This is a genomic window from Cupriavidus sp. CP313, assembly GCF_054072015.1.
This window is the reverse complement of the sequence record NZ_JBSVZB010000005.1, coordinates 225509-279409: the sequence shown is the minus strand read 5'-3', so window position 1 is coordinate 279409 and position 53901 is coordinate 225509. Positions and strand designations below refer to the sequence as shown.

Genomic DNA, 53901 nt, shown 5'->3' with positions numbered 1-53901 from the left:
CACCCGCGGTGCTGGTTGGCGCCGCCATGCCGGCCGCACCTGCCGTGGCCAGCACTGCCGTGCCGCCGCATTCGGCGGACGTCGCTGCAGCCAAGCTTGCCTTTGGCAAGGGCGGCCTGCCGACCGTGTCGGGCGTGGACGAATGGAGCCTGGCGGCTGCCGGCAAGGTGCCGTCGGTCGCGCACCTGGCCGCGCAGATCCCGGTGACGCGCGTGGCGATGGATGCCCGCAGCACCAGCACGCTGGGCACTGCGCGCGAGCAGGCGGCCGTGGCTGATTACATTGCGCGCAAGTACCGCGTGGCGGCCCAGGCCACCGCGCAGCTGGTGAAGGCGGCCTACCTGACCGGCCGCGAGGTCGGTATCGACCCGCTGCTGATCCTGGGCGTGATCGCGATCGAGTCCAGCTTCAACCCGTACGCTGAAAGCGGCGTGGGTGCGCAGGGCCTGATGCAGGTCATGACCAAGGTCCACCAGGACAAGTACGAGGCCGTCGGCGGCGTTGCCGCGGCGCTGAACCCGTACGCCAATATCAAGATCGGCGCGCTGGTGCTCAAGGACTGCATCGCCCGCGCTGGCTCGATCGAAGGCGGCCTGAAGTACTACGTCGGTGCCACCACGGCCACCGATGGCGGCTACGGCGCCAAGGTGCTGGCCGAGCGCGCCCGCCTGCGCCAGCTGCTCGGCGTACGCAGCGCGCCTGCCAATGCCGACAAGCCGGTCGAGGTCAAGGCCCCGGCCGAGCGCGCTCCGACCGAGAAGCTGGAAGCGAACAACGGTCCGCACAACGCCTGAGGGCGGATCGCCAATCAGAAAAGCACCCCGCGGGGTGCTTTTCTTTTGCCTGCTTCAGCCGCGGGAGAGGCCGGTCAGCGGAACAGCTTGCCGAGGCGCGCCATCGCCTCCTCGATGTTCTCGCGTGAGGTCGCGTACGAGATCCGGATGTAGTCCTTCGCTGTATGCGGGCCGAAATCCTGCCCCGGCACCATGACCACGCCCGCATCGTGCAGCATTGCCTGCGTCAGCCTGTCGGCATCGCCGGCGGCGGGGTGGTTGACGCCGCGGCAGTCGGCGTAGACATAGAAGGCGCCGTCCGGGCGCACCGGCACGCGCAGGCCAAGGGACTCCAGCGCTGGCACGATCAGGTCGCGGCGGCGGCGGAACTCGGCCTTGCGTTCGTCGTAGATCGCCAGGGCCTCGGGGGTGAAGCAGGCCAGCGCGGCGTACTGCGCCACCGCCGACGCGCAGATGAACAGGTTCTGCGCGACCTTCTCGAAGGCTTCCAACAGCGCCTCCGGCACCACCAGCCAGCCCAGGCGCCAGCCCGTCATGTTGAAGTACTTGGAGAAGCTGTTCACCGTGACCACGTTCTCGTCCAGGCTCAGTGCCGAGACCGGCGGGGCGTCATAGGACAGGCCCTGGTAGATCTCGTCGAGGATGGCAAAGCCGTTGCGCGCGCGCACGGCCTGCAGGATGCGGGCGAGTTCGTCGGGCAGGATCGAGGTGCCGGTGGGGTTGGAGGGCGATGCCAGCAGCACGCCGCGGGTTTGCTCGCCCCAGTTGGCCTCGACCTGCGCGGCGGTCAGCTGGAAGCGCTCGGCCGGGCCGCTCGGGATCATGCGCGCGGCGCCGTCGAAGGCGGCGACGAAGTGCCGGTTGCACGGGTAGCTGGGGTCGGGCATCAGCACCTCGGCGCCGATCTCGACCAGCACCGCGCAGGCCAGCAGCAGCGCGCCCGAGGCGCCGGCCGTGACGATCACGCGCCGGGCTGGGATATCCAGCCCGTAGGCCGTCTTGTAATAGCCGGCGATGGCCTCGCGCAGCGGCTGGATGCCGAGCGCGCCGGTGTACTGGGTGACGCCGCGGCGCATGGCGGCTTCGGCCGCGCGCACCACCGGCTCGGCGGCGGTGAAGTCCGGCTCGCCGATGCCCATGTGCACGATATGGCGGCCGGCGCGCTCCAGCGCGGCGGCCTGCTTGGCCAGCTCCATCACGTGGAAGGCGTCGATATTGGCGAGGCGGGAGGCGGTGGCTAGGCGCTGCATGTCCATGGTGATCCGGGACGGGCCTGGGGCCCGTTCAGCAAGAGGGTAGGTAGGAATGAAAACACCCGCCGGGGCGGGTGTCGTCTTCATCACTGCCGGCGCAAGCCAGCCGTGATGGCGTGGGCCGGCCCGCGGGCGGCTCAGCTGGCAACTCAGCGGCGCGCCGCGACCTCGGCCGCGCGCACCTGGGCGGCAAGCTTGTCCAGCACGCCGTTGACGTACTTGTAGCCCTCGACGCCGCCAAAGGTCTTGGTCAGCTCGACGGCTTCGTTGATCACGACCTTGTACGGGATGTCGAGGCAGTGCACCAGCTCGTAGCTGCCGACCAGCAGGGCGGCACGCTCCACCGGAGAAAGCTCGTTCACGGTGCGGTCCAGGAAGGGCTCGAACGCAGCGGTCAGGCGGGCTTCTTCGCGCACCGCGCCGTTGAGCAGCGCGTCGAAGTGCTCGCGGTCGGCCTTGTTGAAGCCTTGCGCATCATGCAGGTGGGCCTCGATCGCGCCGATGTCGTTGCGGTTCAGCAGCCACTGGTACAGGCCCTGCAGCGCCAGCTCGCGCGAGCGGCGGCGCGCGCTCTTGGGCGGTGCCTTGGCCTCGGTGCGGGCCGCGGCGGGCTTGCCGCCGGCTGCCTTGCCGCCGTCGTTGTCGGGGGTGTTCGACGTATCACTCATCGTCGTCCTCGTCTTCATCGTCCTGGCCACGCAGCGAATCGAGCGCGACGACCAGGTTGGCCATCTCCACCGCGGCGCGGGCGCAGTCGCGGCCCTTCTCGCGGGTGCGGGCGTGGGCCTGCTCGTCGGTATCCACGGTCAGGATGCCATTGGCGATCGGCACATTGAAGTCCAGGCCGACGCGGGTGATGCCGGCGCCCGACTCGTTCGAGACCAGCTCGAAGTGGTAGGTCTCGCCGCGCACCACGGCGCCCAGGGCGACCAGGGCGTCGAACTGGCCGCTCTCGCACATCTTCTGCAGCGCCAGGGGGATTTCCAGCGCGCCGGGGACGGTCACCACCAGGGTGTCTTCGCCCTCAACGCCGAGCTTGTCCAGCTCGGCCACGCAGGCTTCGAGCAGCTCGGCGCAGACCGGCTCGTTGAAGCGGGCCTGCACGATGCCGATACGCAGGCCTTCACCGTCGAGGTTGCTGGGGTAGAAGCCGTGATCCATTGTTCAGTTCTCCAGTTTTCGGGGCGGCAACGGCGCTGGTGCGCGCTGCCGGGGTGTCCGGGTGGCGCAGGCTCAGTCGGCCTGGCCGTTCATGGGTTGGTAGCCGGTGACTTCGAGGTCGTAGCCGGTCATGCTGGGCATGCGCTGCGGCGACGCCAGCACGCGCATCCTGCCCACCCCTACGTCCTTCAGGATCTGCGCGCCCATGCCGTAGGTGCGCAGGTCCGGCTTGCGGCGCGGGCGCGACTGCGGCGCGTCCAGCGCGCTGAACTGCGTGAACAGCTGGTCGGCCGAGTCGCCGCAGTTCAGCAGCACCACCACGCCATGATCGGCGCCGGCAATGGCTTCCAGCGCGGCGGGGATGCTCCATGAGTGCGTGGTGCGCTTCACTTCCAGCAGGTCCAGCACCGAGAAGGGCTCGTGCACGCGCACCAGCGTTTCCTGGTCCGGCGCGGGCGAACCCTTGACCAGCGCCAGGTGCGCCTGGCCGGTGGGCTTGTCGCGGTAGGCGATGCTGCGGAAGGTGCCGTAGGGGGTCTGCATGGCGCGCTCGCCCACACGCTCGATAATGCTCTCGGTGCGGCTGCGGTAGTGGATCAGGTCGGCAATGGTACCGATCTTCAGGTCATGTTCCTGCGCGAACTCGATCAGGTCCGGCAGTCGCGCCATGGTGCCGTCGTCCTTCATGATCTCGCAGATCACGGCCGCCGGCGTCAGGCCTGCCAGCGCGCCCAGGTCGCAGCCGGCCTCGGTATGGCCGGCGCGGATCAGCACGCCGCCGGGCTGGGCCGTCAGCGGGAAGATATGGCCGGGCTGGACCAGGTCGGTCGGTTTGGCGTCGCGGGCGACGGCGGCCTGCACGGTGCGGGAGCGGTCGGCGGCGGAAATGCCGGTGGTCACGCCCTCGGCGGCCTCGATCGACACGGTGAAGTTGGTGCCGTGCTGGGTGCCGTTGCGGCTGACCATCGGGTGCAGGTCCAGCTGGCGGCAGCGCTCGGCGGTCAGGGTCAGGCAGATCAGCCCGCGGCCGTGCTTGGCCATGAAGTTGATCGCCTCTGGTGTGACGAAATCGGCAGCCAGCACCAGGTCGCCTTCATTCTCGCGGTCTTCCTCATCGACGAGGATGACCATGCGGCCGGCGCGGATGTCGGCAATGATGTCTTCGGTACGGGCGATTGTCATGGCGTGCTGAACGGCAAATTGGGGCGAATCGAGCGAAAAACCGGCGAATAGCTGGGGCAGGAACCATGGCCGCGGTTGGAAGCGGCCGGACTGAGGCGGGGCGTCGGGCCGGGCCGGCCAGGCCATATACGCCCGGCAGGTTGCCCAGTCAAGCCGGGTATTGTACGCCAAGGCAGGCAACGCGTGAGGCGACGGCACCGGAAAGTACGGCGCCTGCCTGAAGCGGGTGGGGAGGGCGGTGCTGCATGGGCCGCCCCGTTGCCGGCAGGGCGCCGGCGCCGGGCTCGGCCGGGGCCTATGCGGCGGCGGCCAGCGGTGTGCCGTCGTGGCCTGCGGTGCGCAGCCGCAAAGTCCTGGCGATGCGCGCCCTGGCCGCGCGGGTCGCGTCAGCCAGCGCGAGCTCGCGCGTGAGGAAGCCGGCGTTGGGTTTGGTGAACCTGGCATGCGCGTCGAGCGCATAGGTCCATTCCCACTTGCCGAAGGTGACCTCGGCCAGTGTCACGACGACGTGGCAATGCTGATAGAAAAAACTCTCGCTCATGCTTGTTTCCTGTGTGGGACAGCGCGCTGGCCATGGCCTGAAAGCCATGCGGGCCAGTGGCGGTCCGTCAGCCAGCCGCGCAGGGGCTGCCGGCCATCCTGTGGGTTGATGGCGGCGGCGCCGGCATCCTGGGCGATTTCGCAGAGCCGCCCCTTTGCGTGCGGGTCGCACGCGCAGATCATCATCAGCTGGCCTGCCGCCATTTGCCGCTTCTGCCGCCTCAGGCCGGCACGCATGATCCCGGCACCGATCACGCTGCCCAGCCACCGGCCGATCACGGCGCCAAGCGCCATGCCGCCGAGGTAGGCCATGAAGCCCGCGGCCGCGTTGTCCGGCGTGCCGTAGCGGAACACGATCCAGGCCACTAGCAGTGCGCCGGCGACCAGGCCGGCCGCCCCGACTTCATTGCTATAGGTGATCTGCGCCGCGTGGGGCGCGGGCAGGCCTTCGGCCGGCTGGTCGTCGCGCTGGAAGAACCATGGCCCGTCGATGCGTGCGGGAGTCGCGGCCAGCTCGCCAAGCTGCGCGTGCGCGCGCCTTGCCGCGGCAATGTCGGTCAGCCGGAAATACAGCAGGGTGCGCATGGTCATGCCTCGCTTAGTGTCAGGTCCATTTGCCGCTGGACCACGGAAAGCCTGCGAAACGCCGGGCGCCGGGGCGCCGGAATGTCTTCGCCAGGGGTGAGGACGGCGGCTGCAGCTGCGGCCATCCGTTGCCCACGGCCTGGTCCCAGTCGATCAGCAGTGTGGCGGCACGGTGCAGGTGGGTCGCTGCCAGGCGCACAAAGCCCAGGCGCGCTCGCATCGGCGCAGTGGGGTGCCGGTCACGCAGCAGGCGCGTGGCCGGAAGTCGCTGATACAGGATTCTGGCGGTGGGATCGGGCACGGTGGTTTCCTTCATGGGTGCCGGGCAGCAATCCGGCCGGCAGTTGAAAGCAACGGCGGGAGCGCCAACTCGCGGACGAGCGCGTGGCGCGGCGGGCAGGGGTGCATGAAGGTCCAGGTGGTCCCCGTGAGTGACTTCAGCAGTCACCAGTGCTAGACGTTGTCGAGGGGGGAGGCCCGGGAACGAGTGGCGAGCGCCTGTGGGCATACATGGACTGCAAGCGCTACCTATCCATACTAGGCCTCGGGCGCTGCAGGAACCAGCTGACTTACAACAAAGCTGCCAGGCGCCGTGTGGCGACCCTGCCGGGGAGTGGTCGGCCCAAGCAAATTGCCACAGGAGCGGGTTGTCAGCGTATGCTCGGGACAAAAGGGCACGCCCCGCCCTGAATGCCGCCGCGCTGGCAGGCGGCGGTTCGGACTTCAAATCAGGGCGCCAGCCCGATCGCGCCCGCAGACTTTGCACAACAAAGGGAGACAACCATGTCGAGGCAGATCAAGAACAAGGCCGAACTGCGTGCCCTGGTACGCGCCGAGCAGTCGAAGTTCGCCGCCTGCGAGGGCGCCTGCTTTGGCGATGTGGTCTGGCACGCGCCGGACGCTGGCGGCTGCAACTGGAGCCTGTCCACGATGGAAGGCGGCAACAGCAGCGCCTGCGTGGAAGCGCTGCGTCCCTTCACCGACCAGCTGCGCGAGGCCTATAACGTGCCCGACGAGGGCAAGTAGCCCGCGGTATTACGCGGGGGCCTGCGCGGTCGACAGCATCCGCTCCACATAGCGGGCGATCAGGTCGATCTCCAGGTTCACGCGCGCGCCCGGCTTGAGTTCCTGCAACGTGGTGACTTCCACGGTGTGAGGGATCAGGTTGATCGAGAACACGCAGCCGTCGGCTTCGTCATTGACGCGGTTGACGGTCAGCGACACGCCGTTCACCACGACCGAGCCCTTGTAGGCCAGGTAGCGTGCCAGTTCGCGCGGGGCGCGGATGCGCAGTTCATGCGATTCGCCCACCGGCGCGAAGTGCACGACTTCGCCCAGACCGTCGACGTGCCCGGACACCAGGTGGCCGCCCAGGCGGTCGGCCAGGCGCAGTGCCTTTTCCAGGTTGACGCGGCCGGTGCTCTCCAGCCCCACGGTCTTGTCCAGCGACTCGCGCGAGACTTCGACGTCGAAACTGTCGGGCGCCATGGCGATCACGGTCATGCAGGCGCCCTGGATGGCGATGCTGTCGCCGATGATGACGTCTGACAGGTCCAGCCCGCCCGCGGCGATATGCAAGCGCACGCCGGCATCGGCGGCGCCCAGCGGGGTTACGGAATCAATGCGGCCGACTGCCGCGACAATGCCTGTAAACATGGTGGTGTCTTCTGCTTTGGGTATTTGGAATCTGGATACGCGGTGCCGGTGTGTGTCGCACTACGCGTCGTTGCGCCGGGCGATCAGCCGCAGGTCGTCGCCGATCTGCCGGATCTCATGCCAGCGGAACTGCGCGGCGTCCTGCAGCCGCGCCAGCGGCGGCAGGTTGAACATGCCCTGGGCATCGCCCAGCAGCTTGGGCGCGAGGTAGATCAGCAGCTCGTCGGCGCAATGCTCGCGCACCAGCGAACCGTTGAGCTTGAAGCCGGCCTCCACGTGCAGCTCATTGATGCCGCGCCGGCCGAGTTCTTCCAACATGCGGCGCAACTCGACCTTGCCGTGCGGGTTGGGCAGGACGACGACTTCGGCGCCACGGCTTTCCAGTGCGCGCTGGCGTTGCCGGTCTTCCACCGCGCAGAACACCAGCACCGGCTTGGCGAACTCGCCGGTGTCCGGCGTCAGGATCTGCGCGTCCAGCGGGACCTCCAGCCGCGAATCGACCAGCACCCGCTGCGGCTGGCGCGGCGTGGCGATGGCCCGCACCGTCAGCGCGGGGTTGTCGTCGCGCACGGTGCCGATGCCGGTCAGGATCGCGCACGCACGTGCGCGCCAGGCATGGCCGTCGTCGCGCGCGGCCTGGCCGGTGATCCACTGGCTGGTGCCGTCATGCAGCGCGGTGCCGCCGTCCATCGATGCCGCCACCTTGACGCGCACCCACGGCAGCCCGCGCGTCATGCGTGAGACAAAGCCGATATTCAGGTCGCGCGCTTCCTTTTCCAGCAGGCCGCAGCGCACGTCGACGCCGGCCTCGCGCAACCGCTGCAGGCCGCGCCCGGACACCGAGGGGTTGGGGTCTTCCATGGCCGCCACCACGCGCGCCACGCCCGCGCGCACCAGCGCCTCGGCGCACGGCGGCGTGCGCCCGAAATGGCTGCACGGCTCCAGCGTGACATAGGCGGTGGCGCCGGCCGGGTCCAGCCCGCGCGCCAGCGCGTCCTTCATCGCCTGGATCTCGGCATGGTCCTGCCCGGCCGGCTGGGTGAACCCCTGGCCGATGACCTGGCCACCCTTGACGAGCACGCAGCCGACGCGCGGGTTGGGCGTGGTGATGAACATGCCCCGCGCGGCGAGCGCAAGGGCCTGTTGCATGGCGGCGTGGTCGGTATCGGAAAACATTCGGCGGTTGCGTTTGCCTTGGCGCAGCGATCTGGAATACAGGGCTGCCGGGTTATGGTGGTCCGGAGGACTCCGTCGCATCGCAGTCAGCGTCGCGGCCGGGTGTGCAGAGTCGGATACGTCCCTGCGCGCCCAGCCTGACTTGCCGCTGCTCGCCACGGCAGCCGAGCGTGAAAGTGGCGGCCTGGAAACCGCCCTGCTCAGATCGAGAGTATCCCACAGGCAGGAATTTCAGCACATTCGTGCCGCGGGCGGTCTGGCGCAGCGTCACCGACAGGCAGGGCATGCCCGGTTCGACCACGGACAGCACCGCGTGGCGGTCCGGGTCGCCGTCTGCCGTGACCAGTTGCCAGCCAGGGCCCAGCGTCGCCTCGCCCGGCAGCGGCTGTAGCGTCACCTCGAGGCGGCGCGCCAGTGCGGTGGCCCGCGCCAGCGCCAGCGACGCCGCCAGCCGGTCGGCCGCCAGTGTGACCTGTTGCCGGGCGAGCAGGCCGCTGAACACCGGATAGGATGCCGCCGCCAGCAGTGCCAGGATGGCCAGGCCGGCGAGCAACTCGGCCAGGGTCAGGCCATGGTGGCGGCGGGGTGCGTGGCTGTTCATCACGCCTTCAGCAATGGGACGGAAGCGGCCGTGGCACGGCTTCACCTTCGGGCAGCGCCAGCCACTGTCCGGTGCTGCGCAGGATCAGCACGCCGCACTCCGGATCGGGCCGCTGCGGGATGGCACGCAATTCAACACAGGTATCCAGGCCGGCCTGCGGGCATGCCGCGGCTGACACGATATGACGCACGGTGCCGGTGGCCGGTACGGGAAGTGGCCATTCCCCGGCGGCCACTTCGCCACCGGGTTCGGCGGCAAACGTCATGGCGCCGACGGCGTGGCGCTCCAGTTGCAGCATTCCCTCGGTCAGCGCGGTACGGGCCTGCGCCCGCCATCCCCGCATCAGGTAGCCGTGCCACGCGGGCACGGCGATGGCCGCGAGGACGGCGAGGACTGCCAGCGCAACCGCAAGCTCGACCAGGCTGAACCCGACCCGGGGCCGGGAGGCAGACGCCGCGGTAATCATGGCAAATCCTCTCGTGCCGGTCCGACGATCTCGCGCCAGCGCAGGCGCCCGGTGCGCCGGCTGGCCATGGTTTGCGACACCCGCGTGACCGTGTTGCCATCGACGGCCCAGAGCGACAACTCGTAAGCCTGGCGCGCGGTGCGGCCCGGCTGCGCCGGTGCGGCGGCCAATTCGGCAGCGGTCACGAACACGCTGGCCCCTGGAGGCAGCAACTGGCCGGTGGCCACGTGCAGGCGTTCGCCGGTGCCGCTCTGGGTGACCGATTCCCCGGTCGCCGCCAGCACCAGGTAGCTGCGTTGCGCGCCATCGGGCGTGCGCGTCACGAACAGCAGATAGCCGGGGAAGACCGGCTGGACCTCCACCACCTGTTCGCCGGCATGGGGCAGGGTCAGATGCCAGCCTGCATCGTCGGCGCCGGCAGGCTGCGCGCGCAGGATGTGCCCGCCATCTCCGGCCTGCGCCGCGACTTGCACCAACGGGACCGCCGTGGCGCCGCGCGAGGACGACAGGTCGGGCACCGCTGCAAGTTCGTTGCCCGCGCCATAGACCACGACCGGCGCAGTCGGCGATCCGAGCAGCACGGGCGCTTCAGGCATGAGCGGTTGCGCCAGCGTCTGCATCCGGTGGAGGCATGACACGGCAGGCGCACCGCCCGGCTGTGGCGCGTCGGCGAGCGGGAAGCGCCATAGCTGGCCGGCATCGTCTGTCGCATAGGCAGCGCGTGCCGTGCCTGTCATGTCGGACAGCACGCTGACCGCCACAAGATTGCCGGTTGCCGGTCGGCCCAGGCAGTCGCGATCCGGCAATGGCAATGTGCGGACGGCATACTGCCCGGCCCATGCTGCCCCGGCGGGCTTGTCCAATGGCAGCAGTGCAAGGCCGGAACGGGCTGCCCCCGACTTGTCATGGGTCGCGGCAACCAGCGTCACGACTGCGTACCAGCGCAATCCGTCCTGGCCAGGGAGGCCGGCGGCACGCACCGGGCCGCGTGCAGACAGTGACAATGTGTCCGTGGCGGCGATCTCCCACAGCAATGCAAAGGGCATCGGACCGTCGGGATCCGAGATGTCGAGCGCGAATGCCGCCGCGGGGTTGCCGGTCCTGGCGCTGCCAGGGATGCCGCACAGCAAGACCGTGCGCCACTCGCCATGGATCGTCACGTCCTGCGCTTCAGGGCGCGGGCAGGGCGAGGGCAGCAGTGGCGCGTCGGTGGCCGATATCGCGGCGGCATAGGGCAACAGCACGCCGGGCAGGAAGGCGGCGCGCTCCTCGCCGGTCACGGCATCGAATCCGTGCAGCAAGCCATCGTTGGTGCCAAGCCAGACGACGTGCGGGCGCAGGCTGTAGCGCGCGCGAAAGCCGGTGTGCCCGGGTTTGCCAGGCGCCCAGGCCGGAGGCGCCACCACCCGCACGCGGGCGCCTGCGGCATTGCCGAGTCGCGTATCGCGCTGGCGCAGGCCTGACTGGGTGCGGTCGCCGCGCAGCCATTCGAGCTGAGCGCTGTCAAGGCGGCTCAGCATGTCCGCGCTATCCGTATTCCGGAAGGCGGCATCGATGGCATCCCATTGCAGCGCGATGACGCGCTGCGGCGGCGCTGACGACGTGAATATGCGACGCGATCCAACAGACCGATGGTCGAGGCTCGCGCCGGCTTCCCATAGATAAGGCGACAGCACAGGTGCCGATCCTTGCCAGCCGACAGCGAACAAGCGCCCGGTCCACGGATAGGCGCCCGCCGTGGTCCGGTAAGCCAGGGGCAGCCGGCCTGCTTCGGATTCGGTGGCGGCAGACGCTGGTGCAATGGCGATGGCCAGGCAGGCGAGGGCAACGGCAGCGAAGCGACTCATGGCTGGAGCACGCTCTGTACCACGGCACGTATGGCGCGGCTGCGGCCGAAGCCGATGGCCGTGATCCGGATCCGGGGTGCCGGCGTGGTGGCGGAAGGGGCGTCTGCAGCGCTGTAGCCGGACGGTGCCTCTTCCAGGATCTCGGCGACATACCGCGGCAGTTCGCGCGTGCCGGCGGCACCCGCGGGCAGCACCGGCAGCGTCGCACCGGTGAAGCGGCCGAATGGCACGCCGACGGCGTCCGCGCTGGTGTCGGCCAGCAGCCAGGGCTGCCACACGGGCGGGCCCGTCACCGCAGGCCGGCACACGCCAGCCTGTTGGCCGCTGCCGCAGTGTCCCGGTGCCGGCCAAATGCCGAGCCGGTCCATCATGTCTTGCGATGTGGCCGCCGCAAGCAGGTCCGACTCGGCATCAAGCAACGCGACTTCGGCGGCCCGGAATGCGATCTCGCGTTCGAGCTGCATCACGGCAAGTTGCCGCGCGGACAGCAGCATGTGCAATGTGCCGGCAGCGATCAGCACCACCAGCAGCAGCATCGTGGCGCAGATCAGCAGCGTGGCGGCGCCTGCATTGCGGCGGGCTAGCACAGCGTCTCCTGGCAGCGTGGCGCATTGCGCAGCCGCACCGTGGTGGCGAAGACGCGGCGGGCGGTGCCGGCCTGCGACGGCGGCGCCGGCGTCAGATCGCCGACGGCGGTGGCGGGCGTTGGCAACGGGTCGGCGCCTTTGCCCGGGTTTGCCGCCGCCGAACCCGGGCGGTCGCCGCGCACGGCAATGGCAATCTGCACGGCCACCACGCGATGCCAGGCGGATTCACCCAGCGAGTGGATCGCGGATGCCGTCTCGAAGCGGTCGGCGCGGCCGTCGCGGTCCGTATCCAGGCCGTAGCGAACTTGCAGGGATTCAACGCCGCGGACCAGCGCGCCGGAGGTCCAGCCAATGCCGTCGATCACGCCACCGCGGCGCGCCGGATAGCGGCACAGCAGTTGCGGCACGCCATCGCTGCCCGCCGCGACATAGATCAGGTTGGCTGCGACGTAGCCACTGTGCGCGTCAGCACCGGCCACGCGCGCGGCGACGGCGTAGCCGCTGCAGTCGGTCATGGTTTCGTCCGGCTGCGCCGGCGCAGCCGGCAGGGCGCTGCCGCTGAAGCGGACCAGCAGCGCATCGCTGCGGCCGACGCCAGCCCTGCCGCAGGACGGCACGGCACCGATGGCAGGCTGGCCGCAGTCGTCGGCGCCGCTGACGGCCGGCAGCGCCGGGTAGGAGGTGGCGGATACGGGCTCGCCCGGCCAGCCGGACTGGCGCAGCAGCGAGGCGATGATCGTCAGGGCGCGCTGGCCCCGCTCTTCGAGCAGGATGCGGTCGGTGGCGGTGAGATAGGCGGTACGTGTGGCATGGAATGCCGCAACGGCTGCCGCAGTGACGATCAGGCCGAGTATCAGTCCGACCAGCAACTCGACCAGCGAGAACGCCTTGGATGCGTCCCACCTCATGGCTGCACCCACAAGGCGATCGCGGGTATGCCGGCCTGCCCGCCAAGCCGTCCTGCCATGATCAGTGGCGAATTTTCCGAGCACGGAAACGCCGGGTTGCTCCCGCACCGGCTCGACCAGAGGTCTGGTCGCCCGCTTTGCAGTGCCGGCTGCGCAGCATTCAGCTCAGCTATCTCCACGGCAAGGCGGGCGGCCTGGGCCAGCGCGTCGAGTTCGCGCAGCTGGGCCAGCGCCTTCGGCGCCAGCCCCATCATCGGCAGCAGCCCGGCACCAAGGACGATCAGCGCGCACAGCGTTTCGTGCAGGGCGAATCCCGCCGGGCGGCTGGCGCAGCGCGGTCTGCGGTGCGGGCGGGCAGGTTGATGTGCTGGCTTGCGAAGATCCGGCATGGGCGGTCACCAGGACTGGCAGGGACCTCCAAAGTAGCCGTCGCGAGCAGGCGAATACGTGCCTAAGCGTGAAGGATTTGCAGAATGTTGTTTCGGTTTTCCTGGGAACAGCTACCAGGCAGCCTCGCTTACTGACACACCGTGGTTTGTGTCGGCACGGGCGCGCATACGCGGACCCTGCCCAACTGGCTGATATCGATGAGTTTCTGGTTGCCGGTGCCCAGTCCCATCAGCACCTGGGCAGACTGCATCGCATCTGCCAGCGTGCGTGTATAGCCTACAGGCGAGTAGGAGAGGACCGCCGACTGCGGCGTGCTGGAGAACGCTACGGTCAGTCCTTGGGCGGAGGGGACATGCTGAGCCAGCACGGTTTGGCCAGTGCAGTCCGCGTTTCGATTGGGGTTCAGGCAGACAGTCCAGCCGTTCTGCCAGTCATTGCTGACGGGCGCCACGGTGACCCAGCTATTGCGCGATAGCGCACTGGCCCGTGCCAGGGAAAGCGACGAAGCCAGCGCGTCTGCTTCAGTGGCAAGCGTGTTGCGCTGAATGAAGGATGTGTAGGCGGGTGCCGCCATGCCGGCGAGGATGACCAACACGACCAGCGTGACCAGCAGTTCGATCAGCGTGAACCCGGTCTGAGGTTGGGGGGCTTGATCGCGCATCACCAGCATCCCTGGGGCAGGTTCGCGAAGGCGGTGACATTGTTGATCAGCACGCCACGCTCGCCGGTGCTGCGTAGCAGCAGCGTGCCGCACCGGTTGTCGGCGATGGCAGGCGTGGCGCTGACCTGCACGCATTCGGTGAATGCCAGGGCTGCGCACGCGCCGGATGCGATCGTGTAGTTGCCGCTTTCCGAGGCTTGCGGGAAGCCGCGCCAGGCGCGCGTGCTGTCGGCGGGGTCTACGTATGAGTTAGCCTGGGCATAGCGACGTTCCAGCGCCTGCATGGCGGTCATCAATGCGGCCTTGGCTTCGGCGCGGCGCCCGCGGGCAACATGTTCGGTGTAGTTGGGATACGCAATGCCGGCGAGGATGCCAAGGATTGCGATGGCAATCAGCATCTCCATCAGCGTGAAGCCGCTGGCGTGGCGACGCCAGTCACGGTGGCAGAGCGTCATTTTGCGGCTCCGAAATTGCGAATCTCGCGCCAGCCAAGGCGCCCCGTGGCGGGATGCCCCCCGTCGGTGGCTGTATTGCCGGACACAAGCGGCCTGCTGGACAACGACGCGCCTCCGCTGCGGCCGCCACCCGATGCGCCGAACGAGAACACGTCGATGAACTTCAGCGTAGTGATCTGGCCGACAGCATTGCGTTGTGGATCCACCGTGGTCTTGGTCTGGATCAGCACCGGCGCACCCAGGATGCCGAAGGTGGAGAGATCGCCGGTCGAAGTCCCCGTGGCGGGCATGCCGGTCAGCGCATTGATCTGATAGCGGCCGCTGTTGCTGGAGGCGCCGCAAAGGTCATCACCGGTCATCAGCGAGTTGAACCAGATCTTTCCGTAAGCTGGCACGAGCGCGGTGACCTGGCGTTCTCCGTTGCCCGGGAAATCAAAGTACCACCCCGCCTTCTGTCCAGTCTTTGAGCCGAGGCTATAGCTGCGTGACGAATATTCGTAGGCGCCTTTGCTGTTGCGGGTCAAGGTGACCGGGTTCAGCATGCTGCGGTCTGCGATCGACTGGGAGCCTCCCGCATCGTAGATGCCGTACATGGCGTTCTGGGTCAGCGTGCCGGTGGTGATTGCGTCAGCAGGCTCCAGGTACTTCCCGGTGCCGAATACCACCATGTAGCCTCCGGGCGCGTAGACCCATTTGGGCTGGACGGTGATCGGCTGCGGTTTTCCGCTGGCATCGCGGGCCTGGAAAAGCGGCCGTCCGTAGTTGCCGCCGCCGTAGTAGGGCAGTGCCCCGGCAGCGTTCCAGGTGGATGGGCCGCCATTCAGGATGAACTTCCAGAGGCGGCCCTGGAGGTCGCCGGCGTAGGCGGCGACGGTCTGCCCGTCGGTAAGCCGCACCAGCGCTGGCGAGCTCAGCCCGTTGGCAATGCTGGCGGTGGCGTCCGCTGCCATCGAGATCTTCCAGTAATTGACGCCCAGTTGCCACGGCGTCCCGGCCGGCTTGTCCAGTGCCACGATGAACAGCACCGAAGGCGCAGCCGGATTGCTCGCGCCATCCGCATCGTTGGCATTCAGGCCGTTGCCCGTCATGGCAAACCACTTGTACACAGGCTTGTTGTCGGAGTCCTTGCCGGCAAACAGCTTGACGATCTGGGGCGGCGACATGATGTTGCCCATGTCGGCATCATCCTTGTCCGTGAACTCCCACAATACGTTGCCGGTTCCGACGCTGGCAGGATCGCTGACATTCAGCGCAAAGAGGCCTTGCGCGCCGCCACCCATGCCAGAGACCAGCACGGTCTGCCAGGCGTTGCCCACCCTGGCTTCCGCCACGGCAGGCGTGGCGTCCACGTAAGGCCGATGGATATAGCTCGGCGAGGTCAGCTGGGCCAGGTTGGCGAACACTGCGTTTGGCACGTAGGCAAACAGTTCAGAACCATTGGCGGCATTGAAGGCGTGGAGCATGCCATCGTTGGCGCCGATGTATACGGCGGCAGTACGCTGGCTGTGGGCCTTGTAGAACGCGGTGTAGTCGCTTTCGGCGATAGTGCCGGACGGGGCCGCCATGTAGACGGGGCCGGAATTGACGATGTCGCCCAGCAGTGAGTCGCGCAAGCGCATGGTCCCCGTGCTGCCGGTGGCTTGCTCCTGACCGCGCTCGCCACGCAGATAGCTGAGCCGGCTCTGGGCCACGGTGTCGGTCTCTGTCGGCGCGATCTTCAGTGCGGCCTTCTGCGCGGCGTTGAGAGATTTCCACTCGAAGGTGGCGCCCGCACCCGCGCCGGTTCCTGAATTGTCGGCGGTGCCCGACGGGACCCAGGTCAGCAGATTGCGGGCAGCGGTGCGGGCAGTCAGCACCTTGCCGGCCTCCCAGGTTTCGGCATTGGAGATCTGAACGCCGGTGTTGGGATCATTGGTCACCGCCAGTGCCGACAGGCGCCCGTTCCATCGCTGGTCGAATCCGGGGGTGAACAAGAGGGTGTCGCTCGCCACCTGGGATGAGGTCAGTGCCACGCCAGACAAAGTGCCTGCCGCGTTGACGATTTGCGCGAAGACCTTCTTGATGGAAGCGATCATGGCGGCCGGCTGCCCGGCCAGGAACCAGTTGGCGGGGACATTGGATCCGCCCGACGATTCCCATTCGGCATTGCTGGTGACTGTGGTGCCGCTAGCCCCCTTGGTGCGGAACGGATTGCCATCACCGTTCTGGTCGTCAAAGCCGCCATATTTTGCCGCCAGGTACATCTGGCTGCGGCGCTGTTCGTCGCCCACGCTGCCGTTCCCGTTCTCATTGACGTCGATGCTGAACGTTGTGACGCGCAATTCCGGCATATCCGGGCGGAAGCCGTAGGTATGGGCCCAATATGCGACGCCGGCCATATAGTAGGTACCGTGGCCGCTGGAGCCAGTGTCGGCGCCAGCCAGGTTCGCGAGCGAGGTGTCGGGGCGGCTGTTGCCGGATGTTCCCGAACCCTCAAGATCGGCCACCGCCTGCGTCCAGGTGGTGACATCGAAGCTGTACTTGCTGTATTTCGATATCGCGTCTGCCGGCCTTGCCGAGTCGTTGGCAGAGACCTGCTTGCCACCGGAGAGGTAGGTCGTCCTGGTGTTGCCAGGGATGTATCGGTCCCAGTGCGTATTGATATCGGCAATGGCAAGGACGTAGTTCTTCTGGCAGCTGGCAAGGATGGGGTCTGTCCATTGCGTGTAGACCGGAAATCCATCCTTGTAGGTGCTGGCGTTGTCGATGGCTTCGGGCGTTGGTTGTCGGCCTTGCAGGTAGCGGATGCTCTCGTAGTAGAGTTCGCCGACGGGATCCAATGACTTATAGGCGCCGGAACGCCCGAACTGATTCAGGTAATTGATGACACCGCTGATGTTCTCTGACGCGCTCTCGGGGTTCTGGATGAATACGCCGTCGTCATCCCATTCCCGGCGCAGGTTGTTGGCTTGATTGAAATTGCTGTCGACGGTGTTTGGCCCCACATACTTCAAGGGCGCCCGCAAGACACCGCCATAACGGGTATTGGCACTGTCGTTCAGATAGCCAAACGCGCCAAAGCGGACCTTGTCGGCATTGCGCTGCATTTCGCCAGCCGGCTTGTACCCGGTGCGATACAGCTTGCAGAGATCGGTGCGGGACTTGGCTTCACTTGCATCGCAGACTTGCACCCGTACCAGGTAGGTGCCCTGGTTCTTGTATTTGCCGGGGCTCGCGCAACTGGCGCCGGACTCAGTGCTGTCCCCAAAGAACACCTTGTTGCCACATGAAGTGATGTACAGGGTCCTGCTGCTGAAAGGCGTGACCGAGGACGCCTTGTCGTAAGTCTTGCGGGGGAAGTAAGAGTTGCTGTTGAAAAAACTGTCCTGCAGCACGGCACGTTGCAGGATGGTCTGCGTGGTGGTGTCAACGACGCGGTCGCCCCCGGTCAGCGCGTATCGCAGCATATCGATGGCTGAGGCCGTGGCCCAGTTCATGAAGTTGCCGCTGAACTGGCCCGCGCATGTGTGATCGGCCGTGTTGGCGTCGCCAGCAATGACAAAATAGCCATTGCTGCTGCCTCCGCTGTAGTTGTAGCACTTGAGCGGATTGAAGTAGCCAATGTATTCGGTGGTCGGCGAATACGTACCGGAGCGATAGGCTGCCCCAACCGTAGGGAACTCTACTGAGAGCGTCAGCAGCAGGTTGGGATGGATATTCTGATTGCGGCCGTACAGCGGCGCCTGTGCGATCTTGACTGTCGCAAGGCTGTTCTGTTCTGTTGCGGCAAGCAACGGGCCAGCGGCCAGGCTGAGAACCGCAGCCATTGCCGCGAACAGGAATGTCTGGATGCGGCTCATTTGCCGTGCTCCGCGACAGTCATGGACGTTGCCATTCATTCCCCCTTTCGGTAGTACGACTGCAACATGACCCGGGTCGCCGGGTTTGCGCCAAAGCCGACGGCCGTGACGCGGAAGATATATGCACCCTCGCTCGCGCCTGGCGACATGTCGCTGATCGGCTCGATGATGTAGCGCGGCAGCGCGGCAGGCAGCAGCCCGCCTGTCGCGGTCGGGAACCTGCGGCCGGTGAACGTGCCATAGGCGGTGGTGCGTGCGTTGGCCCCAGTCTGGCTAAAGTCAACGGAAAGCCAGTTCGGCGTACCGTCGAGCACCGGGTCGCACAATCCCTGGAAGGGTGAGGCGCCTGTGACGCCGGTATTGCAGCCCGCCACGAACGGCAGGACATTCATCGTGGTGCCGGAGAAGATGGCCGACCGGGTGGTTAGGGCGGCGACACCCTGGATGTCTATTTCTGCATCCAGCAAGGCTGCCTCGGCCGCTTGCTGAGCCAGGTCCCGATCGCGCTGGTTCGATGCCATGCGCTTGCTGCCAATGGCTAGCCGGGCGCCGGCGATGGCGATGACGCTGATGATCAGCAGCATCACCAGGGCAGTGATCAGCGCTATGCCACGCGGGTTGGGGGGCGCGGTGCGGGCGTTCATGTCGGCGAGCACGTGGTGCAGGTGGCCATGTTCCGGAGCTGTACGGTGACTGTGTACAGGCGTCGCATCCGCTGCAGTTGCGTGGCAGGCGTGAAGGACGTGTCATTGCCCGGCGAGCCCGGAAACAGGCGGCCAAACAGGCGGAAGGTTGGCGGATCCTGAGGCGATGCGCTGGCAGTATCGCCCATCAGCACCATGGCAATCTTTATTGCGACGACGTTCTGCCAGGTGGTGGGCAGGGCCAGCACCTCGGTGGCCGACAGGAAGCGGTCCGGGGTCTGGTCGAAATTCGTATCCACGCCGTAGAGCACCTGGAAGACTTCGACGCCCGAGATCAGCGAAACAGCCTGGTACGCCATGCCTGCCGTGAGGATTTCCTTGTTGGCGGCGTCCCGTGGACGATAGCCGCACATCAGCTGCGGCATGCCGCTGGCATCGTTGCTGACATAGAAGACCGCCATGCCGCGCGCGAGATCCGCGTCTTCCCAGGCCTGCGGCTCAGCGACGCCGTTGCCGGAGCAGTCGATCATGCTGTTGTCCGGAACGGTGCGGTCCTGCTGCGTGCCGGAACCGAAGAAGCGGACCTGCAGCACATCGCTCTTGTTCACGGCGCCCGCTTGGGCAGGACAAGCGAGGTTCTGCGCCGGATTGCCGAGGTCTTGTGTGGGGGCGCCGCAGCTGTCGAGGCCGCTGATGGTCGGCGACAGGCTCGTGGTGGTGAGCATGACGCCCCCAGGGCTGGGCGCAGGTGGCCCGCTGGCGCCGGGGGAGGCCGCGGCGCTGTTGCCCGCATAGTTGCTCCAGGCGGCCTGGCGCACGATCCGCACGACGGTATCCACGGCAAAGCGGCCTTTCTCATCCAGCGCAGTGGTGTCGTCGATGCTGTTGTAGTTGGCTCGTCCGGTCAGGTAGAGCGCTGCGGCAGCCATGATCAGGAGCAGGCTCAGCGTCATCGCCACCATCAACTCCACCAGCGACAGCCCCAGTTGACGATGCCGGCCGGCGTTGAGATACGTCCTGGCGTTCTGCATGTCAGTTCACCGTACCCTGCGTGGCCACGATGACCACCTGGGGGCGCGTGCCCATATCGGACATGTCGACCTGTGCCGCGACGGTCCTGGCGGCAAGCCGGGAGATCCAGCCGATCTTGATGACAATCGGTGCGTCGTCCGGGCGGCCAGTGGCCGATGGCGTGCATCCCCATGAGAAGCCGGTGGTCTGGTCGTAGGCGACCATATCCCGGCAAATCACGGCGCGTCCGCCAGGCAGGCCTGTGCTGACACGCTCCCAGAACTCGGCGACATCGAAATCCGCCAGTTGCTGTGCGCACCCGGCCGCCGTGCCCGAGCAGGCGATCGCGTACGGGCTGTTTGCTGCCGTGAGCGCGGGTGGCTGCCCGTTGGCCGTGTCGATGAAGTAGCGGTTCGGGGTGATGGCTTCCGCCGCCGCGCCGGTTTGCGAGACGGCCGGATTGGCACGCATGCGCTCGGCCATCTCGGTGGCCAGCTGCATGGCAGTGGTGTCGTAGGAAGCTTGTTGCGTGAAGCGGGATGAATTCAGCAGCAGGCTGGCGACCCCGAGCACGCCAACCGCCAGAACGACAATTGCCACCAATGCTTCGAGCATGGCAAAGCCGGCTGCCCCGCGGCAGCGTTGACCCATTCTGACCCCCGTCAAAAGACGTCCGACTTCGTTAACTTCTTTTTTTGGTCTGCAATCCCGGCCCTTTTAATAGGCGATAGCGGGCCTTGCGGGAATGCAACGGGGATTAAACAACGATTTTGTTACTTTTGCTACCCCTTCCGAGGGGTGGACGCCGCAAACTCATCCAGCACGTCGCGGAATTCCGACACGTCCTCAAAGCTCCGATACACCGAAGCAAAGCGGATATACGCGATCTTGTCGAGCTTGCGCAATTCGCGCATCACCAGTTCGCCGACCTGGCTGCTGGGGATTTCCTTCTCTCCCAGTGCCAGCAGTTTTTCTTCGATGCGGGTGATGGCTTCATCGATGGCCTCGGCCGAGACCGGGCGCTTGCGCAGCGCCAGGCGCATGGAGTCCTTCAGCTTGGCGCGGGTGTAGTCCACGCGCGAGCCGTTTTTCTTGACGATGGCGGGGAAGAACAGCTCGATCCGCTCATAGGTGGTGAAGCGGCGGTCGCAGGCCTCGCAGCGGCGGCGCCGGCGCACGGCATCGCCGTCTTCCGACATGCGCGTGTCGAGTACCTGGGTATTGGAATGACCGCAAAAGGGGCATTTCATGCCGGACCACCTTCAGTTGAACCCCGTTGCCTTGTCCGTGTTGTCGTTCTGCGGTGGCGGGGCGGGTTGGCGAGGCCCGCAAGCCGGTGCCCTGGGGCGCCGGCCTGCGGAGCTGCCGGCCGCTCATGCGAACACGCATGGGCGGCCTCGATGCATCAGCCGTAGACCGGGAAACGCTTGGTCAGGGCTGCCGCCTGCTCGCGCACGCTGGCGATATTGGCGGCGTCGTGCGGGTTGTCCAGCACATCGGCGATCAGGTTGCCGACGATGCGGGCTTCTTCTTCCTTGAAGCCGCGCGTAGTCATGGCCGGCGAGCCCAGGCGGATGCCCGAGGTCACGAACGGCTTTTCCGGATCGTTGGGGATGGCGTTCTTGTTGACGGTGATATGCGCCTCGCCCAGGACGCGCTCGGCTTCCTTGCCGGTGATGTTCTTGGCGCGCAGGTCGACCAGCATCACGTGGCTTTCGGTGCGGCCCGAGACAATGCGTAGGCCGCGCGCGATCAGGGTCTCGGCCAGCACGGCGGCGTTCTTCACCACTTGCTGCTGGTAGGCCTTGAACTCAGGCGTCAGCGCTTCCTTGAACGCGACGGCCTTGCCGGCGATCACGTGCATCAGCGGGCCGCCCTGGATGCCGGGGAAGATGGCCGAGTTGATGGCCTTCTCGTGCTCGGCCTTCATCAGGATCACGCCGCCGCGCGGGCCGCGCAGGCTCTTGTGCGTGGTGGTGGTGACGAAGTCGGCGTGCGGCACCGGGTTCGGGTAGACGCCCGCGGCGATCAGGCCGGCGTAGTGGGCCATGTCGACCATGAAGTAGGCGCCGATCGACTTGGCGACCTTGCCGATGCGCTCGAAGTCGATGCGCAGGGCGAAGGCCGAGGCGCCGGCGATGATCAGCTTGGGCTTCTTCTCTTGCGCCAGCTTTTCCAGCGCGTCGTAGTCGATGTCTTCCTGGGCGTTCAGGCCGTAGCTGACCACGTTGAACCACTTGCCGCTCATGTTCAGGGCCATGCCGTGGGTCAGGTGGCCACCTTCGGCCAGGCTCATGCCCATGATGGTGTCGCCCGGCTTGAGCATGGCGAAGAACACGCCCTGGTTGGCCTGCGAGCCCGAGTTGGGCTGCACGTTGGCGGCGTCGGCGCCGAACAGCTGCTTGACGCGGTCAATGGCCAGTTGCTCGACGATGTCGACGTATTCGCAACCGCCGTAGTAGCGCTTGCCGGGGTAGCCCTCGGCGTACTTGTTGGTCAGTTGCGAACCCTGCGCGGCCATCACGGCCGGCGAGGTGTAGTTTTCGGAGGCGATCAGCTCGATGTGGTCTTCCTGGCGCTGGTTTTCCTTCTGGATGGCGGCAAAGACCTCGGGGTCGATCTGGTCGATCGTAAAACGGCTGCGTTCGAACATGGCGAAACTCGTCTGAAAAATAGGGAATCCGATTCACGCATCGGGGGTAGGGCGCGCGGGGAAGGCTAGCGGCGACCAGCACCGGCGGCACCTTGTAACCGTCGGTGCAGGGCGCACCCTGCTTCCCATTCGCTGCCCAGGCGAGCGGCAGGCGCAAAGCACTTCACGCCTAGGCGTGCTGAACGTTACGCGAACGCGCAATGAACGTCACGCCAGAGAACTTGCGCTTCCTCGTGGTAGTGCCCACTGACTTCGCCAGTCGCGCAAGATGGAATGGTTGCGCGCAGTGTAGCGCGAGGCGGGCGCCCGCCGCAAGCCGTCGGCCCCGCCAGCCGAGGACTGGCAAGGGCTGGCCAGCAACTTGCTGTTGCAAAGTCGTCATGCGGGTTTACACGAAACCGCTATCGCTCTCCGTTACAATCGCGGCCATGACAAACTTTGTCTGGACCCTGCGGGTGTACTGGGAAGACACCGACGCGGGCGGCGTAGTGTTCTACGCCAACTACCTGAAGTTCTTCGAGCGCGCCCGCACCGAGTGGCTGCGTTCGCTAGGCATCGAGCAGCAGTCGCTCGCCGGCGAGGCGGGCGTGGTCTTTATCGTCCGCAGCACGGCGGTGGACTACAATGCGCCCGCCCGGCTGGATGACCAGCTCGAGATCCGCACGCGCATCGACCGGGTCGGCCCGGCGTCGGTCCAGTTCACCCAGGAAGCCTGGCGTGGCGAGCTGATGCTGGCCTCTGGCGCGATCCGCGTTGGGTGTGTCGATCGAAGCACTTTCCGTCCCGCCCCGATTCCCGACCCCGTTCTAGCTACCATCAAGTCCGCACGATGAATCCCGTGACCGTCACGCAAGACATGTCGATCATTACGCTGGTGCTCCACGCCAGCCTGCTGGCACAGGCCGTCATGGTGCTGTTGCTCGCCATGTCGCTGTTTTCGTGGACCTATATTTTCCGCAAGCACCTGGCGCTGCGCTCGGCGCGCACCCAGACCGAGGGGTTCGAACGCGACTTCTGGGCCGGCGGCGACCTGCAGGCGCTATATAACAGTGCCGTCAACAACCGCCACAACACCGGCGCGCTGGAGCGGATCTTTGAATCCGGCATGGGCGAGTTCCTGAAGGCACGCGAGCGCGGCAACGAAGCCGGCGCGCTGCTCGATGCGGCCCGGCGCGCGATGCGCGCGGCCTACCAGCGCGAGATGGATGTGCTGGAATCGCATCTGCCGTTCCTGGCGTCGGTGGGTTCGGTGAGCCCGTATATCGGCCTGTTCGGCACGGTCTGGGGGATCATGAACGCATTCCGCGGCCTGTCGAATGTGCAGCAGGCGACGCTCGCATCGGTGGCCCCCGGTATTGCCGAGGCGCTGGTGGCGACCGCGATCGGCCTGTTCGCGGCGATTCCGGCGGTGATCGCCTACAACCGCTATGCCACGGAGATCGACCGCCTGGCGATCCGGTTCGAGAGCTTTATGGAAGAGTTCCTGAACATCCTGCAACGGCAGGCACGCTAACTGCACACGTATCGAATCTAATCCAGACGGTCCGGGCGCAAGCCCGGGCCGGCGTTTCCAGGAGTCCTGCAATGGCAGCCATTCAGCGCCGCGGCGGCTCGCGCCGCCGGGCCAGCGCCGAGATCAATGTCGTGCCGTACATCGACGTCATGCTCGTGCTGCTGGTCATCTTCATGGTGGCGGCGCCGATCGTGAGCCCCGCCACCGTCGACCTGCCCACCGTGGCCAACGCCACGCCGCAGCAGAAGGCGCCGCCGATCGTGGTCACCGTGCACGAGAGCGGCCAGCTCACCGCGCGCGGCAAGGACAACGCTGGCAACGCCTTCGAGCGCAAGCTCGACAAGCAGGGCCTGCTCGACTTTGTGCACCAGCGCCAGAACGAGAATCCCGACCAGCCGGTGGTGATTGCCGCCGACCGCGCGGTCAAGTACGAGGCGGTGCTGGACGTGATGTCGATCCTGAAAGCCGATGGCATCAAGCGCGTCGGCCTGATGGTCAAGTCCAAGACCTCCTGACGCATTGAAGCGCCTATCTGATTGCCGTTGCGCCTGATGAAGACCGTCGCCGCCTATCCCTACCAGCCGGTCAAGGAGCGGGGAACCCTGCGTTCCTTCCTGTTCGCGCTCTTCATGCACATGCTGCTGGCTGTCGTGCTGTACTACGGCGTGCGCTTGCAGAGCAGCACCCCCGTCGGCGCCGAGGCCGAGCTGTGGGAAGAGATTCCGGCCGCCACCGCGCCCCCGCCGCCGCCACCGGAGCCGGTGGTGCAGCCGCGCCCGGCCCCGCCGCTGCCCGAGGTGAAGAGCAAGGTCGAGGACGACGCCGACATCGCGCTGGAACGCCAGAAGCGCCGTGCCGAGGCGGCAGCGCGCGAAGAGGCCGAGCGCAAGCAGGCGGCTGCCCGCAAGGAAGCCGAGCGTAAAGAGGCGGATCGCAAGGAAGCCGAGCGCAAGGAAGCGGAGCAGCGCGAGGCTGACCGCAAGGAAGCCCAGCGCAAGGACGACGCGAAGAAGAAGGCAGCGCAGCAGGACCAGCAGCGCAAGGAACAGGCCGAGCGCAAGGAAGCAGAACGCAAGGAAGCGGACGCCAAGGCAAAGGCCCAGGCGGACGCCAAGGCCAAGGCAGACGCCGAGACCAAGGCCAAAGCCAAGGCGGATGCCGACGCCAATGCCAAGCGCGAGGCTGCGGCCAATGCCCAGCGCAAGAGCGAGCTGGCGCGCCTGCAGGCGCTGGCCGGCGGCTCCGGCGCGGGCGGTGGCGGCGTGGGCAGTACGGCCGGCGCGGGTGCCGGCGGCGGTGGCAAGGCGTCGCCGGGCTATTCCGACCGCGTGCGCCGCCGCGTCAAGCCGAATATCGTCTTTACCGAGGACGTGCCGGGCAACCCGACCGCGGTGGTGTCGGTGCAGCTGGCGCCGGATGGTTCGCTGCTGTCGGCGCGGCTGTCCAAGTCCAGCGGCAACTCGGGCTGGGATAATGCCGTGCTGCGCGCGGTGGAACGTTCCGACCCGCTGCCGCGTGATGAGAACGGCAAGGCGCCAGCCAGCTTCACCATTACCTTCCGGCCGAAGGACTGAGTGACCTGGGCGGCATGATTTGCAACATAATGCAACCTTCATCGCCGGGTCTTGGTCCCAGCGCTAGCATGACAGGTTGCCTGACGCGGCCGGCAGTGTGCGCTACGCACGCAGACGGGGCATGCGCCACGCGCTGCAATGCCGCATTTGCCCGTGTTGCCGATTGCCTGCCGTGCCCGACGAAATTTGAAATCGACTGAGGAGCAGCATGCGAAAGCTTTGGGCCCCCAATTGGCTGTCCGCGAGGCGGCACAACGCAACCCAACCCGAATCCCAACGTGCCATCGGCCCGGTCCCCCTGGCCGGCCGCCGCGCGCTGATGGCCTGGCTGGCCGCGGCGATGACGATGGCAGCCGGCGCCGCGCACGCGCAACTCAACGTTGAGATCTCCGGGGTCGGTTCCAGCCAGATCCCGGTTGCGACCGCCAACTTCCAGGGCGAGGCCCAGGCCCCGCAGAACCTGACCGCGATCATCCGCGCCGACCTGGCGCGCAGCGGGCGCTTGCTCAATGTCGATCCGGGCGGCGCCACGGTGGCGGAATCCGCCAATGTCGACCTGGGCAGCTGGAAGTCGCGCGGCGCCGATGCCTTCGTCGCCGGCAGCGTGACCCCGGCCGCCGGCGGCAAGTATGAGGTCCGCTTCCGCCTGTACGACACCGTCAAGGGCCAGAGCCTGGGCGGGCTGGCCTTTACCGTCAACCAGTCCCAGCTGCGCGTGACCGCGCACAAGATCGCCGACTACATCTATGAAAAGCTGCTGGGCGAGCGCGGCGTGTTTGCCACGCGCCTGTCCTACGTGTCGAAGGTGGGCGGCCGCTACCAGCTGCTGATTTCCGACTCCGATGGCCAGAACGCGCAGGTGGCGCTGACCAGCAACGAGCCGATCATCTCGCCGTCGTGGTCGCCGGACGGCGCGCGCGTGGCCTATGTCTCGTTCGAGGCTAGGAAGCCGGTGGTGTATGTGCACGACCTGGCCACCGGCAAGCGCACGCTGGTGTCGAACCAGAAGGGCAACAACAGCGCGCCGTCGTGGTCGCCTGATGGCCGGTACCTGGCGCTGGCGCTGTCGCGAGACGGCAATACCCAGGTCTACCAGGTCAATGCCGACGGCTCCGGCATCCGCCGCCTGAGCCGCAGCAGCGCCATCGACACCGAGCCGCAGTATTCTCCGGACGGCAAGAGCATCTACTTCACCAGCGACCGCGGCGGTGCGCCGCAGGTCTACCGCATGCCCGCTTCCGGCGAGGAAGGTGGCGGGGCGCAACGTGTCACCTTCAAGGGCAACTACAACGTGAGCCCGCGTATTTCGCCGGACGGCAAGTACCTGGCGTACATCTCGCGCGCGGGCGGCTTCAAGCTGCAGCTGCAGGACCTGAGCAACGGCGACGTGACGTCGCTGACCGATACGTCCAACGACGAAGCGCCCAGCTTTGCCGCAAACGGCAAGTACATCCTTTATGCCACCCGCGTGGGCGGCCGCGCGGTGCTGGCGGCGGTTTCCACTGACGGGCGTACCCGGCAGGTTCTGTCCCTCCAGTCCGGCGATGTTCGCGAGCCGTCCTGGGGTCCTTTCATGCAATAACAGGAGTCATTCACCATGCCCCAACTGATGAGCAAAACCCTTGCCGTTGCTGCACTGCTGGCCCTTGGCGCCTGCAGCTCCGGCGTCAAGCTGGACGACACCGCCAAAGCCGGCGCCGGCGCGGGCACCGGTGCCGATCCGCGCGCCGTGACCCCGGTGACGGCCGCCGATCCGCTGAACGATCCGAACAGCCCGCTGGCCAAGCGCAGCGTGTACTTCGACTTTGACAGCTACAGCGTCAAGTCCGACTACCAGGGCATGCTGGGCGCACACGCCAAGTACCTGGGGGGCAACCAGGGCCGCAAGATCCTGATCCAGGGCAACACCGACGAACGCGGCACCAGCGAGTACAACCTGGCGCTGGGCCAGAAGCGCGCCGAAGCCGTGCGCCGCTCGCTGGCCTCGATGGGTGTGCCCGACACCCAGATGGAAGCCGTGAGCCTGGGCAAGGAAAAGCCCAAGGCCGCCGGCCATGATGAAGCCTCGTGGGCCGAAAACCGCCGCGCGGACATCAACTACTGATCTGTGGACTGCCTTTCATGAAAGCACGCGTTTCCACCCTGTTGTGGCTCGCCGCCGTCGCCGGCGGCGGCATGCTGCCGCTGTCGCAGGCGCATGCCGGAGTGTTCGATGATGACGAGGCGCGCAAGGCGGTCATCAGCCTGCGCGACCAGTTCAACGGTTTCCAGGCAACCGCGACGCAGCGCATCGAGCAGAACAGCCGCACCACGCTCGACATGCAGAACCAGCTCGAGGGCCTGCGCCAGGAAGTGGCGCGGCTGCGCGGCCAGAACGAAGTGCTGCAGAACACGGTGGACACGCTGCAGAAGCAGCAGAAGGACTACTACGCCGACCTCGATGCGCGCCTGAAGAAGTTCGAGCCGCAGCAGGTCACCGTCGAAGGCCGCGAAGGCCTGTCGCAGCCGGGCGAAAAGCCCGAATACGATGCCGCGCTCAAGCAGTTCCAGGCGGGCGACTTCAAGAGCGCCGGGAGTTCGTTCTCGTCGTTCCTGAAGAAGTACCCGCAGAGCCCGTACGTGCCGCTGGCGCAGTACTGGCTCGGCAACTCGCTGTACGCGCAGCGCGACTACAAGGGCTCCACCTCGGTGCTGCAGACCATGATCAACGCCAACCCGGCGCACCCCAAGGCGCCGGACGCGATGATCGCGGTCGCCAACAACCAGCTCGAGTCCGGCCAGAAGGCGGCCGCGCGCAAGACGCTGGAGCAGGTGGTGGCCAAGTATCCGGGCACCGAAGGCGCGCAGGCGGCCAGCAACCGGCTGAAGACATTGAAGTAACACCGGAAGCGGCCGGCACGCCCGGTCCTGTCTGCAAGGCCCGCTTCGGCGGGCCTTTTTCTTGGGTCGCGCTAAAATACGCGATTCGCCTGAATCTTTTGCGCGCCCAGACGGCGCGCTCCCGATCATGACCCAACGCGCCATCGTCCTGCTGTCCGGCGGACTCGACTCCGCCACCGTACTCGCCATGGCCCGCGCCCAGGGCTTCGAGACCTATGCGCTGTCGATGCGCTATGGCCAGCGCCACTCCTCTGAGCTGGAAGCCGCCAAGCGCGTGGCGGCCGCGCTGGGCGCCACCCGCCACGAGATCATCGACCTGGACCTGCGCCGCTTCGGCGGCTCGGCGCTGACCGACGATGCGCTGGCGGTGCCGACCGACGGCGCTTCCGACGGCATCCCGGTCACCTACGTGCCGGCGCGCAACACCATCATGCTGTCGCTGGCGCTCGGCTGGGCCGAGGCTGTCGGGGGGCGCGACCTGTTCTTCGGCGCCAATGCGGTCGACTACTCCGGCTATCCGGACTGCCGCCCGGAATACGTCGCGGCCTATGAAACGCTGGCCAACCTCGCCACCAAGGCCGGGGTCGAGGGCGACCGCTTCCGCGTGCATGCGCCCATCATCGACATGACCAAGGGCGAGATCATCCGCGCCGGCATCGCGCTGGGGGTGGACTACAGCCTGACGGTGTCGTGCTACCAGGCCGACGACGACGGCCGCGCCTGCGGCGTGTGCGATTCGTGCCGCATCCGCCGGGCCGGCTTTGAAGCCGCGGGTGTGCCCGATCCGACCCGCTACCAGGCCGCTGCCTGATCACCAGCCGCCGTCCACGCCCCCGACATGCCTGAAATCGACCTCGCCGCGCTCTCGCGCACCGTGCTGCTGAGCACCTTTGTCCTGACCTTCCTGTTCGGCGCCGTGCTGCAGCGCACGCACTTCTGCACCATGGGGGCGGTCTCTGACATCGTCAACATGGGTGACTGGAGCCGCATGCGCATGTGGGTGCTGGCGATCGGCGTGGCCATGATCGGCACCGGCGTGCTGGCCTGGACCGGCGCGATCGACCCCACCAAGACCATCTACACCGCCAGCAAGCTGGGCTGGCTGTCGGCGCTGGCCGGCGGGCTGATGTTCGGCTTCGGCATGGTGCTGGCGTCGGGCTGTGGCAGCAAGACGCTGGTGCGCATCGGCGCCGGCAACCTGAAGTCGCTGGTGGTCTTTGTCTTCCTGGGCCTGTCGGCCTACATGACGCTGCGCGGGCTGTTCGGCGTGGTACGCGTGAATACCGTCGATGCGGTGGCGCTGACGCTGCCCACCACGCAAGACCTGCCGTCCGTGCTGGCGCAGGGTACGGGGCTCGCGCGCGGCGCGCTGCAGCTGGGCCTGGGCCTGGCGCTGGGCGGCGTGCTGGTGGTGTGGGCGCTGGCGGGCCGCGGCTTCCGCTCGTTCGACAACCTGCTTGGCGGCATCGGCGTCGGGCTGATCATCGTGGCAATGTGGTATGTGTCGGGCCACCTCGGCTATGTGGCCGAAGACCCCAACACGCTTGAAGAACTGTTCGTCTCGACCAACAGCGGCCGCATGGAAAGCCTGAGCTTTGTCGCACCCTATGCCTACACGCTCGACTGGCTGATGATGTTCAGCGACAAGAGCAAGGTGGCGACGGTCGGCATCGTCAGCGTGTTCGGCGTGATCGCCGGCGCGGCGGCCTATGCCCTGGCCACGCGCACGTTCCGCTGGGAAGGCTTCGGCAATGCCGAGGACGTCGCCAACCATATGGTCGGCGGCATCCTGATGGGTGCGGGCGGCGTGACCGCGCTGGGCTGCACGGTCGGGCAGGGGCTGTCGGGCGTGTCGACCCTGGCGCTTGGCTCGTTTATCGCGCTGGCGGGTATCCTGGCCGGTGCAGTGCTGGCATTCCGCTACCAGATATGGCGTCTGGAGCGCATGGCCTGAGGCGGGCGCCTGCGCCGCGTGCTTGACACATCGAGAACCACGTCACTATAATCGCGGTTCTGTTTTTTCGGGTCGTTAGCTCAGTCGGTAGAGCAGCGGACTTTTAATCCGTTGGTCGCGTGTTCGAGTCACGCACGACCCACCAGTATTACGAAGGGCCTGTGGCGCAAGTCACAGGCCCTTTTTGCGTCTGGCATGCCCCGATAGTGGGGGGGAGCTTTAACTAGTTCGAGGTAGAGACTTGGACCTGCCTGCGCAGCACAATGGGTCAACCGCGGCGTGTGGACTGCGGTCCATCAGAGCGGCCGCGAGACACGGCCCACCAACAAGACCCTATGCGGCGAGCAGGCGTTTCCTTGCCGGCCAGCGGGCACGTGCTGCGCATCATCTGGCCGTTCGTACCGGTGGTCGTTGCGCTGGCGTTGTTCAGCATCGCCAGCCTGGATCTGTTGTCGGCTGCGCGCGCCTTTGTCGCAGGCGAGAGCCAGTGGTCCAAGGGCCAGAAGAACGCCGTGCTGCACCTGCTGCGCTACGGCGAGGATCGCGATCCGGTGGATTTCGAGGCATACCTGGAGTCGATCGCAATCCCGCTGGGCGACCACCGCGCGCGCCTGGAGCTCGACCGCGACGAGCCTGACCTGGAGCGCATCCATGAAGGGCTCCTTGCCGGCGGCAACCATCCCGAAGACATTCCGCGGATGGTGCGGCTCTACCGGAATTTCCGCCATATCCAGGAGGTCGATGCCGCGATCCGCGTGTGGGCCGCGGGCGACATCGAGATCTTTGCCCTGCACGAACAGGCACTGAGCCTGCGCCGGCTGACCCGCCAGCCCGGCTGCGGGGACGATTGCGTGGCGCCGGTGCTGCGCAACATTGCGCAGATCGACGCCAGGCTGACGCCGCTGGAGCGGGCCTTTTCGGGCCATCTGGGCCAGGCCTCGCGCCGCGTGACCCGCTTGCTCACCACCGGCAGCGCGGTGATGGCGGCAGCGCTGCTGATGTCGGCGATCCTGCTGTCGGTGGCGCCGCTGCGGCGCGAGCGCCGGCTGCGCGAGGCGCTCGCGCAGCGCGAAGAGCAGCTGCAGCTGGCGGTGGAGGGCAGCAACGACGGGCTATGGGACTGGCATCTCGGCCGCGGCGAGCTGTACTTCTCGCCGCGCTGCGCGCAGATGCTGGGCTACCAGGACGCCGAGCTGCCGCATGCGCGCGAAACCGTGCTGGGCCTGCTGCATCCCTCGGAGCTGGCCGCCTTCGAGGCCAAGCTGGCGCACCATCTGCGCAGCGGCGAGCCCTATGACGCCGAATTCCGCCTGCGCAACCGCGCCGGCGATTACCTGTGGGTGCGCGCCCGCGGCCGGCTGGTGCGCGGGGCGGGGCGCCGGCGCGCGCGCATGGCGGGGTCGCTCACGAATATTTCCGACCACAAGCGCTACGAGACCCAGCTCTTTGCCGAGAAGGAGCGCGCCCAGGTCACGCTGCAGGCCATCGGCGACGCGGTGGTGACGGCCGATGTGTGGGGGCGCGTGGAATCGCTCAACCCCGCGGCCGAGGCCCTGACCGGCTGGCGCGAAGCCGACGCCCGCGGCCTGCCGCTGAGCAACGTCTGCGTGCTGCGCGACGAGGAAAGCCTGGCGCCGCTGCCCGATATTGTCACGCTGGCGCTGCGCCAGCGCTGGCGCAGCCGGTCGGCGCAGCTGGTGCGGCGCGATGTGTCCGGGCTGCCCGGACAGGCGCTGGCGGTCAAGCCATCGGTGGCGCTGATCCGCGACCGTGCCGCGCAGGCCATCGGCGTGGTGGTGGTGCTGCACGATATCAGCCAGGAACGCGCCCATGCGGCGCGCCTGGCGTACGAGGCCAGCCACGATGCGCTGACCGGCCTGGTCAACCGCGCCGAGTTCGAGCGCCGGCTCGGCGCGGCGATCACGCGGACACGCGAGCAGGGCACCACCCATACGCTGATGTACCTGGACCTGGACCAGTTCAAGGTGGTCAACGACACCTGCGGGCATGCCGCCGGCGACGAGCTGATCCGGCAGATGGCGGAGGTCATGAGCAGACAGCTGCGCCGCCGCGACACACTGGCCCGGCTGGGCGGCGACGAGTTCGGCGTGCTGCTGGAGCATTGCGGCACCGGCGATGGCGAACGCGTGGCCGAGGCCTTGCGCCACGCCATTGCGTGCTTCCGCTTTGCGCATCGCCAGCGCACTTTCACGCTGGGCGTCAGCATCGGCCTGGTCACGCTGGACCGACAGACCGTCAACGTCGCCGAGGCGCTGAGCGCGGCCGACGCGGCCTGCTACGTGGCCAAGGAGGGCGGGCGCAACCGCGTGCAGGTCTACCATCCGCTGGACAGCGTGGTGCAGGCGCGCCACGGCGAGATGGAGTGGGTCAGCCGCGTGCATGCGGCGCTGGCGGCTGGCCGCTTCTGCCTGTACTCGCAGGAGATCGTGCCGGCGCACGATGGCGCGCTGCCGCAGGCGGGCCGCCATGTGGAACTGCTGCTGCGCATGGTCGATGAACGTGGCCGGCTGGTGCCGCCAATGGCCTTCGTGCCGGCCTGCGAGCGCTACAACCTGATGCCGATGATCGACCGCTGGGTGGTCGAGACCGCGTTTGGCACCCTGGCGGGACGGCAGGCGGAGATTGCCACCTGCGCGATCAACCTGTCAGGCTCGTCGCTGGCGGACCTCCAGTTTCCCGATTTCGTGCGCGAGCAGGCGCAGCGCTTCGGCATCGCGCTGGACGGCATCTGCTTCGAGATCACGGAAACCGCGGCGATCTCCAGCCTGGCGCAGGCCGGCGCGTTCATCCTGCAGCTGCAGCAGCTGGGCTGCAAGTTTGCGCTGGATGACTTCGGCGCGGGCATGTCGTCGTTCACCTACCTGAAGCACCTGCCGGCGGCCTACCTGAAGATCGACGGCAGCTTCGTGCGCGACATGCTGGCCGACCCGGTCAACCTGGTGATGGTGGAGGTGATCCAGCGCATCGGCCACGCCATGGGCAAGAAGACCATTGCGGAATTCGTTGAGAGCGAGGCCATGCTAGAACGGCTGCGCGAGCTGGGCGTGGACCTGGTGCAGGGCTACCACATTGCGTCGCCGGTGCCGTTTGCCCCGGCAGATCCCGAGGCCGGCGACCGGCCGGCGCTGGCGCTGGCGGGCTGAGCCGCCAGGCCCGGCCGTGGGTCAGGGAACGAGCGGATCGCGGAAGCCGGTATCGGCGCTGGGCGGAGTGCCGGCCGGCGCGGGCGTCGGCGCGGTTGCGGGTGGCACGGCCTGATGCCTCGCATCGCGCCAGGTATTGTACACCCAGTAGGCGGCGCCGGCTGCCAGGCCGACCTTGGACAGCTTCCAGGTCCAGCGCAGCACCGGCGTGCGCTTGACCAGCGGCAGCGCCAGCGTCAATACGGTGCTTAGCAGCGGGTAGTCCCTGGTCATGCCGACCACTTTCATCCACGACCCCGGACGGGCGATGCGCGGCAGCCAGTGGCCGATAGTGCCCAGGCGGTGCGCGCCACCCCGCACCTCGTGCAGGGCCTGCAGGCAGTCGTAGCGTTCCAGCGCGGCGCGGGTCAGCAGCAATTCCTTGCGCACCGCCAGCGGCAGGCGCACCTCTTGCGTGAACCGGGCCCGCCGCGGGTGATCGCGGCGGTTGTGTCCGGCTGCGCTGTCGTCGGGTTCCAGGGGGCTCATCGGCGCAGGATCTCCCGGTCTTTGTCGATTTCGGCGAGCGTGGCCTCCAGCATCGGCGGGGCGTTGCGCACCAGGTTGCGTGCGTACGCCAGGCAAATCGCGCACAGCACCAGGTAAAGGACCGTCAGTGCGCCCAGCGCCTGCCAGCGGTAGGTGTCCCAGAACAGGATGGCGATCAGCCCGGTCAGGGTGACCAGCCCGATGCCAAAGAACACGAGGCCGAAGCAGGCCAGCAGCGCGACCTTCATCAGTCGCGTGCGTTCCTCGGCAAGCTCCACGCTGGCGAGTTCGAGGCGGGTCTGGATCATTGCCACCAGCGAGCCGGCCAGGTTGCGCACGGATTCGAGGAACTTGGGAGAAGGGGGGGATTCGCTCATGCGGCTCCGGCGTGAAAGAGCGGCGCGACGGCGTGGCCGTACGCGCCTTTCCGGCAGGCGGGGCCGGGTGTGGCGCCATGGTGTGTCGCCAACATGCTTGCGCCCCGGCCACTGGCAACCCGATGACCGGGTTGCCGCTCAGGCGCGGCACCAGCATGCCGCGCCGGGTTGGAATCGCTTACTTGCGGTTCAGTAGCAGACCGATCAGCAGGCCTACGCCGGCCGCCACGCCCACGGCGCGCCACGGGTGGTCATGCACGTAGTCGTCGGTGGCGCGTGCAGCGGCCTTGCTCTTGGTCACGACGGCGTCTTGCAGGTCCTGGGCCTTTTCCTTGGCTTGCTTGAGCAGGCCCATGCCACGCTCGCGCAGTTCGGCGGCCTTTTCCCCGGTGGTCGAGGCGGCTTGCTTCAGCAGTTCCTCGGCGTCGGACAGAACGGTCTTGACATCGCTCATCAGTTTCTCCTGTTTGCGGGCGGATGGTTCGGTTTGTGCGGATTCTGACATTTTCTACGCTCCGAGGCTAACGGCATTTGTCGGTCTGATACTTAGCATATGTGGCGGGTGGCCGTGGTTTCAAGGCTACGCGCCGCAAGCGGGACGCTGCCGTGCCCAGTATCGCAAGCATGCCGGAAAGCACGCGTGATGACTGTCAGAAAATGTTTATATGACTTCGAGTGATTTTGTAGTGACTTTATATTCGTTTGGGTTGGATATCAATCCGGATACTCTGGTTTCACCCCGAAATCAGGAGAACAGAGCATGGCATTGCGTCTTGGCGATATCGCCCCGGACTTCGAGCAGGATTCTAGCGAAGGCCGCATCGGCTTCCATGCGTGGCTTGGCGACAGCTGGGGCGTGCTGTTCTCGCACCCGGCCGACTACACCCCGGTGTGCACCACGGAACTGGGCCTGACCGCGAAGCTGAAGGATGAGTTCGCGCGCCGCGGCGTCAAGGCGATCGCGCTGTCGGTGGACGGCGTGGAGTCGCACCATGGCTGGATCCGCGACATCAACGAGACCCAGTCGACCACGGTCAATTTCCCGATCCTGGCCGATGGCGACCGCAAGGTGTCGCAGCTCTACGACATGATCCACCCGAACGCGAACGAGACCCTGACGGTGCGCTCGCTGTTCATCATCGATCCGAAGAAGAAGGTGCGCCTGATCATCACGTATCCGGCCAGCACCGGGCGCAATTTCAACGAGATCCTGCGCGTGATCGACTCGCTGCAGCTGACCGACAACCACAGCGTGGCCACGCCGGGCAATTGGCAGGACGGTGACGACGTGGTGATCGTGCCCTCGCTGAAGGACGAGGCGGTGATTCGCGAGAAATTCCCCAAGGGCTACCAGGCGGTGCGGCCGTACCTGCGCCTGACGCCCCAACCCAACAAATGAACGCGGCCCCGCGTGAAGGCGGGGCCGGCGTGCAGGACAGGTGTTTTATCGACGGGGGCAGCCTCGTCGTCTCCTTGGTAGTGTGCTTGGCCCGGCTTCGCAGCCGGGCTTTTTTATTGCGGAGAGCCTGTCGGTAAGTCGCGGATTGCGATCAGAAGAAGGCCTGGATGCCAGTCTGGGCGCGGCCCAGGATCAGCGCATGGATATCGTGGGTGCCTTCATAGGTGTTGACCACCTCCAGGTTCACCACATGACGGATCACGCCGAACTCGTCCGAGATGCCGTTGCCGCCCAGCATGTCGCGCGCCACGCGGGCGATGTCGAGCGACTTGCCGCACGAGTTGCGCTTCATGATCGAGGTGATTTCCACCGCGGCGGTGCCTTCGTCCTTCATGCGGCCCAGGCGCAGGCAGCCTTGCAGGCCCAGCGTGATCTCGGTCTGCATGTCGGCCAGCTTCTTCTGCACCAGCTGCGTGGCGGCCAGCGGGCGGCCGAACTGCTTGCGGTCCAGCGTGTACTGGCGCGCGGTGTGCCAGCAGAATTCGGCGGCGCCCAGCGCGCCCCAGGCGATGCCGTAGCGGGCCGAGTTCAGGCAGGTGAACGGGCCCTTCAGGCCGCTCACGCCCGGCATCAGGTTTTCTTCGGGCACGAACACCTGGTCGAGCACGATCTCGCCGGTGATCGAGGTGCGCAGGCCGACCTTGCCGTGGATGACCGGGGCCGACAGGCCCTTCCAGCCCTTTTCCAGGATAAAGCCGCGGATCGCTTCCTTGCCGTCGTCGCCTTGCAGCTTGGCCCAGACCACGAACACGTCGGCGATCGGCGAGTTGGTGATCCACATCTTGGCGCCGGTCAGCTCATAGCCGCCATCGACCTTCTTCGCGCGGGTGACCATCGAGCCCGGGTCGGAGCCATGGTTCGGCTCGGTCAGGCCGAAGCAGCCGATCCATTCGCCGGTGGCCAGCTTGGGCAGGTACTTCTGCTTCTGCGCTTCGGTGCCGAATTCATGGATCGGCACCATCACCAGCGACGACTGCACGCTCATCATCGAGCGGTAGCCCGAATCCACGCGCTCCACTTCACGCGCGATCAGGCCGTAGCTGACGTAGTTCAGGCCCGGGCCGCCGTATTGTTCCGGGATGGTGGGGCCGAGCAGGCCCAGTTCGCCCATCTCGCGGAAGATCTCGATGTCGGTCTTTTCATTGCGGAAGGACTGAAGCACGCGCGGCATCAGCTTGTCCTGGCTGTACGCAGCGGCGGCGTCGCGCACCATGCGTTCTTCGGCAGTCAGTTGCTGGTCCAGCAGCAGGGGGTCGGCCCAGTGGAATTCGGCGTTGGCAGCCATGCAGGTCTCCTTCGATAGCGCGGGGGAAGCATCGGGGGCGGGGCGAATGGTCGCTTGCCGCACCGGCGCTTCCGGGAATCATGACGGGTTCGGTGATCTTCGCGGAGGGTTTTTGTGGTTCCGCATTGCGGAACTGTGTTCCGTTGAATTAGTATATCGCAATGGGTTTGCCGTGCAACAGGCAAAACCCCCGACACCCATGCCTTTGTGCGATGAGCGGACAACCGCCGACCTGAGAGGAGCCGCCCTTGACCAGTCCGTCACTTTCTCCCGATGCCACGCCCCCCGCGCCGGTGCGCGACAGCGATCCCAACTTCGTCACCGCCCTGGCGCGCGGGCTGGAGCTGATGCGCTGCTTCCGCACCGGCGAGGCGATGCTCGGCAACCAGGACTTCGTGCGCCGCACCGGCTTCCCCAAGGCCACGGTGAGCCGGCTGGCGGGCACGCTGGTGCAGCTGGGTTACCTGCGCTATGACGAGAGTCTGGGCAAGTACGCGCTGGATGCCGGCGTGCTGGCGCTGGGCTATGCCTACCTGTCGGCGTCCGACGTGGTGACGCTGGCGCGGCCGCATATGCTGGCGTTCGCGCAGTCATATGGGGTCTCGGTCTCGCTGGGCAAGCGCGAGCGCATGGAAGTGATCTACCTGGAATCGATCCGCAACGATGCGGGCGTGATGCTGGGGCTGGGCGTGGGCTCGCGGCTGTCGCTCGTGTTGAGTTCGATGGGGCGGGCGTACTTGGCGGCGCTGCCCGCGGCGCGGCGCGAGCGTGTGCTCGCCGAGTTCAGCCAGGCCTTCCCGGAGCAATGGAAGCAGCAGGAGGCGCCGACGCGCGCGGCGCTGGCCGAGGCGCTGCAGCGGGGCTATGCGGCGTCGTTCCGTGACTGGCACCCGGCCATCCATGCCTGTGCGGTGGCGTTCCGGCCGGTGGGGGAGAAGGAGTTGCACATGCTGAGCTGCAGTGCATCATATGGCGCGGTGGAGGAAGCGGTGTTCCACCAGACGCTGGCCCCGGCGTTGCAGGCGCTGGCGGCAAGGTTGTCGGACCCGGCAGGCTGACGGCCAGGTCCGACGTGCGCAGGCATTACAGGTCCGTGCGCAACTTCCACAGTTCCGGGAACAGCACCACATCCAGCATCTTGCGCAGATAGCTGACGCCCTCGGTGCCGCCGGTGCCGCGCTTGAAGCCGATCACGCGTTCCACCGTGGTCACATGGCGGAAGCGCCATTGGCGGAACGAATCCTCCAGGTCCACGAACTTCTCGCCCAGCTCGTACAGCTCCCAGTGCGCCGTCGGATCGCGATAGACCTGCAACCACGCCGCCTCGACTGAGGCGTTGTACGCAGTCGGTTGCGTCCAGTCGCGCTCCACGCAATCCGCATCGACCGCAAAACCACGTCGCGCCATCAGCCGGATCGCCTCGTCATAAAGCGATGGCGTCTTCAGTGCAGTCTCCACCAACGCAAGATGCTCCGGCCGGTGCGCGTGCGGCTTCAGCATGGCCGCGTTCTTGTTGCCGAGAATGAACTCGATCTCGCGATACTGGAACGACTGGAATCCTGACGACATCCCCAGGTAAGGCCGCATCGCGGAATATTCCGGCGGCGTCATCGTCGCCAGCACGTTCCACGCCTGCACCAGCTGGTCCATGATGCGCGACACCCGCGTCAGCATCTTGAACGCCGGCGGCAGGCTGTCGGCCTTGACCGATTCGCGCGCGGCGCGCAGCTCGTGCAGCATCAGCTTCATCCACAGCTCGGTGGTCTGGTGCTGCACGATAAACAGCATCTCGTTGTGGTCCGGCGACAGCGGGTGCTGCGCATTCAGGATCTGGTCCAGGCCGAGATAGTCGCCATAGCTCATGTCTTTGGCGAAATCCATCTGCGCACCGTGCCAGTTGTCGCCCTGTGCTTTCGTGTCAGCCTCGCTGGCGGCGCCGGAGAAGGGGCATCCCTTGAATTCAGTCATGATGCGCTCCCGATCAGGTCACCTGGCCGCGCGTCTGGAAGCGCGCGTCGCGATAGGCGCCGCTGTCCAGCACATCGCGCAGGATTTCCACAGCATCCCATACATCGGTGAAGCTGGTGTACAGCGGCGTGAAGCCGAAGCGGGCGATGCGCGGCTCGCGGTAGTCGCCGATCACGCCGCGCTCGATCAGGGCCTGCACCAGCGCATAGCCTTCCGGGTGTTCCAGGCTGACCTGGCTGCCGCGGCGCGCGTGCTCGCGCGGCGTGACCAGCGTCAGCGGGTGGTGGCCGCAGCGCGCCTCCACCAGTTCGATGAACAAGTCGGTCAGCAGCAGTGACTTGGCGCGCAGCACCTGCATATTGGTCTGGGCGAAGATGTCCAGCCCGCATTCGACCATCGCCAGCGAAGTCACCGGCTGCGTGCCGCACAGGAAGCGGCGCACGCCGTCGACCGGGCGGTATTGCGGCTCCATCGCGAACGGCGCGGCATGGCCCCACCAGCCCGACAGCGGCTGCCAGAAGGCATCGCGCAGCGCGGGAGCGACCCAGACGAAGGCGGGCGAACCCGGGCCGCCGTTCAGGTACTTGTAGGTGCAGCCGATGGCGTAGTCGGCCCCGGCCGCCTTCAGGTTGACCGGCACGGCGCCGGCGGAGTGGCACAGGTCCCACACCGTGAGCGCGCCGCGGGCGTGGGCCAGCTCGGTCAGCGCGGCCATGTCCAGCATCTCGCCGGTCTTGTAGTTGACGTGGGTGAGCATCAGCACGGCGGTGTCGGCACCCACGGCGGCGTCGATCTCGGCCGGCGAATTGACCAGGCGTAGCGAATAGCCCTGCTGCAGCAGATCGGCCAGGCCTTGCGCGATGTACAGGTCGGTGGGGAAGTTGCTGGCCTCCGACACGATCACCTTGCGCGCCGGGTCGCGCGTCTGCTGCACGCGCAGCGCCGCGGCCAGCACCTTGAACAGGTTGATCGAAGTGGTGTCGGTCACCACCACTTCATCCTGGCCTGCACCGACCAGCGGGGCCAGCTTGTTGCCCAGCCGTTGCGGCAGCTCGAACCAGCCGGCGGTGTTCCAGCTGCGGATCAGGCCTTCGCCCCATTCGTCGGCCACCACCTGGGCGGCGCGCGCGGCGGCGGCGCGCGGGCGGGCGCCCAGCGAGTTGCCGTCGAGGTAGATCACGCCCTCGGGCAGCGCGAACTGGTCGCGCAGCGGGCGCAGCGGGTCTTGCTCATCGAGCCGGATACAGTGCTCGCGGTCAAATGTCGTCATGTCGGGGGATTGGCCAGGGGTTGTTCGGGAGTGGTTCAGTCGAGGCTGCGCAGCACCGCGCGCACCGGGCTGGCGTCGAGCCCGGCAAAGCGCAGCGGCAGCGCGATCAGTTCGTAGTCGCCGGCATCGACCTCGTCCAGCACGATGCCTTCCAGGATGGCCAGCCCGTGCCGGCGCACGGCGTTGTGCGCGTCCATGGTCTTGGATTCCTGCGGGTCCAGCGACGGTGTGTCGATGCCCACCAGCTGCACGCCGTGCGCGGCCAGCAGCGCGATGGTCTCGGCCGCGACCGCGCAGAAGTGCGGGTCCCACTGCGCCAGCGGCGCCTGCCGGTAGGTGCGCAGCAGCACGCGCGGCGGCAGGCCGGCCAGCGCGTGTTCGATATGGCGCGGCTCGACCACCGGCGAGGCACCGATGCAATGGATCACGCGGCAGGTGCCGAGGTAGGGCGTGAGCGGCACGGCGCCGATCGGCGCGCCGTCGGCGGCGTAGTGCAGCGGTGCGTCGGCGTGCGCGCCGGTGTGCGGCGACAGCGTGATGCGGCCGACATTCACCGGGCAGTGCTCGTCCATCTGCCAGGCCGGCTGTTGCTGGAACGGCGTGTCGCCGGGCCAGACCGGGGTGGCGGGGGAGAGCGGCGGGCTGATGTCCCACAGCCGGCGAGGGTCTTGATTGGGGGCGGTCATAAGGGTGCGCGGCGCCTTGGCAAGGCGCCGTCGTTGTCTGCCTCGATGTCGGAAATCATAGTCAAAATTGCCGGCAAGAGGCTTGCTAAATGGACCGTCGATGCGGTCGTCTTTCGCATAAAATGCGAAGAATTGAAGATTTGTCGAAGGAAATTCGAATGAACCTCGATCCCACCGACCTGCGCATCCTGACCTGCCTGCAGGAGAACGGCCGCATCAGCAACCAGGACCTGGCCGACCGCGTGGCGCTGTCGCCTTCGGCATGCCTGCGGCGGGTGCGCCTGCTGGAAGAGTCAGGGGTGATCGGCGGCTACCGCGCCTGGTTCGACGCCGAGCAACTCGGGCTGGAGCTTGAGGCGATCGTGCAGGTCTCGATGCGCCATGACGTGGAAGGCTGGCACGACACCTTTATCGCCGCGGTGCAGTCGTGGCCGGAAGTGCTGTCGGCGTACATCATCACCGGCGACAGCAACTACATCCTGCGCGTGCAGGCGCGCAACCTGAAGCACTACTCGGACTTCATCGTGAACCGGCTGTACCGCACCAAGGGCGTGATGGATATCCGCTCGAATATCGTGCTGCAGCGGATCAAGGTGGACAGTTCGCCGCTGGCGATCCTGAAGGCGGGCGCGGAGGAAGCCTAGCACTGCCTATCGTGACGAATGCAGCGCAATCAGCTGGTGCAGCGTTTCCTTGAGCAACGCCACTTGCTGCGGGCCGAAGCCGTCCAGCACGGCGCGTTCGTGGTCGGCGGCGCGTTCCAGTAGCGGCTGCGCCAGCGCGCGTCCGCGCGGGGTGATCGAGATCAGCGCCTGGCGGCGATCCGCCTTGCCTGCAGTGCGCTTCACCAGTCCGTCGGCGGCCATGCGGTCGACCAGCTTGGTCAGCGTGGGCTGCTTGGTCAGCGTGATTTCGGCCAGCAGGCCGATGGTGCAGTCGGGGCGGTCGGCCAGCGTCGCCAGCACGCGCCACTCAGGCACGGACAGGCCGCTGGCTTCGACCTCGCGGTGGAATTCGCCGGAGATCAGGTGGCTGGCGCGGGCCAGCAGGTAGGCCAGGTAGCCGTCGACGAAGGGCAGGGTTGCCTGCGCAGACTGTTCAGCCATGATGGGCGGGTGCCGCTCAGGGCTCGATCGGGATGGTGGTGGAGAACTCGCCGCCCTGGAACACCAGCGGGCCGTCGCCGCTCTCGGGCACGCCGCAGCGTTCCACCTCGCCGACGAAGATCACGTGGTCGCCCTCGTCGTAGCGGCTGCGGTTATGGCATTCGAACCACGCCAGCGCGTTGGACAGGATCGGCAGGCCGGTACTCGAGAGCCGGTAGTCCACGCCGGAAAAGCGGTCGCCCTTGAGCGTGGCGAAGCGCAGGCAAAGTTCGAGCTGCGAGGCCGACAGCACGTTGATGATGTAGTGCGTGCCGTCGCGGAACATCGGCAGGCTGTTGGCGCGCGTGGCCATGCTCCACAGTACCAGCGGCGGGTCCAGCGACACCGAGTTGAACGAACTGGCGGTGATGCCGATGAACGGCGGCGCGCCGGCCGTCACGGACTGGGCGCTGGCGCGCGTGGTGATGACGGTCACCCCGGTCGCGAACTGCGACAGGGCGCGGCGGAAATGCTGCGCATCGAAGTCCGGTGCGGCGGCAACGCTGGCGATCCGTGGCTGGGCCTCAGGCATGCCCATGGGGGCTCCACTGGAGTTCATGAAATTTCATATATATTATTCGCGCCATGGGCATCGAGTACAAGCCCGGCGCCCACCAATCAGCGCCGTGCGCGTTGGCTGGCGCACAAAACCAGGCGAACCCTGCCGCCGATACAAGAACAACCGGAGACAAGTCATGCTCATCGAGCAGATCGAACACCGCTGGCTGGCGGCGTTCCGGCGCACCCTGGAACTCTGTGCCCTGCAGGGCGGCGAAGTCGTTGGAATTGTAACGGAGTCGCAATCCCGCCCTGTCAACGTGGCCTTGGCCGAGCTGGCGGTGCAGTCGCTGGGGGCGAAGCCGGTGCGCATCCAGGTGCCGACGCCGCCACTCAGCGCGCCCGCGCCGGTGCGCTCGACCGGCGCCAGCGATGCGCTGCAGCAGTTGCCGCCCGTGATCGCGGCCCTGGCGCGCTGCCAGCTGGTGCTGGACTGCACGGTGGAAGGGCTGCTGCACGCGCCTGAGCTGCCGCAGATCCTGCGCGGCGCCGACGGTATCGTGCCGCGTCTGCTGATGGTCAGCAACGAACATCCCGAGATCCTGGAACGCTGCCAGCCCGACCCGGCGCTGGAAGGCACCGTGCGCGCCGCGATGAAGCGCCTGCGCGGCGCGCGCGAGATGCGCGTGCATTCGGCCGCAGGCACCGAGCTGCGCATCGGGCTGGCCGACGCGCGCGTGGGCGGCGTCTGGGGCTACTGCAACAAGCCCGGGCAGGTCTCGCACTGGCCCGGCGGCCTGTGCCTGGCGTTCCCGGCCAGCCGCCAGGTCAATGGCACGCTGGTGCTGGCGCCGGGTGACGTCAACCTGACCTTCAAGACTTACCTGCGCGATACCGTGGTCTGCCATATCGAGGACGACTACATCGTCGGCGTGGAGGGGCAGGGCGTGGATGCCGACATGATGCGCGGCTACTACCAGGCCTGGGCCGACCGCGAGGGCACGCGCGACGCGTATGCGGTCTCGCACGTGGGCTGGGGCCTGAACCGGCTGGCGCGCTGGGATGCAATGACGTTCTACGACAAGCGCGACTGCAACGGCACCGAGCTGCGCGCGTTCGCGGGCAATTTCCTGTTTTCGACCGGCGCCAACGAAGTGGCAGGGCGCCATACGCTGGGGCACTTCGACCTGCCGCTGCGCAACTGCACGGTGGCGCTCGACGGCCGCAACGAGGTCGAGGCGGGCGCGCTGGTGGAGGTGTCGGCATGAGCACGATTCCGACGACGCAGCGCCACGCCAACGGCATCTCCACCGTTGCCTGGAGCGACGGCCCGGTCGCGGTGGTGATGCTGCACGGCATCGGCGGCGGCAAGGCCGCCTGGCCCGCGCAGGGCGAGGCACTGGCGCAGGCCGGCTATCGCGCCGTGGCGTGGGACATGCCCGGCTATGGTGACAGCGATCTGATCGACCCGTATGACTTCGATGGCCTGGCGCGCGCGCTGGCGCCGCTGCTGCAGGCCGAGCGTGAGGCCGGCCGCCGCATGGTGCTGCTTGGCCACAGCATGGGCGGCATGGTGGCGCAGCAGGCGTATGCCGCGATGCCGGCGCTGGTCGACGGCATGGTGCTGTCCGGCACCTCGCCCGCCTTCGGCAAGGGTGACGGGCCCTGGCAGCGTGAGTTCATCGCCGCGCGCACCGCGCCGCTGGACGCCGGCAGGACCTTCCATGGCCGAGATGGCCGCCGGGCTGGTGCGCACCATGGTCGCGCCCGATGCCGAGCCACAAGCCGTGGCCTTTGCCACGGCGGTGATGGCGGCGGTGCCGGCGCCCACCTACCGCGCGGCGCTGGGTGCGCTGGTGCGCTTCAACCAGCGCGACGCGCTGCCGCGCATCGCGGTGCCGGTGCTGGCGCTGGCCGGGCAGCACGACACCAATGCCGCGCCCGAGGTGATGCAGCGCATGGCGCAGCGCATTCCGGGCGCCGAATACCGCTGCCTGCCCGCCGTCGGGCACCTGGCCTGCATGGAGCGGCCGGCGGTGTTCAACGACGCGGTGCTCGACTTCCTGCGCCGGCATTTCCCCGTGCGCTGAGTCTCGCGACCCCTGGCTTCAAGACCGCAACACCAGAACACACCGCGCCCTTGGGCTTGCCGGTGGTGCCGGAGGTGTAGGCGAGCAGCAGCGGCGCATCGTCCGGCACCGGCGGATGGGCCACGCCGAACGGCGCGGGATGGTCGACCAGCCGGTCGAGATGCGCGACCTGGCAGCCGCCGCCAGCCTCCTGCGCCAGCCCTGCATGGCGCTCGTCATGGAACAGCGCGGCCAGTTGCGCGTGGCCGGCGATGGTACGCAGCTCCGCCGGCGCCAGCCGGTAGTTCAGGGGCACGAACATTGCTCCGACACGCGCGCAGGCGAACAGCAGCACCAGCTGAAGTTCGTGGTTCAGGCACAGCGTGCCGACGCGGTCGCCCGCGCCGATGCCCCGCGTCGCTGCCAGGTGGGCGCTGGCACGCTCGACGCGCCGCCACAGCTTGCCGTAGGTGAAGGTGCGGCCCAGGTAATGCAACGCCGGCCGCCCCGGCGCCGCGGCGGCATGGCCATGCAGCATGGCCGGCAGCGCGCCCAGCCCGGCGGCGCCCGCACGCATGGCGCGGCGGGTGGCGCTCATTCGTCGCGCTCGCCGGATTCGTACAGGGTCTCGCGCCCCATGCGGTCCAGGATCAGCTCGGCGGTCCAGGGCAGCATCAGCGCGCCGCAGCGCGAGTCGCGGTAGAGCCGCTCCAGCGGCAGGTCCTTGAGCATCGACTGTCCGCCGCAGGTGCGGATCGCCAGCCGGGCGATGTCGTTGGCCCCTTCCATCACGGTGTAGTGCGCGGCGTACAGGCGCAGGCGCTCGTCCTTGGTCGGATTGGGCCTGGCCTCATGAATCACGCGCCAGAAGATCGAGCGCATGGTTTCCAGCTGGATGCGCATCTGCGCCACCGCGATCTGCTTGGTCGGGTACATGCGGCGCTTGACCGGCGGCTGGCCCGGCACCTCGCCGCGCAGGTACTGCACGGTGAAGTCGTAGGCGGCCTGCGCCACGCCCAGGTAGGTCGGCGACAGCGTGAAGAACATCGCCGGCCAGGTCTGCGCGGCGCGGTAGTAGACGCCGCGCGGCATCAGTTGCTCATGGTCGGGCACGAACACGTCCTTGAGCAGCAGCGTGCGCGACACCGTGCCGCGCATGCCCATCGGGTCCCACTCGCCGGTCACGGTCAGCCCTTCCGCCTTGCCGGGCACCGCGATATAGAGCGTGTCGCGCATGTCGGGATGCTGGTCGCCGCGGTCCTCGGTGCACAGGATGCCGTAGTAGTCGGCCGCGCCCGACAGCGAGGCGAAGATCTTGCGCCCGTTCAGCACCCAGCCGCCCTCGACCTTGCGCGCCGTGGTACCGAACGGCGCCTTGCCCGCGGCGGCGGCGGAGCCTTCGGAGAACGGCTGCGCATAGACCGCGCCGTCGCGCACCACGCGTGCGAAATGCAGCTCGCGCCGCGCTTCGTGCTCGGCGCGCTGGTCAGGCGTCATGTCGATGCCGTCGGACAGCACGCCGGTCCACATGGTCGAGCAGATATGCGCATGTTGTACGTCAGCGCCGTGGCCCCACAGAAGCGGCCGATCTCGGCGCCCACCATGCAGTAGGTGGCAAAGTCCGCGCCCTCGCCCCCGAACGCCTGCGGCACGCACAGGGCCAGCAGGCCGGCCTCGCGCAGGTCGCACCACCGACACCGGACCGGTCTCGGTCGCTCCGTCATAGTTGGCGAAGGGGAAGCTGGCCTCGCGGTCCCAAGTGGCTGCGCGCGCCGCAAAGCGTTCGCGGCCCAGGCGGTTGGCCAGCGCCAGCAGGTGCGCCTGGCGCGGGGTGAAGTCCGCCGTACCGACGGCGGGGATGAAGTCGAGCTGGCCGGATGGCATGTCGCAGTCTCCTTTGCGCCGGATGCGGGGCGGCGCTGGTTGCCCGGCCTGGCTATGCCGGCTGGCCGCAGCCGGAGGCGCAAGTCCGGCTGGCCGGCCCGGACGGTGCCGAGGTGGCGCAGGGCGCAGTCGGTGAACTCTGGGTGCGCGGCGCCAACGTGATGGCTGGCTACTGGAACCAGCCTGATAACGGCCTGGCCGACGGCTGGTTCCATTCCGGCGACCTCGCGCACCGCGATGCCGGCGGCTGCATCGAAGTCGTCGGCCGCAGCAAGGACATGATCATCTCGGGTGGCGAGAACATCTACCCCGCCGAGATCGAGAACGTGCTGGTCGGCCTGCCCGGCGTGCAGGAGTGCGCGGTCGTCGGCGTGGCCGATGCGCGCTGGGGCGAGGTGCCGGTGGCGGTGATCGTGCCCGCGCCGGGCGCGCCGCGCGACGCGCTGGGGGCGGAGCCGCTGCGCGAACTGCTGGCCACGCGCATTGCCCGCTTCAAGCTGCCACGCGAGGTGGTGCTGCTGGACGACCTGCCGCGCAGCGCGCTGGGCAAGGTGCTCAAGCCGCAACTGCGCGCGATGCTGGAGGCGCAGCGCCAGCCTGGCTGAATCCACTGCAAAGGTGCCGGTCTGCGCTTATGCTTGAGGCCGTGACACCACAGACGACAACGCAAGGGAGCGGCGCAAATGGAACATGGACTTGAAACGGCCACGCTGGGCGGCGGGTGCTTCTGGTGCCTGGAAGCGGTTTACCAGCAGGTCGATGGCGTGGTGGCGGTGGAGTCCGGTTATACCGGCGGGCATGTGGATCACCCGACTTACCAGCAGGTTTGCGACGGTGATACCGGGCACGTCGAGGTGGTGCGTGTCACCTTCAATCCGTCGGTGATCAACTTTCGCCAGATCCTGGAGATCTTCTTCGCCATCCACGACCCGACCACGCCGGACCGGCAGGGTAACGATGTGGGGCCGCAGTATCGGTCGGCGATCTTTACGCATTCGGAGGCGCAGCGGGCTACGGCGGAATACGTGATGCGGGAGTTGGCTGCTGCCAAGGTTTTTGATGCGCCGATTGTTACGCAAGTCGAGCCGGAGCAGCCCTACTGGCGCGCTGAGGCAAGTCACCAGAACTACTATCAGGACCATCCGAGCCAGGGGTACTGTGCCTTTGTGATCTCGCCGAAATTGGCCAAGTTTCGAAAGCAGTTTGGGGGGAAGTTGAGGAAGTAGGGGGCTGGCGCCATGCGGTCGGCGAGATCGGGATGCCAGAAGCACGAGGCTTCCCTACTGTGCCATTCGGCTTTCTACAGCATCAGCCAATTCACCCCTCCAACCTCGCAACGATCGCCTCAGCCAGCCGCACACAACTCAGCGGCGCGCAGCCTTCGGCGTTGTTGCTGACGATGACGATGGCCGGCTGCCCGGCGCGCAGCGTGCGCGCCACCACGTCTGCAATGGCATGTCGGGTATCGGGGTCGTCGTCGACGATGCGGTCGAATGGCGCATACAGCTTTTCCGCGTACGAATAGGGCCGGCCCCCATGCAGCATCCAGCGCAGGATCAGCGGACCCGGCGCTTCCTCGTCCATCACCGCCTGCGCCGCGGCCTGGCGCGGGACCGGCGGCAGGCGGTCGCGTGCCGACAGGCAGAAGCGCACCCCGTGACGGCGTAGCAGCCGGATGTAGCGTGGCGTCAGCAGTGCCGGGTCGCGCAACTCTACCGTGTAGCACGCATGCGGGGTGATCGACGGATCGAGCGCCGGCAGCGCGCCCAGAAAGGCGTCGAGCCGTTCCAGGAACACGGCGCTGTCGGCCAGCGGACCCATCGGCGACAGCTGGAACAGCAGCGGCCCGCATTTGCTGCCCAGCCCGCTGGTGGCGGGCACGATGAAGTCGCGCACCGCGATCTCCGCATCCAGGAAGGCGGCGTTGGCCAGCCGGCCGGCGCCGTCGGAGCCGCGCAGCCAGGCATCGCAGACGCTGGCGGGTGCCTTGACCAGGAAGCGGAAGCCGTCGGGGACCTGCGCGGCGTAGGACAGGTAGTCCGCCAGCGGGATCGGCCCGTAGAAGCCGCGGTCGATGCCGGCGGCGCGCAGCAGGGGGTGGCGCGAATAGGCGGCCAGGCCCTTGCGTGACAGCAGGCTGTCGCCGTAGTCGCCGTCATAGACCAGCCCGTTCCAGCCGGGGTAGGCCCAGGAGGACGTGCCGAAGTACAGGTTCGATGGCAGCCGTGCAGCGAGCGCGCGCAGGGCTTCGTCCGCCTGTGCGGGTTGCACGCTCTTGCCGCGCGCGGGTTTGCCGGAGGGGGCGGGCGGGACGGCCGCGCCCGGGTGGGAGGCGGGCCGTTCCGGAGGGGCAGGTGGGGTGGGCAGGGGCAGCCCGCCAAAGAGGTCTTCAGTCAATCGCCAGCGTTGCCTTCAGTCGTTGCGGCCAATGGGTTGGTCGTAGATATAGTGGCGCGACCACGGCAGCGTATCGGCCGGCAGCCGGGCCTTGTGGCAGACCACCTGGTAGATCGACATCTTCTCGGTCTCGAAGGCATGCGCGCAGCCGGCCAGGTAGACCCGCCAGATGCGGTATTTTTTCTCGCCGACCATGCTGCGGATGGTGTCGCCGCGGGCCTCGAAGTTGTCGGCCCAGTGGTGCAGCGTCTGCGCGTAGTGGCGGCGCAGCAGTTCGACGTCGAAGGCTTCCAGGCCGCCTTGCTGCAGCGTGCGCAGCACCAGCCCGATATGCGGCAGCTCGCCCTGCGGGAACACATAGCGGTCCATGAACTCGGCGCCGTCCATCGGCGTCGCGCCGTTGTCCGGGTCGGGCGAGGTGATGCCGTGGTTCATCACATAGCCGTCGTCGGCCAGCAGTTCGCGGATGCGGCTGAAGTAGCCGGGCAGGTTGTCCTTGCCCACATGCTCGAACATGCCGACGCTGGTGATGCGGTCGAAGGTGCCGGCGGTGTCGCGGTAGTCCTGCAGCCGGATCTCGATGCGGTCGGACAGGCCCGCGGCCTTGACGCGCTCGGTGGCCAGGTCGAACTGGTTCTGCGAAAGCGTGATGCCCACGCAGCGCGCCCCGAACTTCTGCGCGGCGCGCAGCACCAGCGCGCCCCAGCCGCAGCCGATGTCCAGCAGCGTCTGGTCCGGCTGCAGCCGGATCTTGGTCAGGATGTGGTCGATCTTCTTGAGTTGCGCCGTGGCCAGGTCTTCGTCGCCGTGCTCGAAGTAGGCGCAGGAGTAGACCATGTTGGGATCGAGCCAGAGCTTGTAGAAGTCGTTGGAGACGTCGTAGTGGTACTGGATCGAGTTCTTGTCTTCCTGCTTGGTATGCGCGAAGTGCTGCGCCACCTTGAACAGCGCGCCGCCGGCGCGGTGCGTGGCCGCGGCCGAGAAGTCGTAGGCGACCTTGATGATGTCCGTCAGCCTGCCCTCGAAGTCGATTTTCTCCTGCACATACGCTTCGCCGAGGTTGTCCAGGCTCGGCGTCAGCAGCAGCGGCAGGGCCGCGGCCTCGCGTATGGTCAGCGTGACAGCCGGCTTGTCGAAGTGCCCGAGCGGGTATTCGGTGCCATTCCACAGCCGCAAGCTGACCGGCAGATTGGCATTTTCTCGCAGGTCGGCGATCCAGTTGTCGAGTTGCTTTTCCAGGGCTTGCTTGAAAAACATGCGCTTTACCTCCCGATGGTTGCGGCACACGCTTCGGCCGACGCATCAGGCAAGGTTGGTACTGAGCTGGAACCTTGCCCAATCCGTCGCGAACGCTGCAGGAAAAGAGTAACCAAGCGACGCCTGTCTCACTTTAGTTCAATTCCGCAGCTTGTGCAGCGCACCGTCCAGAAGACCCCACTACCGACCCGTTCGGCGCTGTTGGCGCATGTTCAGACGCGCGCCAGCCTCCTCAGGGCGACAGCCGCACGATCTGCCAGTCGCCGCCGGGTTGCAGGCGGAAGGCGATACGGTCGTGCAGCCGCGACGGGCGGCCCTGCCAGAACTCCAGCGCGGTCGGCACCAGGCGGTAGCCGCCCCAGTGCGGCGGGCGCGGCGGGTTTTCGCCGAACTTGCTGCGGTATTCCTGCTCGCGCTGCTCCAGCACGTCGCGGCCGGGCACCTCGCGGCTTTGCGCAGAGGCCCAGGCGCCCACGCGCGAGCCCAGCGGGCGCGTGGCGAAATAGGCGTCGCTCTCGTCGTCCGAGACTTTCTCGACGTGGCCTTCGACGCGTACCTGGCGCTCCAGCTGCACCCAGTGGAACAGCAGCGCCGCGCGCGGGTTTGCCGCCAGGTCCAGGCCCTTGCGGCTTTCGTAGTTGGTGAAGAAGGTGAAGCCCCGGTCGTCGATGCCCTTGAGCAGCACGATGCGCGCGGACGGCTGGCCGTCGGCGTCGACCGTGGCCAGGGTCATGGCATTGGGTTCGGGCAGCTTGGCCGTGACCGCCTCGTCGAACCAGCGTTTGAACTGGCTCATCGGGTCGGGCGCTACGTCGGTTTCGGACAGCGAGCCCAGCACATAGGTACGGCGAAGGTCGGCAAGTTGAGTCATGTCGCAATCATCAGGATATCGGTCGGGATGCGCGGTGCGCCCGGGGGCGGGGGCCGCAGGTCCGGCTGATTCGAGTATAGCGAATGCATCGGGGATCGCATTTGCGTGGCGACAAGCGTATCGGCAGCGCCACCTGCCGCGGGGGCTAAACCGGCGGTGGCAGCACCTTGCGCCCCTGGCGCCGCGAGTAGTAACCGGCCGCGCCCATCGCGCCCGCCATCGACAGGAAGATCGGCAGCATGCCCAGCGCCGTGCCGACCACGCCAAACGTGAGCGGCCACACCACCTGGCTGGTATTGAGCACCGCCGAGCGCAGGCCCAGCGCCTCGCCGGCGCGGCCGTGCGGCGACGCCGCGTGCAGGATGTTCATGACATTGGGCTGGGCGCTGCCCAGCGCCAGGCCCAGCACGAAGGCGAGCCCGCACATCGGCCAGAAGTGCGTGACGAAGGGGTAGGCCAGGTAGGCCAGCGCGCCCACCAGCAGCGCGGTGCGGATGATTTTCCACTCCGAGAGCCGGCGCGACACCGCCGGCATCGCCACGCGGATGGCAAAGGTGGCCATGGCGAAAGCGCCCAGCACCCAGCCGATCGACGACGGCGACAGGCCGATGCGCGAGCCCTGGATCGGGATCAGGAAGGCGTGCAGGTCCCATGCGGCGGACAGCACCGCGCTGGCGATGAACACCGCGCGCAGTTCGGGATGCTGCAGCAGGTCCAGCGTGGAGCGGCGGCTGCCGTCCTCGATGGCTATGCGCCCGGCATTGCCGCCTTGCGCCGGCAGGCGCGGACGCACCCATTGCAGGCCGGCCTGGCCGACCAGCGCCACCGCCACCAGCACCATGAAGGCGGGGCGGAAGCCCGCATGCTCGATCACGTAGCCCATCGCCACCGGCCCGAGCGTGCCGGACACCGACAGCCCCAGCGCATGCCAGGTGTAGTTGCGCAGGCGGGTCTCATTGGTGGAGACCTGGCCGATCAGCAGCTGCATCGCCACCTGCACCAGCATGAAGCCCACGCCGATCAGCGCGCATGACAGGTACAGCGCGCCGAGGTCGTGCCAGAGCGCCGGCAGCAGCGTGCCCGCCACCACCATCAGCGAGCCCGCGGTCATCGGCTTGCGCGGCCCGATCTGGTCGATGCGCTTGCCGGCGCGGATCGCCAGCAGCATCGGCAGCACCGCATACAGCGACATCAGCACGCCGAGCGTGACAGTGGAAGCCTGGAGGGAAATCGCGAACAGCGACACCACCACGCGGCTGGCATTGAAGGCCAAGTGGTTGCACACCGTCAGTGCGATCAGCCAGGTGATCGGCGGGACGGCGGCGTGCGACAGCGTCATGGGGCGGGGCGGCGAGTGGCGTCGTGAGACCGCGCTCGTGGCGGCCGGCGCGGCCGTGCCGAGGCGGAAAAACAGGGCGGCCGTGGCCGCGCCTTTCGAAGGAGGCAACACGGGCGAGCCCGCACCGCATCCGATGCTTGCCATGCTTAAACTTCTTGTAAATGGCCGTTTAATTATGCGCCGGGCGTGGGCGCGGCACAACGGCTGCGTGCGGCAGGATGTCGCAGCGGGGCAAAGTGTTGCGATTTTGCTTCAGACAAGGGCGGACATGTGGCCGCCAGGCGACGCGCCATGGTTCGCACGCACCTCAACCGCCCTTGTACAGGGCATCGTTGGCCGGGCGCGCCGGCGCCGGCGCCGGCTTGCGCTCGTCGCGCTCGCCGGGGCGTGCGGGCTGGCGGGTCTGGGCGTCAGCCTGCGCGGCGGTGCCCGGCGTTTCCTTCGGAATCGGCTTGCCTGCGACCATGCCGCTCTTGCCGGTCCCCGGATCCTTGTAGGTCTTGCCCGGTGGCGGCGCGACCGGGCGTTTGCGCAGGTCGGCCAGCAGCGTTGCGCACAGGTTGTCTTCGCCGCCCGGGGACAGGTCCACCAGCGGCAGCACCGCCGTCGCCACCGGTGCCAGAAGCGCCAGCGACAGCGCGCCGCCGGCGCGCAGCGCCAGCACCCCGATATCGGGGCTGACGGACGGCTTCTTCATGGTGCCGCCCACGTACAGCGGCGAGCGCAGCGAGAACACGCGCACGCCCTTGGAGTCCGGGTGGATGGTCAGCGCCAGCTTTTCATTGCGCAGGTCGATGCCGCCGGTGGTCTCGATCACCGCATCGTCCGTATCCAGCACGAAGGTGCGCGCGCGCGCGATGCCGTTGGTGAAGGCAAAGTCGCTGACGCCGCAGTTGATCCGCACCGGCCTGTCGCCGAACAGCTTGCGGATCACCACGCTGCCCACGTTCAGCCCCATCGCTTCAAGCAGGAACTTGCTGACCGTGCCGTTCTCGACCAGCAGCTTGGCTTCGCCGTTGGAAGAGGCCATCAGCGCCGCCACTGAATTGCCGGTGGCCGAGAGCTTGGCGCTGCCGTTGAGTTCGCCGATGCTGGCGCGCATCAGGTCAAAGGTGGGGAACAGCTGCTTGAGCTTCATGTGGCGCGCGGTCATGTCAACCATGGCGCCCATCGGCTCGCGCTTGCCGTCCAGGCGCATGGTCGACACCAGGTTGCCGCCGGCCACGCCGAAATTCAGCGGGTCCAGCAGCAGCACGCCGTCCTCCAGCTTCAGGTGCGTGACCAGGTCGGTGACCGGCAGGTCGGCATCGCGGATGATGCGCTTGCCGGTAAAGCGTACGTCGGCGTCGATCTCGTCCCAGCGCTCGGTGCGGA

56 protein-coding genes, 1 tRNA gene, 3 pseudogenes and 1 riboswitch (2 of these 61 only partly in view) are annotated in these 53901 nt (G+C 67.4%); of the genes and pseudogenes, 21 read left to right on the top strand and 39 right to left on the bottom strand.

Annotated elements, in window-relative coordinates:
• Positions 1 to 794, top strand: the 3' portion of a protein-coding gene (locus tag ACW4E8_RS09940) for a transglycosylase SLT domain-containing protein (RefSeq protein WP_456804337.1). Its footprint begins 262 nt before the window's first position; only the last 794 of its 1056 coding nucleotides appear in the window; its start codon lies off the left edge, out of view; it ends in the stop codon at positions 792 to 794.
• A 74-nt stretch (positions 795 to 868) separates the two neighbouring features.
• On the opposite strand, the gene ACW4E8_RS09935 is transcribed toward ACW4E8_RS09940, so the two are convergent.
• From ACW4E8_RS09935 to ACW4E8_RS09905, 7 genes are all read right to left on the bottom strand, one after another.
• A complete protein-coding gene (locus ACW4E8_RS09935; protein ID WP_456804336.1) occupies positions 869 to 2050 on the bottom strand; it encodes a pyridoxal phosphate-dependent aminotransferase in 1182 nt (393 codons plus the stop codon).
• A 146-nt stretch (positions 2051 to 2196) separates the two neighbouring features.
• A complete protein-coding gene (nusB, locus tag ACW4E8_RS09930) occupies positions 2197 to 2715 on the bottom strand; it encodes a transcription antitermination factor NusB (protein WP_456804335.1) in 519 nt (172 codons plus the stop codon).
• Positions 2708 to 3208: a 6,7-dimethyl-8-ribityllumazine synthase gene (gene ribH, locus ACW4E8_RS09925; protein WP_456804334.1), complete on the bottom strand. Its 501-nt coding sequence runs from the start codon at positions 3206 to 3208 to the stop codon at positions 2708 to 2710. The genes nusB and ribH overlap by 8 nt, the downstream gene beginning before the upstream one ends.
• 72 nt (positions 3209 to 3280) lie before the next feature.
• Entirely contained in the window at positions 3281 to 4390 is a 1110-nt protein-coding gene (ribBA, locus tag ACW4E8_RS09920) for a bifunctional 3,4-dihydroxy-2-butanone-4-phosphate synthase/GTP cyclohydrolase II (protein ID WP_456804333.1), read from the bottom strand.
• A 295-nt stretch (positions 4391 to 4685) separates the two neighbouring features.
• The gene (locus tag ACW4E8_RS09915; protein WP_456804332.1) at positions 4686 to 4931 is read right to left on the bottom strand and encodes a hypothetical protein; all 246 of its coding nucleotides are present in this window, start codon (positions 4929 to 4931) and stop codon (positions 4686 to 4688) included.
• Positions 4928 to 5521: a hypothetical protein gene (locus ACW4E8_RS09910; protein ID WP_456804331.1), complete on the bottom strand. Its 594-nt coding sequence runs from the start codon at positions 5519 to 5521 to the stop codon at positions 4928 to 4930. Before ACW4E8_RS09910 ends, ACW4E8_RS09915 begins: the two co-directional genes overlap by 4 nt.
• 13 nt (positions 5522 to 5534) lie before the next feature.
• Positions 5535 to 5831, bottom strand: coding sequence for a hypothetical protein (locus ACW4E8_RS09905; RefSeq protein WP_456804330.1), 297 nt, complete (start codon positions 5829 to 5831; stop codon positions 5535 to 5537).
• Positions 5832 to 6298: 467 nt separating this feature from the next.
• Here ACW4E8_RS09905 and ACW4E8_RS09900 point away from each other — a divergent pair, with 467 nt between their 5' ends.
• Positions 6299 to 6541 carry a hypothetical protein gene (locus ACW4E8_RS09900; RefSeq protein ID WP_456804329.1) on the top strand — a complete coding sequence of 81 codons (243 nt, stop codon included), beginning with the start codon at positions 6299 to 6301 and terminating at the stop codon, positions 6539 to 6541.
• A gap of 9 nt (positions 6542 to 6550) precedes the next feature.
• Here the strand turns inward: ACW4E8_RS09900 and ACW4E8_RS09895 are convergent, their stop codons facing one another.
• The 16 genes from ACW4E8_RS09895 to glyA all read right to left on the bottom strand — a co-directional run bounded on the left by ACW4E8_RS09895 (position 6551) and on the right by glyA (position 22409).
• Positions 6551 to 7171, bottom strand: a complete 621-nt coding sequence (locus ACW4E8_RS09895; RefSeq protein WP_010813757.1) for a riboflavin synthase — start codon at positions 7169 to 7171, stop codon at positions 6551 to 6553.
• Between the two features lie 60 nt (positions 7172 to 7231).
• The gene (ribD, locus tag ACW4E8_RS09890) at positions 7232 to 8347 is read right to left on the bottom strand and encodes a bifunctional diaminohydroxyphosphoribosylaminopyrimidine deaminase/5-amino-6-(5-phosphoribosylamino)uracil reductase RibD (RefSeq protein ID WP_456804328.1); all 1116 of its coding nucleotides are present in this window, start codon (positions 8345 to 8347) and stop codon (positions 7232 to 7234) included.
• Between the two features lie 52 nt (positions 8348 to 8399).
• Positions 8400 to 8948: a GspH/FimT family pseudopilin gene (locus tag ACW4E8_RS09885; RefSeq protein WP_456804327.1), complete on the bottom strand. Its 549-nt coding sequence runs from the start codon at positions 8946 to 8948 to the stop codon at positions 8400 to 8402.
• 7 nt (positions 8949 to 8955) lie between these two features.
• Complete coding sequence (locus tag ACW4E8_RS09880; protein WP_456804326.1) at positions 8956 to 9414, bottom strand: type IV pilin protein; 459 nt, start codon at positions 9412 to 9414, stop codon at positions 8956 to 8958.
• A complete protein-coding gene (locus ACW4E8_RS09875; protein ID WP_456804325.1) occupies positions 9411 to 11261 on the bottom strand; it encodes a pilus assembly protein PilY in 1851 nt (616 codons plus the stop codon). The genes ACW4E8_RS09880 and ACW4E8_RS09875 overlap by 4 nt, the downstream gene beginning before the upstream one ends.
• Complete coding sequence (locus tag ACW4E8_RS09870) at positions 11258 to 11848, bottom strand: pilus assembly protein (protein ID WP_456804324.1); 591 nt, start codon at positions 11846 to 11848, stop codon at positions 11258 to 11260. Before ACW4E8_RS09870 ends, ACW4E8_RS09875 begins: the two co-directional genes overlap by 4 nt.
• Complete coding sequence (locus tag ACW4E8_RS09865) at positions 11842 to 12756, bottom strand: PilW family protein (RefSeq protein WP_456804323.1); 915 nt, start codon at positions 12754 to 12756, stop codon at positions 11842 to 11844. Before ACW4E8_RS09865 ends, ACW4E8_RS09870 begins: the two co-directional genes overlap by 7 nt.
• A complete protein-coding gene (locus ACW4E8_RS09860; RefSeq protein ID WP_456804322.1) occupies positions 12753 to 13145 on the bottom strand; it encodes a type IV pilus modification PilV family protein in 393 nt (130 codons plus the stop codon). The genes ACW4E8_RS09865 and ACW4E8_RS09860 overlap by 4 nt, the downstream gene beginning before the upstream one ends.
• Positions 13146 to 13273: 128 nt before the next feature.
• The gene (locus ACW4E8_RS09855) at positions 13274 to 13807 is read right to left on the bottom strand and encodes a GspH/FimT family pseudopilin (protein WP_456804321.1); all 534 of its coding nucleotides are present in this window, start codon (positions 13805 to 13807) and stop codon (positions 13274 to 13276) included.
• Positions 13807 to 14262 carry a type IV pilin protein gene (locus ACW4E8_RS09850; RefSeq protein ID WP_456804320.1) on the bottom strand — a complete coding sequence of 152 codons (456 nt, stop codon included), beginning with the start codon at positions 14260 to 14262 and terminating at the stop codon, positions 13807 to 13809. The genes ACW4E8_RS09855 and ACW4E8_RS09850 overlap by 1 nt, the downstream gene beginning before the upstream one ends.
• Positions 14259 to 18101, bottom strand: coding sequence for a pilus assembly protein (locus ACW4E8_RS09845; protein WP_456804319.1), 3843 nt, complete (start codon positions 18099 to 18101; stop codon positions 14259 to 14261). Before ACW4E8_RS09845 ends, ACW4E8_RS09850 begins: the two co-directional genes overlap by 4 nt.
• A gap of 35 nt (positions 18102 to 18136) precedes the next feature.
• Positions 18137 to 18745, bottom strand: coding sequence for a pilus assembly PilX family protein (locus ACW4E8_RS09840; protein WP_456804318.1), 609 nt, complete (start codon positions 18743 to 18745; stop codon positions 18137 to 18139).
• A complete protein-coding gene (locus ACW4E8_RS09835; RefSeq protein ID WP_456804317.1) occupies positions 18742 to 19776 on the bottom strand; it encodes a PilW family protein in 1035 nt (344 codons plus the stop codon). Before ACW4E8_RS09835 ends, ACW4E8_RS09840 begins: the two co-directional genes overlap by 4 nt.
• 1 nt (position 19777) lies before the next feature.
• Complete coding sequence (gene pilV / locus ACW4E8_RS09830; protein WP_456804316.1) at positions 19778 to 20407, bottom strand: type IV pilus modification protein PilV; 630 nt, start codon at positions 20405 to 20407, stop codon at positions 19778 to 19780.
• A gap of 131 nt (positions 20408 to 20538) precedes the next feature.
• Positions 20539 to 21006 (bottom strand): transcriptional regulator NrdR, encoded by a 468-nt coding sequence (gene nrdR / locus ACW4E8_RS09825; RefSeq protein WP_010813743.1) that lies wholly within the window; start codon positions 21004 to 21006, stop codon positions 20539 to 20541.
• Between the two features lie 155 nt (positions 21007 to 21161).
• On the bottom strand, positions 21162 to 22409 hold the full coding sequence (gene glyA, locus ACW4E8_RS09820) for a serine hydroxymethyltransferase (RefSeq protein WP_456804315.1): 1248 nt from the start codon (positions 22407 to 22409) through the stop codon (positions 21162 to 21164).
• Positions 22410 to 22536: 127 nt separating this feature from the next.
• Positions 22537 to 22682: riboswitch (ZMP/ZTP riboswitch) on the bottom strand.
• Between the two features lie 155 nt (positions 22683 to 22837).
• On the opposite strand from glyA, the gene ybgC reads away from it, so the two are divergent.
• The 11 genes from ybgC (at position 22838) to ACW4E8_RS09765 (ending at position 33494) form a co-directional block, all read left to right on the top strand.
• Positions 22838 to 23242 (top strand): tol-pal system-associated acyl-CoA thioesterase, encoded by a 405-nt coding sequence (gene ybgC, locus ACW4E8_RS09815; RefSeq protein ID WP_456804314.1) that lies wholly within the window; start codon positions 22838 to 22840, stop codon positions 23240 to 23242.
• On the top strand, positions 23239 to 23922 hold the full coding sequence (gene tolQ, locus ACW4E8_RS09810) for a protein TolQ (RefSeq protein WP_456804313.1): 684 nt from the start codon (positions 23239 to 23241) through the stop codon (positions 23920 to 23922). Before ybgC ends, tolQ begins: the two co-directional genes overlap by 4 nt.
• 71 nt (positions 23923 to 23993) lie before the next feature.
• Entirely contained in the window at positions 23994 to 24437 is a 444-nt protein-coding gene (gene tolR / locus ACW4E8_RS09805; protein ID WP_456804312.1) for an ExbD/TolR family protein, read from the top strand.
• Positions 24438 to 24473: 36 nt separating this feature from the next.
• On the top strand, positions 24474 to 25496 hold the full coding sequence (gene tolA / locus ACW4E8_RS09800; RefSeq protein WP_456804311.1) for a cell envelope integrity protein TolA: 1023 nt from the start codon (positions 24474 to 24476) through the stop codon (positions 25494 to 25496).
• Between the two features lie 208 nt (positions 25497 to 25704).
• Entirely contained in the window at positions 25705 to 27078 is a 1374-nt protein-coding gene (tolB, locus tag ACW4E8_RS09795; RefSeq protein ID WP_456804310.1) for a Tol-Pal system beta propeller repeat protein TolB, read from the top strand.
• A 15-nt stretch (positions 27079 to 27093) separates the two neighbouring features.
• A complete protein-coding gene (gene pal, locus ACW4E8_RS09790) occupies positions 27094 to 27600 on the top strand; it encodes a peptidoglycan-associated lipoprotein Pal (RefSeq protein WP_456804309.1) in 507 nt (168 codons plus the stop codon).
• A gap of 17 nt (positions 27601 to 27617) precedes the next feature.
• The gene (gene ybgF, locus ACW4E8_RS09785; RefSeq protein WP_456804308.1) at positions 27618 to 28376 is read left to right on the top strand and encodes a tol-pal system protein YbgF; all 759 of its coding nucleotides are present in this window, start codon (positions 27618 to 27620) and stop codon (positions 28374 to 28376) included.
• Between the two features lie 127 nt (positions 28377 to 28503).
• Positions 28504 to 29187: a 7-cyano-7-deazaguanine synthase QueC gene (queC, locus tag ACW4E8_RS09780; RefSeq protein WP_456804307.1), complete on the top strand. Its 684-nt coding sequence runs from the start codon at positions 28504 to 28506 to the stop codon at positions 29185 to 29187.
• Positions 29188 to 29214: 27 nt separating this feature from the next.
• The gene (locus ACW4E8_RS09775; protein ID WP_456804306.1) at positions 29215 to 30330 is read left to right on the top strand and encodes a YeeE/YedE family protein; all 1116 of its coding nucleotides are present in this window, start codon (positions 29215 to 29217) and stop codon (positions 30328 to 30330) included.
• A 69-nt stretch (positions 30331 to 30399) separates the two neighbouring features.
• Positions 30400 to 30475: transfer RNA gene (locus ACW4E8_RS09770), tRNA-Lys, on the top strand.
• Between the two features lie 118 nt (positions 30476 to 30593).
• On the top strand, positions 30594 to 33494 hold the full coding sequence (locus ACW4E8_RS09765) for an EAL domain-containing protein (protein ID WP_456804305.1): 2901 nt from the start codon (positions 30594 to 30596) through the stop codon (positions 33492 to 33494).
• Positions 33495 to 33515: 21 nt separating this feature from the next.
• Here the strand turns inward: ACW4E8_RS09765 and ACW4E8_RS09760 are convergent, their stop codons facing one another.
• The 3 genes from ACW4E8_RS09760 to ACW4E8_RS09750 form a co-directional block, all read right to left on the bottom strand.
• Positions 33516 to 34022, bottom strand: a complete 507-nt coding sequence (locus ACW4E8_RS09760; protein WP_456804304.1) for a DUF3318 domain-containing protein — start codon at positions 34020 to 34022, stop codon at positions 33516 to 33518.
• A complete protein-coding gene (locus tag ACW4E8_RS09755) occupies positions 34019 to 34399 on the bottom strand; it encodes a phage holin family protein (RefSeq protein ID WP_010813730.1) in 381 nt (126 codons plus the stop codon). Before ACW4E8_RS09755 ends, ACW4E8_RS09760 begins: the two co-directional genes overlap by 4 nt.
• A 178-nt stretch (positions 34400 to 34577) precedes the next feature.
• A complete protein-coding gene (locus tag ACW4E8_RS09750; RefSeq protein ID WP_340526281.1) occupies positions 34578 to 34904 on the bottom strand; it encodes a DUF883 family protein in 327 nt (108 codons plus the stop codon).
• Positions 34905 to 35159: 255 nt separating this feature from the next.
• On the opposite strand from ACW4E8_RS09750, the gene ACW4E8_RS09745 reads away from it, so the two are divergent.
• Complete coding sequence (locus tag ACW4E8_RS09745; protein WP_456804303.1) at positions 35160 to 35798, top strand: peroxiredoxin; 639 nt, start codon at positions 35160 to 35162, stop codon at positions 35796 to 35798.
• 151 nt (positions 35799 to 35949) lie between these two features.
• On the opposite strand, the gene ACW4E8_RS09740 is transcribed toward ACW4E8_RS09745, so the two are convergent.
• Entirely contained in the window at positions 35950 to 37143 is a 1194-nt protein-coding gene (locus ACW4E8_RS09740; RefSeq protein WP_456804302.1) for an acyl-CoA dehydrogenase, read from the bottom strand.
• A 248-nt stretch (positions 37144 to 37391) separates the two neighbouring features.
• Between ACW4E8_RS09740 and ACW4E8_RS09735 the strand changes: the two genes are divergently transcribed.
• Positions 37392 to 38201 carry an IclR family transcriptional regulator gene (locus tag ACW4E8_RS09735; RefSeq protein WP_456804301.1) on the top strand — a complete coding sequence of 270 codons (810 nt, stop codon included), beginning with the start codon at positions 37392 to 37394 and terminating at the stop codon, positions 38199 to 38201.
• A gap of 25 nt (positions 38202 to 38226) precedes the next feature.
• Here ACW4E8_RS09735 and kynA read toward each other — a convergent pair whose 3' ends face one another.
• From kynA to kynB, 3 genes are read right to left on the bottom strand one after another with little or no spacing between them, the layout of a single operon-like run.
• Positions 38227 to 39111, bottom strand: a complete 885-nt coding sequence (gene kynA, locus ACW4E8_RS09730; RefSeq protein WP_456804300.1) for a tryptophan 2,3-dioxygenase — start codon at positions 39109 to 39111, stop codon at positions 38227 to 38229.
• Positions 39112 to 39124: 13 nt separating this feature from the next.
• Positions 39125 to 40381, bottom strand: a complete 1257-nt coding sequence (gene kynU, locus ACW4E8_RS09725; protein WP_456804299.1) for a kynureninase — start codon at positions 40379 to 40381, stop codon at positions 39125 to 39127.
• Between the two features lie 35 nt (positions 40382 to 40416).
• Positions 40417 to 41067, bottom strand: a complete 651-nt coding sequence (gene kynB / locus ACW4E8_RS09720) for an arylformamidase (RefSeq protein WP_010813723.1) — start codon at positions 41065 to 41067, stop codon at positions 40417 to 40419.
• A 158-nt stretch (positions 41068 to 41225) separates the two neighbouring features.
• Here kynB and ACW4E8_RS09715 point away from each other — a divergent pair, with 158 nt between their 5' ends.
• Entirely contained in the window at positions 41226 to 41711 is a 486-nt protein-coding gene (locus tag ACW4E8_RS09715; protein ID WP_456804298.1) for an Lrp/AsnC family transcriptional regulator, read from the top strand.
• Positions 41712 to 41717: 6 nt separating this feature from the next.
• Here the strand turns inward: ACW4E8_RS09715 and ACW4E8_RS09710 are convergent, their stop codons facing one another.
• Complete coding sequence (locus ACW4E8_RS09710) at positions 41718 to 42173, bottom strand: MarR family winged helix-turn-helix transcriptional regulator (protein WP_456804297.1); 456 nt, start codon at positions 42171 to 42173, stop codon at positions 41718 to 41720.
• A gap of 16 nt (positions 42174 to 42189) precedes the next feature.
• Positions 42190 to 42750, bottom strand: a complete 561-nt coding sequence (locus ACW4E8_RS09705) for a flavin reductase family protein (protein WP_456804426.1) — start codon at positions 42748 to 42750, stop codon at positions 42190 to 42192.
• Positions 42751 to 42907: 157 nt separating this feature from the next.
• Here ACW4E8_RS09705 and ACW4E8_RS09700 point away from each other — a divergent pair, with 157 nt between their 5' ends.
• The 3 genes and pseudogenes from ACW4E8_RS09700 (at position 42908) to ACW4E8_RS09690 (ending at position 44800) form a co-directional block, all read left to right on the top strand.
• The gene (locus ACW4E8_RS09700; RefSeq protein WP_456804296.1) at positions 42908 to 43978 is read left to right on the top strand and encodes a peptidase M29; all 1071 of its coding nucleotides are present in this window, start codon (positions 42908 to 42910) and stop codon (positions 43976 to 43978) included.
• Positions 43975 to 44448 (top strand): annotated as a pseudogene (locus ACW4E8_RS09695) (alpha/beta fold hydrolase); the annotation flags it as partial. The gene ACW4E8_RS09700 and the pseudogene ACW4E8_RS09695, both read left to right, overlap by 4 nt.
• Positions 44435 to 44800, top strand: a complete 366-nt coding sequence (locus ACW4E8_RS09690) for an alpha/beta fold hydrolase (protein ID WP_456804430.1) — start codon at positions 44435 to 44437, stop codon at positions 44798 to 44800. The pseudogene ACW4E8_RS09695 and the gene ACW4E8_RS09690, both read left to right, overlap by 14 nt.
• On the opposite strand, the gene ACW4E8_RS09685 is transcribed toward ACW4E8_RS09690, so the two are convergent.
• On the bottom strand, positions 44751 to 45377 hold the full coding sequence (locus tag ACW4E8_RS09685) for an AMP-binding protein (protein WP_456804295.1): 627 nt from the start codon (positions 45375 to 45377) through the stop codon (positions 44751 to 44753). The genes ACW4E8_RS09690 and ACW4E8_RS09685 overlap by 50 nt on opposite strands.
• A pseudogene (locus ACW4E8_RS09680) lies at positions 45374 to 46663 on the bottom strand (acyl-CoA dehydrogenase family protein). Before ACW4E8_RS09680 ends, ACW4E8_RS09685 begins: the two are co-directional and overlap by 4 nt.
• Positions 46664 to 46701: 38 nt before the next feature.
• Between ACW4E8_RS09680 and ACW4E8_RS09675 the strand changes: the two are divergent.
• Together ACW4E8_RS09675 and msrA are read left to right on the top strand one after the other, a co-directional pair.
• Positions 46702 to 47268, top strand: a pseudogene (locus tag ACW4E8_RS09675) (class I adenylate-forming enzyme family protein); the annotation flags it as partial.
• A gap of 78 nt (positions 47269 to 47346) precedes the next feature.
• The gene (msrA, locus tag ACW4E8_RS09670) at positions 47347 to 47889 is read left to right on the top strand and encodes a peptide-methionine (S)-S-oxide reductase MsrA (protein ID WP_456804294.1); all 543 of its coding nucleotides are present in this window, start codon (positions 47347 to 47349) and stop codon (positions 47887 to 47889) included.
• 91 nt (positions 47890 to 47980) lie between these two features.
• On the opposite strand, the gene ACW4E8_RS09665 is transcribed toward msrA, so the two are convergent.
• The 5 genes from ACW4E8_RS09665 to ACW4E8_RS09645 all read right to left on the bottom strand — a co-directional run.
• Complete coding sequence (locus ACW4E8_RS09665) at positions 47981 to 49060, bottom strand: DUF72 domain-containing protein (protein WP_456804293.1); 1080 nt, start codon at positions 49058 to 49060, stop codon at positions 47981 to 47983.
• Positions 49061 to 49075: 15 nt separating this feature from the next.
• The gene (locus ACW4E8_RS09660) at positions 49076 to 50317 is read right to left on the bottom strand and encodes a class I SAM-dependent methyltransferase (RefSeq protein ID WP_456804292.1); all 1242 of its coding nucleotides are present in this window, start codon (positions 50315 to 50317) and stop codon (positions 49076 to 49078) included.
• Positions 50318 to 50549: 232 nt separating this feature from the next.
• The gene (gene pdxH, locus ACW4E8_RS09655; RefSeq protein ID WP_456804291.1) at positions 50550 to 51188 is read right to left on the bottom strand and encodes a pyridoxamine 5'-phosphate oxidase; all 639 of its coding nucleotides are present in this window, start codon (positions 51186 to 51188) and stop codon (positions 50550 to 50552) included.
• A gap of 145 nt (positions 51189 to 51333) precedes the next feature.
• Positions 51334 to 52527, bottom strand: a complete 1194-nt coding sequence (locus ACW4E8_RS09650; protein WP_456804290.1) for an MFS transporter — start codon at positions 52525 to 52527, stop codon at positions 51334 to 51336.
• A 307-nt stretch (positions 52528 to 52834) separates the two neighbouring features.
• Positions 52835 to 53901, bottom strand: the end of a protein-coding gene (locus ACW4E8_RS09645) for an AsmA family protein (RefSeq protein ID WP_456804289.1). It continues 1255 nt past the right edge of the window; only the last 1067 of its 2322 coding nucleotides appear in the window; its start codon lies beyond the right edge, outside the window; it ends in the stop codon at positions 52835 to 52837.

Bases quoted from the DNA above. Each gene is read 5' to 3' on its own strand.
- ACW4E8_RS09935 (WP_456804336.1), bottom strand. From the start codon at position 2,050: ATGGACATGCAGCGCCTAGCCACCGCCTCCCGCCTCGCCAATATCGAC.
- nusB (WP_456804335.1), bottom strand. From the start codon at position 2,715: ATGAGTGATACGTCGAACACCCCCGACAACGACGGCGGCAAGGCAGCC.
- ribH (WP_456804334.1), bottom strand. From the start codon at position 3,208: ATGGATCACGGCTTCTACCCCAGCAACCTCGACGGTGAAGGCCTGCGT.
- ribBA (WP_456804333.1), bottom strand. From the start codon at position 4,390: ATGACAATCGCCCGTACCGAAGACATCATTGCCGACATCCGCGCCGGC.
- ACW4E8_RS09915 (WP_456804332.1), bottom strand. From the start codon at position 4,931: ATGAGCGAGAGTTTTTTCTATCAGCATTGCCACGTCGTCGTGACACTG.
- ACW4E8_RS09910 (WP_456804331.1), bottom strand. From the start codon at position 5,521: ATGACCATGCGCACCCTGCTGTATTTCCGGCTGACCGACATTGCCGCG.
- ACW4E8_RS09905 (WP_456804330.1), bottom strand. From the start codon at position 5,831: ATGAAGGAAACCACCGTGCCCGATCCCACCGCCAGAATCCTGTATCAG.
- ACW4E8_RS09900 (WP_456804329.1), top strand. From the start codon at position 6,299: ATGTCGAGGCAGATCAAGAACAAGGCCGAACTGCGTGCCCTGGTACGC.
- ACW4E8_RS09895 (WP_010813757.1), bottom strand. From the start codon at position 7,171: ATGTTTACAGGCATTGTCGCGGCAGTCGGCCGCATTGATTCCGTAACC.
- ribD (WP_456804328.1), bottom strand. From the start codon at position 8,347: ATGTTTTCCGATACCGACCACGCCGCCATGCAACAGGCCCTTGCGCTC.
- ACW4E8_RS09885 (WP_456804327.1), bottom strand. From the start codon at position 8,948: ATGAACAGCCACGCACCCCGCCGCCACCATGGCCTGACCCTGGCCGAG.
- ACW4E8_RS09880 (WP_456804326.1), bottom strand. From the start codon at position 9,414: ATGATTACCGCGGCGTCTGCCTCCCGGCCCCGGGTCGGGTTCAGCCTG.
- ACW4E8_RS09875 (WP_456804325.1), bottom strand. From the start codon at position 11,261: ATGAGTCGCTTCGCTGCCGTTGCCCTCGCCTGCCTGGCCATCGCCATT.
- ACW4E8_RS09865 (WP_456804323.1), bottom strand. From the start codon at position 12,756: ATGAGGTGGGACGCATCCAAGGCGTTCTCGCTGGTCGAGTTGCTGGTC.
- ACW4E8_RS09860 (WP_456804322.1), bottom strand. From the start codon at position 13,145: ATGCCGGATCTTCGCAAGCCAGCACATCAACCTGCCCGCCCGCACCGC.
- ACW4E8_RS09855 (WP_456804321.1), bottom strand. From the start codon at position 13,807: ATGCGCGATCAAGCCCCCCAACCTCAGACCGGGTTCACGCTGATCGAA.
- ACW4E8_RS09850 (WP_456804320.1), bottom strand. From the start codon at position 14,262: ATGACGCTCTGCCACCGTGACTGGCGTCGCCACGCCAGCGGCTTCACG.
- ACW4E8_RS09845 (WP_456804319.1), bottom strand. From the start codon at position 18,101: ATGAGCCGCATCCAGACATTCCTGTTCGCGGCAATGGCTGCGGTTCTC.
- ACW4E8_RS09840 (WP_456804318.1), bottom strand. From the start codon at position 18,745: ATGAACGCCCGCACCGCGCCCCCCAACCCGCGTGGCATAGCGCTGATC.
- ACW4E8_RS09835 (WP_456804317.1), bottom strand. From the start codon at position 19,776: ATGCAGAACGCCAGGACGTATCTCAACGCCGGCCGGCATCGTCAACTG.
- pilV (WP_456804316.1), bottom strand. From the start codon at position 20,407: ATGGGTCAACGCTGCCGCGGGGCAGCCGGCTTTGCCATGCTCGAAGCA.
- nrdR (WP_010813743.1), bottom strand. From the start codon at position 21,006: ATGAAATGCCCCTTTTGCGGTCATTCCAATACCCAGGTACTCGACACG.
- glyA (WP_456804315.1), bottom strand. From the start codon at position 22,409: ATGTTCGAACGCAGCCGTTTTACGATCGACCAGATCGACCCCGAGGTC.
- ybgC (WP_456804314.1), top strand. From the start codon at position 22,838: ATGACAAACTTTGTCTGGACCCTGCGGGTGTACTGGGAAGACACCGAC.
- tolQ (WP_456804313.1), top strand. From the start codon at position 23,239: ATGAATCCCGTGACCGTCACGCAAGACATGTCGATCATTACGCTGGTG.
- tolR (WP_456804312.1), top strand. From the start codon at position 23,994: ATGGCAGCCATTCAGCGCCGCGGCGGCTCGCGCCGCCGGGCCAGCGCC.
- tolA (WP_456804311.1), top strand. From the start codon at position 24,474: ATGAAGACCGTCGCCGCCTATCCCTACCAGCCGGTCAAGGAGCGGGGA.
- tolB (WP_456804310.1), top strand. From the start codon at position 25,705: ATGCGAAAGCTTTGGGCCCCCAATTGGCTGTCCGCGAGGCGGCACAAC.
- pal (WP_456804309.1), top strand. From the start codon at position 27,094: ATGCCCCAACTGATGAGCAAAACCCTTGCCGTTGCTGCACTGCTGGCC.
- ybgF (WP_456804308.1), top strand. From the start codon at position 27,618: ATGAAAGCACGCGTTTCCACCCTGTTGTGGCTCGCCGCCGTCGCCGGC.
- queC (WP_456804307.1), top strand. From the start codon at position 28,504: ATGACCCAACGCGCCATCGTCCTGCTGTCCGGCGGACTCGACTCCGCC.
- ACW4E8_RS09775 (WP_456804306.1), top strand. From the start codon at position 29,215: ATGCCTGAAATCGACCTCGCCGCGCTCTCGCGCACCGTGCTGCTGAGC.
- ACW4E8_RS09765 (WP_456804305.1), top strand. From the start codon at position 30,594: ATGGGTCAACCGCGGCGTGTGGACTGCGGTCCATCAGAGCGGCCGCGA.
- ACW4E8_RS09760 (WP_456804304.1), bottom strand. From the start codon at position 34,022: ATGAGCCCCCTGGAACCCGACGACAGCGCAGCCGGACACAACCGCCGC.
- ACW4E8_RS09755 (WP_010813730.1), bottom strand. From the start codon at position 34,399: ATGAGCGAATCCCCCCCTTCTCCCAAGTTCCTCGAATCCGTGCGCAAC.
- ACW4E8_RS09750 (WP_340526281.1), bottom strand. From the start codon at position 34,904: ATGTCAGAATCCGCACAAACCGAACCATCCGCCCGCAAACAGGAGAAA.
- ACW4E8_RS09745 (WP_456804303.1), top strand. From the start codon at position 35,160: ATGGCATTGCGTCTTGGCGATATCGCCCCGGACTTCGAGCAGGATTCT.
- ACW4E8_RS09740 (WP_456804302.1), bottom strand. From the start codon at position 37,143: ATGGCTGCCAACGCCGAATTCCACTGGGCCGACCCCCTGCTGCTGGAC.
- kynA (WP_456804300.1), bottom strand. From the start codon at position 39,111: ATGACTGAATTCAAGGGATGCCCCTTCTCCGGCGCCGCCAGCGAGGCT.
- kynU (WP_456804299.1), bottom strand. From the start codon at position 40,381: ATGACGACATTTGACCGCGAGCACTGTATCCGGCTCGATGAGCAAGAC.
- kynB (WP_010813723.1), bottom strand. From the start codon at position 41,067: ATGACCGCCCCCAATCAAGACCCTCGCCGGCTGTGGGACATCAGCCCG.
- ACW4E8_RS09715 (WP_456804298.1), top strand. From the start codon at position 41,226: ATGAACCTCGATCCCACCGACCTGCGCATCCTGACCTGCCTGCAGGAG.
- ACW4E8_RS09710 (WP_456804297.1), bottom strand. From the start codon at position 42,173: ATGGCTGAACAGTCTGCGCAGGCAACCCTGCCCTTCGTCGACGGCTAC.
- ACW4E8_RS09705 (WP_456804426.1), bottom strand. From the start codon at position 42,750: ATGGGCATGCCTGAGGCCCAGCCACGGATCGCCAGCGTTGCCGCCGCA.
- ACW4E8_RS09700 (WP_456804296.1), top strand. From the start codon at position 42,908: ATGCTCATCGAGCAGATCGAACACCGCTGGCTGGCGGCGTTCCGGCGC.
- ACW4E8_RS09690 (WP_456804430.1), top strand. From the start codon at position 44,435: ATGGCCGAGATGGCCGCCGGGCTGGTGCGCACCATGGTCGCGCCCGAT.
- ACW4E8_RS09685 (WP_456804295.1), bottom strand. From the start codon at position 45,377: ATGAGCGCCACCCGCCGCGCCATGCGTGCGGGCGCCGCCGGGCTGGGC.
- msrA (WP_456804294.1), top strand. From the start codon at position 47,347: ATGGAACATGGACTTGAAACGGCCACGCTGGGCGGCGGGTGCTTCTGG.
- ACW4E8_RS09660 (WP_456804292.1), bottom strand. From the start codon at position 50,317: ATGTTTTTCAAGCAAGCCCTGGAAAAGCAACTCGACAACTGGATCGCC.
- pdxH (WP_456804291.1), bottom strand. From the start codon at position 51,188: ATGACTCAACTTGCCGACCTTCGCCGTACCTATGTGCTGGGCTCGCTG.
- ACW4E8_RS09650 (WP_456804290.1), bottom strand. From the start codon at position 52,527: ATGACGCTGTCGCACGCCGCCGTCCCGCCGATCACCTGGCTGATCGCA.